The sequence below is a fragment of the Curtobacterium sp. MCSS17_007 genome (assembly GCF_003234175.2).
Lineage (GTDB): Bacteria > Actinomycetota > Actinomycetes > Actinomycetales > Microbacteriaceae > Curtobacterium.
Genome location: NZ_CP126257.1, coordinates 506,965 through 563,971, shown reverse-complemented (window position 1 = coordinate 563,971; position 57,007 = coordinate 506,965). Strand labels below are relative to the sequence as shown.

The 57,007-nt window shown below is 71.2% G+C and carries 51 protein-coding genes (2 of these 51 running past the window's edge); 27 read left to right on the top strand and 24 right to left on the bottom strand.

Features of this window, described 5'->3' with window-relative positions; translation table 11 throughout:
* The 7 genes from DEJ22_RS02715 to DEJ22_RS02685 all read left to right on the top strand — a co-directional run.
* On the top strand, positions 1-142 hold the 3' end of the coding sequence (locus tag DEJ22_RS02715) for a DUF4097 family beta strand repeat-containing protein (RefSeq protein ID WP_111226690.1). The gene continues 704 nt to the left of window position 1, outside the view; the window shows 142 of its 846 coding nt (coding positions 705-846); its start codon lies beyond the left edge, outside the window; the stop codon is at positions 140-142.
* Entirely contained in the window at positions 139-720 is a 582-nt protein-coding gene (locus DEJ22_RS02710) for a PadR family transcriptional regulator (protein WP_111226691.1), read from the top strand. The genes DEJ22_RS02715 and DEJ22_RS02710 overlap by 4 nt, the downstream gene beginning before the upstream one ends.
* Before the next feature lie 116 nt (positions 721-836).
* Complete coding sequence (locus DEJ22_RS02705; RefSeq protein WP_111226692.1) at positions 837-3,107, top strand: APC family permease; 2,271 nt, start codon at positions 837-839, stop codon at positions 3,105-3,107.
* Between the two features lie 13 nt (positions 3,108-3,120).
* Positions 3,121-3,876 (top strand): hypothetical protein, encoded by a 756-nt coding sequence (locus DEJ22_RS02700; RefSeq protein WP_146241714.1) that lies wholly within the window; start codon positions 3,121-3,123, stop codon positions 3,874-3,876.
* A gap of 71 nt (positions 3,877-3,947) precedes the next feature.
* Positions 3,948-4,214 carry a DUF3072 domain-containing protein gene (locus DEJ22_RS02695; RefSeq protein ID WP_111226694.1) on the top strand — a complete coding sequence of 89 codons (267 nt, stop codon included), beginning with the start codon at positions 3,948-3,950 and terminating at the stop codon, positions 4,212-4,214.
* A 115-nt stretch (positions 4,215-4,329) separates the two neighbouring features.
* Positions 4,330-4,770, top strand: coding sequence for a DoxX family protein (locus DEJ22_RS02690; protein ID WP_111226695.1), 441 nt, complete (start codon positions 4,330-4,332; stop codon positions 4,768-4,770).
* Positions 4,771-4,938: 168 nt separating this feature from the next.
* Entirely contained in the window at positions 4,939-5,160 is a 222-nt protein-coding gene (locus DEJ22_RS02685) for a DUF3073 domain-containing protein (protein ID WP_111226696.1), read from the top strand.
* A gap of 444 nt (positions 5,161-5,604) precedes the next feature.
* On the opposite strand, the gene purM is transcribed toward DEJ22_RS02685, so the two are convergent.
* Positions 5,605-6,705 carry a phosphoribosylformylglycinamidine cyclo-ligase gene (purM, locus tag DEJ22_RS02680; RefSeq protein WP_111226697.1) on the bottom strand — a complete coding sequence of 367 codons (1,101 nt, stop codon included), beginning with the start codon at positions 6,703-6,705 and terminating at the stop codon, positions 5,605-5,607.
* Between the two features lie 71 nt (positions 6,706-6,776).
* Between purM and purF the strand changes: the two genes are divergently transcribed.
* Positions 6,777-8,234: an amidophosphoribosyltransferase gene (purF, locus tag DEJ22_RS02675; RefSeq protein WP_111226698.1), complete on the top strand. Its 1,458-nt coding sequence runs from the start codon at positions 6,777-6,779 to the stop codon at positions 8,232-8,234.
* Positions 8,235-8,317: 83 nt separating this feature from the next.
* On the opposite strand, the gene DEJ22_RS02670 is transcribed toward purF, so the two are convergent.
* Positions 8,318-8,734: a hypothetical protein gene (locus DEJ22_RS02670; RefSeq protein ID WP_111226699.1), complete on the bottom strand. Its 417-nt coding sequence runs from the start codon at positions 8,732-8,734 to the stop codon at positions 8,318-8,320.
* 130 nt (positions 8,735-8,864) lie between these two features.
* Here DEJ22_RS02670 and DEJ22_RS02665 point away from each other — a divergent pair, with 130 nt between their 5' ends.
* Positions 8,865-11,528 carry a helix-turn-helix transcriptional regulator gene (locus DEJ22_RS02665; protein ID WP_111226700.1) on the top strand — a complete coding sequence of 888 codons (2,664 nt, stop codon included), beginning with the start codon at positions 8,865-8,867 and terminating at the stop codon, positions 11,526-11,528.
* A 351-nt stretch (positions 11,529-11,879) separates the two neighbouring features.
* Here the strand turns inward: DEJ22_RS02665 and DEJ22_RS02660 are convergent, their stop codons facing one another.
* Entirely contained in the window at positions 11,880-12,242 is a 363-nt protein-coding gene (locus DEJ22_RS02660) for a sterol carrier family protein (RefSeq protein WP_111226701.1), read from the bottom strand.
* Positions 12,243-12,299: 57 nt separating this feature from the next.
* On the opposite strand from DEJ22_RS02660, the gene purD reads away from it, so the two are divergent.
* Positions 12,300-13,568: a phosphoribosylamine--glycine ligase gene (gene purD, locus DEJ22_RS02655; protein WP_111226702.1), complete on the top strand. Its 1,269-nt coding sequence runs from the start codon at positions 12,300-12,302 to the stop codon at positions 13,566-13,568.
* Positions 13,565-14,434, top strand: coding sequence for a phosphoribosylaminoimidazolesuccinocarboxamide synthase (locus DEJ22_RS02650; RefSeq protein WP_111226703.1), 870 nt, complete (start codon positions 13,565-13,567; stop codon positions 14,432-14,434). Before purD ends, DEJ22_RS02650 begins: the two co-directional genes overlap by 4 nt.
* A gap of 94 nt (positions 14,435-14,528) precedes the next feature.
* On the opposite strand, the gene DEJ22_RS02645 is transcribed toward DEJ22_RS02650, so the two are convergent.
* Positions 14,529-15,725, bottom strand: a complete 1,197-nt coding sequence (locus tag DEJ22_RS02645; protein WP_146241715.1) for a SpoIIE family protein phosphatase — start codon at positions 15,723-15,725, stop codon at positions 14,529-14,531.
* 93 nt (positions 15,726-15,818) lie between these two features.
* On the opposite strand from DEJ22_RS02645, the gene DEJ22_RS02640 reads away from it, so the two are divergent.
* The gene (locus DEJ22_RS02640) at positions 15,819-16,139 is read left to right on the top strand and encodes a hypothetical protein (RefSeq protein ID WP_111226705.1); all 321 of its coding nucleotides are present in this window, start codon (positions 15,819-15,821) and stop codon (positions 16,137-16,139) included.
* Positions 16,140-16,215: 76 nt separating this feature from the next.
* Here DEJ22_RS02640 and DEJ22_RS02635 read toward each other — a convergent pair whose 3' ends face one another.
* Entirely contained in the window at positions 16,216-16,740 is a 525-nt protein-coding gene (locus DEJ22_RS02635; protein ID WP_111226706.1) for a hypothetical protein, read from the bottom strand.
* A gap of 110 nt (positions 16,741-16,850) precedes the next feature.
* On the opposite strand from DEJ22_RS02635, the gene DEJ22_RS02630 reads away from it, so the two are divergent.
* From DEJ22_RS02630 to DEJ22_RS02620, 3 genes are all read left to right on the top strand, one after another.
* A complete protein-coding gene (locus DEJ22_RS02630; protein ID WP_111226707.1) occupies positions 16,851-17,642 on the top strand; it encodes an SDR family oxidoreductase in 792 nt (263 codons plus the stop codon).
* A gap of 78 nt (positions 17,643-17,720) precedes the next feature.
* Positions 17,721-18,557, top strand: a complete 837-nt coding sequence (locus tag DEJ22_RS02625; RefSeq protein WP_111226944.1) for a VOC family protein — start codon at positions 17,721-17,723, stop codon at positions 18,555-18,557.
* A gap of 149 nt (positions 18,558-18,706) precedes the next feature.
* A complete protein-coding gene (locus tag DEJ22_RS02620; protein ID WP_111226708.1) occupies positions 18,707-19,273 on the top strand; it encodes a GNAT family N-acetyltransferase in 567 nt (188 codons plus the stop codon).
* Positions 19,274-19,342: 69 nt separating this feature from the next.
* Here the strand turns inward: DEJ22_RS02620 and DEJ22_RS02615 are convergent, their stop codons facing one another.
* Both DEJ22_RS02615 and DEJ22_RS02610 read right to left on the bottom strand, forming a co-directional pair.
* On the bottom strand, positions 19,343-20,869 hold the full coding sequence (locus tag DEJ22_RS02615) for a catalase (protein ID WP_111226709.1): 1,527 nt from the start codon (positions 20,867-20,869) through the stop codon (positions 19,343-19,345).
* A 117-nt stretch (positions 20,870-20,986) separates the two neighbouring features.
* On the bottom strand, positions 20,987-21,430 hold the full coding sequence (locus tag DEJ22_RS02610) for a Fur family transcriptional regulator (protein WP_111226710.1): 444 nt from the start codon (positions 21,428-21,430) through the stop codon (positions 20,987-20,989).
* A gap of 209 nt (positions 21,431-21,639) precedes the next feature.
* Here DEJ22_RS02610 and DEJ22_RS02605 point away from each other — a divergent pair, with 209 nt between their 5' ends.
* Positions 21,640-22,962, top strand: coding sequence for an acyltransferase family protein (locus DEJ22_RS02605; protein WP_111226711.1), 1,323 nt, complete (start codon positions 21,640-21,642; stop codon positions 22,960-22,962).
* A 65-nt stretch (positions 22,963-23,027) separates the two neighbouring features.
* Positions 23,028-23,957 (top strand): cytochrome c oxidase assembly protein, encoded by a 930-nt coding sequence (locus DEJ22_RS02600; RefSeq protein WP_258379585.1) that lies wholly within the window; start codon positions 23,028-23,030, stop codon positions 23,955-23,957.
* 52 nt (positions 23,958-24,009) lie between these two features.
* Here the strand turns inward: DEJ22_RS02600 and DEJ22_RS02595 are convergent, their stop codons facing one another.
* Together DEJ22_RS02595 and DEJ22_RS02590 are read right to left on the bottom strand one after the other, a co-directional pair.
* The gene (locus DEJ22_RS02595) at positions 24,010-25,557 is read right to left on the bottom strand and encodes a DHA2 family efflux MFS transporter permease subunit (RefSeq protein ID WP_111226713.1); all 1,548 of its coding nucleotides are present in this window, start codon (positions 25,555-25,557) and stop codon (positions 24,010-24,012) included.
* Positions 25,554-26,162: a PadR family transcriptional regulator gene (locus tag DEJ22_RS02590; RefSeq protein ID WP_111226714.1), complete on the bottom strand. Its 609-nt coding sequence runs from the start codon at positions 26,160-26,162 to the stop codon at positions 25,554-25,556. Before DEJ22_RS02590 ends, DEJ22_RS02595 begins: the two co-directional genes overlap by 4 nt.
* A 147-nt stretch (positions 26,163-26,309) precedes the next feature.
* On the opposite strand from DEJ22_RS02590, the gene purS reads away from it, so the two are divergent.
* Genes purS through DEJ22_RS02570 form a run of 4 tightly spaced genes read left to right on the top strand, consistent with a single transcriptional unit; the run spans position 26,310 to position 30,629 of the window.
* A complete protein-coding gene (gene purS / locus DEJ22_RS02585; RefSeq protein ID WP_111226715.1) occupies positions 26,310-26,561 on the top strand; it encodes a phosphoribosylformylglycinamidine synthase subunit PurS in 252 nt (83 codons plus the stop codon).
* A 5-nt stretch (positions 26,562-26,566) separates the two neighbouring features.
* Entirely contained in the window at positions 26,567-27,262 is a 696-nt protein-coding gene (purQ, locus tag DEJ22_RS02580; RefSeq protein WP_111226945.1) for a phosphoribosylformylglycinamidine synthase subunit PurQ, read from the top strand.
* Between the two features lie 17 nt (positions 27,263-27,279).
* Positions 27,280-29,682, top strand: a complete 2,403-nt coding sequence (gene purL / locus DEJ22_RS02575) for a phosphoribosylformylglycinamidine synthase subunit PurL (RefSeq protein ID WP_111226716.1) — start codon at positions 27,280-27,282, stop codon at positions 29,680-29,682.
* Positions 29,683-29,708: 26 nt separating this feature from the next.
* Positions 29,709-30,629 carry a 2-hydroxyacid dehydrogenase gene (locus tag DEJ22_RS02570; protein ID WP_111226717.1) on the top strand — a complete coding sequence of 307 codons (921 nt, stop codon included), beginning with the start codon at positions 29,709-29,711 and terminating at the stop codon, positions 30,627-30,629.
* A gap of 96 nt (positions 30,630-30,725) precedes the next feature.
* On the opposite strand, the gene DEJ22_RS02565 is transcribed toward DEJ22_RS02570, so the two are convergent.
* The 3 genes from DEJ22_RS02565 to DEJ22_RS02555 are packed head-to-tail and all read right to left on the bottom strand — an operon-like array spanning position 30,726 to position 32,604.
* Positions 30,726-31,166 carry a GNAT family N-acetyltransferase gene (locus DEJ22_RS02565; RefSeq protein WP_111226718.1) on the bottom strand — a complete coding sequence of 147 codons (441 nt, stop codon included), beginning with the start codon at positions 31,164-31,166 and terminating at the stop codon, positions 30,726-30,728.
* Entirely contained in the window at positions 31,163-32,272 is a 1,110-nt protein-coding gene (locus DEJ22_RS02560; RefSeq protein ID WP_181430723.1) for a lactonase family protein, read from the bottom strand. The genes DEJ22_RS02565 and DEJ22_RS02560 overlap by 4 nt, the downstream gene beginning before the upstream one ends.
* A gap of 8 nt (positions 32,273-32,280) precedes the next feature.
* A complete protein-coding gene (locus DEJ22_RS02555) occupies positions 32,281-32,604 on the bottom strand; it encodes a chorismate mutase (protein ID WP_111226720.1) in 324 nt (107 codons plus the stop codon).
* Positions 32,605-32,715: 111 nt separating this feature from the next.
* Between DEJ22_RS02555 and DEJ22_RS02550 the strand changes: the two genes are divergently transcribed.
* A complete protein-coding gene (locus DEJ22_RS02550) occupies positions 32,716-33,123 on the top strand; it encodes a DUF1304 domain-containing protein (protein ID WP_181429153.1) in 408 nt (135 codons plus the stop codon).
* 292 nt (positions 33,124-33,415) lie between these two features.
* Here the strand turns inward: DEJ22_RS02550 and DEJ22_RS02545 are convergent, their stop codons facing one another.
* Positions 33,416-34,432: an iron-siderophore ABC transporter substrate-binding protein gene (locus DEJ22_RS02545; RefSeq protein ID WP_258379587.1), complete on the bottom strand. Its 1,017-nt coding sequence runs from the start codon at positions 34,430-34,432 to the stop codon at positions 33,416-33,418.
* A gap of 58 nt (positions 34,433-34,490) precedes the next feature.
* Here DEJ22_RS02545 and DEJ22_RS02540 point away from each other — a divergent pair, with 58 nt between their 5' ends.
* Positions 34,491-35,357 carry a shikimate dehydrogenase family protein gene (locus tag DEJ22_RS02540; protein ID WP_111226722.1) on the top strand — a complete coding sequence of 289 codons (867 nt, stop codon included), beginning with the start codon at positions 34,491-34,493 and terminating at the stop codon, positions 35,355-35,357.
* Between the two features lie 49 nt (positions 35,358-35,406).
* On the opposite strand, the gene DEJ22_RS02535 is transcribed toward DEJ22_RS02540, so the two are convergent.
* From DEJ22_RS02535 to DEJ22_RS02510, 6 genes are all read right to left on the bottom strand, one after another.
* Complete coding sequence (locus DEJ22_RS02535; protein WP_111226723.1) at positions 35,407-35,790, bottom strand: YchJ family protein; 384 nt, start codon at positions 35,788-35,790, stop codon at positions 35,407-35,409.
* A 91-nt stretch (positions 35,791-35,881) separates the two neighbouring features.
* Entirely contained in the window at positions 35,882-36,256 is a 375-nt protein-coding gene (locus DEJ22_RS02530; protein ID WP_146241716.1) for a hypothetical protein, read from the bottom strand.
* 562 nt (positions 36,257-36,818) lie between these two features.
* Entirely contained in the window at positions 36,819-37,013 is a 195-nt protein-coding gene (locus tag DEJ22_RS02525; protein WP_111226725.1) for a hypothetical protein, read from the bottom strand.
* Between the two features lie 45 nt (positions 37,014-37,058).
* Complete coding sequence (locus DEJ22_RS02520; protein ID WP_111226726.1) at positions 37,059-37,430, bottom strand: hypothetical protein; 372 nt, start codon at positions 37,428-37,430, stop codon at positions 37,059-37,061.
* Between the two features lie 806 nt (positions 37,431-38,236).
* A complete protein-coding gene (locus tag DEJ22_RS02515; RefSeq protein ID WP_146241717.1) occupies positions 38,237-38,737 on the bottom strand; it encodes a hypothetical protein in 501 nt (166 codons plus the stop codon).
* The gene (locus DEJ22_RS02510) at positions 38,734-45,594 is read right to left on the bottom strand and encodes a PA14 domain-containing protein (RefSeq protein ID WP_146241718.1); all 6,861 of its coding nucleotides are present in this window, start codon (positions 45,592-45,594) and stop codon (positions 38,734-38,736) included. The genes DEJ22_RS02515 and DEJ22_RS02510 overlap by 4 nt, the downstream gene beginning before the upstream one ends.
* A gap of 319 nt (positions 45,595-45,913) precedes the next feature.
* Between DEJ22_RS02510 and DEJ22_RS02505 the strand changes: the two genes are divergently transcribed.
* Together DEJ22_RS02505 and DEJ22_RS02500 are read left to right on the top strand one after the other, a co-directional pair.
* Positions 45,914-46,582, top strand: coding sequence for a hypothetical protein (locus DEJ22_RS02505; protein WP_111226728.1), 669 nt, complete (start codon positions 45,914-45,916; stop codon positions 46,580-46,582).
* 48 nt (positions 46,583-46,630) lie between these two features.
* Positions 46,631-47,362, top strand: a complete 732-nt coding sequence (locus DEJ22_RS02500; RefSeq protein WP_111226729.1) for an SOS response-associated peptidase — start codon at positions 46,631-46,633, stop codon at positions 47,360-47,362.
* A 124-nt stretch (positions 47,363-47,486) separates the two neighbouring features.
* Here DEJ22_RS02500 and DEJ22_RS02495 read toward each other — a convergent pair whose 3' ends face one another.
* The 3 genes from DEJ22_RS02495 to DEJ22_RS02485 all read right to left on the bottom strand — a co-directional run bounded on the left by DEJ22_RS02495 (position 47,487) and on the right by DEJ22_RS02485 (position 54,044).
* Positions 47,487-53,030 (bottom strand): beta strand repeat-containing protein, encoded by a 5,544-nt coding sequence (locus DEJ22_RS02495; RefSeq protein WP_146241719.1) that lies wholly within the window; start codon positions 53,028-53,030, stop codon positions 47,487-47,489.
* 268 nt (positions 53,031-53,298) lie between these two features.
* The gene (locus tag DEJ22_RS02490) at positions 53,299-53,628 is read right to left on the bottom strand and encodes a hypothetical protein (protein ID WP_146241720.1); all 330 of its coding nucleotides are present in this window, start codon (positions 53,626-53,628) and stop codon (positions 53,299-53,301) included.
* 89 nt (positions 53,629-53,717) lie between these two features.
* Positions 53,718-54,044 (bottom strand): hypothetical protein, encoded by a 327-nt coding sequence (locus tag DEJ22_RS02485; RefSeq protein WP_111226732.1) that lies wholly within the window; start codon positions 54,042-54,044, stop codon positions 53,718-53,720.
* A 273-nt stretch (positions 54,045-54,317) separates the two neighbouring features.
* On the opposite strand from DEJ22_RS02485, the gene DEJ22_RS02480 reads away from it, so the two are divergent.
* Positions 54,318-55,193, top strand: coding sequence for a VanZ family protein (locus DEJ22_RS02480; protein ID WP_111226733.1), 876 nt, complete (start codon positions 54,318-54,320; stop codon positions 55,191-55,193).
* Between the two features lie 67 nt (positions 55,194-55,260).
* Positions 55,261-55,389: a hypothetical protein gene (locus DEJ22_RS02475; protein WP_258379588.1), complete on the top strand. Its 129-nt coding sequence runs from the start codon at positions 55,261-55,263 to the stop codon at positions 55,387-55,389.
* A 79-nt stretch (positions 55,390-55,468) separates the two neighbouring features.
* On the opposite strand, the gene DEJ22_RS02470 is transcribed toward DEJ22_RS02475, so the two are convergent.
* Positions 55,469-56,026 (bottom strand): sortase, encoded by a 558-nt coding sequence (locus DEJ22_RS02470; RefSeq protein WP_111226734.1) that lies wholly within the window; start codon positions 56,024-56,026, stop codon positions 55,469-55,471.
* A gap of 431 nt (positions 56,027-56,457) precedes the next feature.
* Positions 56,458-57,007 carry the 3' portion of a DUF4012 domain-containing protein gene (locus tag DEJ22_RS02465; protein WP_146241721.1) on the bottom strand. It continues 1,271 nt past the right edge of the window, so the window shows 550 of its 1,821 coding nt (coding positions 1,272-1,821); its start codon lies off the right edge, out of view; it ends in the stop codon at positions 56,458-56,460.

Here is a 57,007-nt window from a genome sequence, read left to right as displayed (position 1 = left end):
CGTGAAGCAGGGCGGCGACCTGTCCGGCCAGTGGCTCGACCTCAAGGTGAACTCGGTCTCCGGCGACATCGCGGTGCTGCACGCGTCGCCAGCCCCGGCCGCCCCGACGCCGGACGACGACGAGACGGTGGTGCCCGAATGAGCCCGGTGTTCGCGCACGGTCACCTGCGCCTGTCCCTGCTGTCCATGCTCGCCGACCGCCCCATGCACGGCTACGAGCTCATCCAGGCCCTCGGCGAGCGCTTCGGCGGCGCCTACGTGCCGAGCGCCGGCACGGTGTACCCGCGCCTGGCGAAGCTCGAGGCCGAGGGGCTCGTCACGAAGACCGCCGACGGCCGCAAGACCGTCTACGCCATCACCGACGCCGGTCGGGCCGAGCTCGCGGCGCGCGCCGACGAGCTGGCGGCCATCCAGTCCGGCGTCGCCGACACCGTGAAGTCCCTCGCCGACGGCGTCCGCGCCTCGGTGGGCGAGGCGATGCGCTCGCTCCGGGCGGACCTCGCGGCGAGCGCGCAGGCCCCGCGCGGCCAGACCGCGGACGAGCCGGTGGACGTCCCGACCGAGGGCGCCCGCGCCCTGCGCGAGGTCGAGATGGTCGTCGCGTCGTTCCGGCAGCAGCTCCGGGCGGACCTGCGTCGCCGCGCGACGCGCGGCACCCTCACCGACGAGACGGTGACCCGTCTGCGGGACGGCCTGGAGGCCCTGCGCCGCTCCGTCTGACGGGCTGCAGCGGACGGGTGGTGGCGATCCGTGCCTCCCGTCCGCCCCTCCCGCCGGACACGCGCGGACGCCTGTCCGTTCCCACAGTGTTGACTCGCGCGCGCAACTGAGTAGGTTTGCCGCTCGTGACGAACGAGATCCGGTCGCTCAAGGCGCGACTGATCGGGGATCCCCTGCCCTCGGAGAAGCTCGAGGGACAGCTCCTCCCGAAGCACCTGGCGCTGCCGATCTTCGCGAGCGACCCCCTGTCGAGCGTGGCGTACGCCCCGCAGGAGCTCCTCATGATCCTGCTGCTCGGCGGGATGGCGTTCCTGACCTTCGCACCCTGGGTGGCGGCGCTCGTCGTGCTGTTGCTCGTCGTGGTCGTCGCGTCCTACCGGCAGCTCATCAAGGCGTACCCGTCCGGCGGCGGCGACTACGAGGTCGCCCACCGGAACCTCGGTGAGAAGGCGGGTCTCGTCGTGGCGAGCGCCCTGCTCGTCGACTACGTCATGACCGTCGCCGTGTCGGTGGCCTCCGGCGTGGACAACATCATCTCGGCCCTGCCGGAGCTCGACCCGTTCCGCATCGAGATCGCGGTCGCGTTCGTCGTCCTGCTCGCGGGTGTGAACCTGCGCGGTGTGCGCGAGTCCAGCAAGGCCTTCGCGGTGCCGACCTACCTGTTCGTCGGGTCGGTGTTCGTGATGGTCGTCGTCGGCCTGGTCCGGGCCGCGGTCGGTGACGCCCCCGTGGCGGAGTCGGCGGCCTGGACGGTGCAGAACGTCGAGCACACGACGCAGGCCGCCTTCGTGCTGCTGCTCCTGCGCGCGTTCGCCTCGGGCTGCTCGGCACTCACCGGCGTCGAGGCCATCGCGAACGGTGTGCAGGCGTTCCGTCGCCCGAAGATCCGGAACGCGCAGACGACCCTCGTGTTCATGGGGGCGATCGCGATCGTCCTGTTCGTCGGGCTGATCTCCCTCGCGCTGATCGCGCGGGTGCACTACGCCGAGGACGCCTGCGACCTGCAGGGCTTCACCGCCTGCGCGACCACGCCGCAGCGCTCCCTCATCGCGCAAATCGCCGCCGCGACGTTCGGGAGCGGCAGCGTCCTGTTCTTCGTCGTGCAGGCGACGACCGCCGCGGTGCTCCTCCTGGCGGCGAACACGGCCTTCAACGGCTTCCCGCTGCTCGGTTCGATCCTGGCGCGGGACTCCTACGCACCCAAGGCGCTGTCCACCCGCGGCGACCGGCTCATCTACTCGAACGGCGTCATCGTCCTGGCGCTCGTCGCGGTCGCGCTGCTCGTGGTCTACCGGGCGAACGTCACGAGCCTCATCCAGCTCTACATCATCGGTGTCTTCGTGTCGTTCACGCTCGGCCAGACGGGCATGGTCCGGCACTGGCTGCGGCTGCTGCGGTCGGACCGCGACGGCACCGCCGACGAACCGGTCGACCGCGGTCAGGTGTGGCGCTCGCTGACGATCAACTCGATCGGTGCGACGTTCACCTTCGTCGTGCTCGTCATCGTCACCATCACGAAGTTCACGCACGGCGCCTGGCTCGTGTTCGTGATCATGCCGGTGCTGTTCGTCCTCATGCTCGGCGTGAACCGGTACTACCGCGACGTCTCGCACGAGATCGAGGCCGACGTCGAGACGGAGTTCGGCGCGACCGGCGACCACGCGATCGTCCTCGTGAACAAGTTGCAGAAACCCGTGCTCAAGGCCGTCGACTACGCCATCGCGGCGAAGCACGCCGGGCTCGAGGCGGTGCACGTCGCGATCGACGACGCCGAGGCCCGTCGGCTGCAGGAGCAGTGGGCCGAGCACGGGATCGAGGTCCCGCTCACCATCGTGCCGAGCCCCTACCGCGACATCTCGATGCCGCTCATCAAGTACATCAAGGCCCACCGGGCCGAGCACGGGTCCGAGGTCGTCACCGTCTACACCCCCGTCTTCGTCGTCGGGCACTGGTGGGAGACGTTCCTGCACAACCACCGCGGGCGCCGGATCCGCAAGAAGCTGCTCCTCGTGCACGGTGTGACCGTCGCGCTCGTGCCGTGGCTGCTCGACTCCTCGGAGCTCCTGTACGGCCGCCGGTCCCGCCCGCTGCCGGGTCAGGAACGCCGCGGCGAGCCGATCCGCCCCGCGCTCCGCCGGTCGCCGCAGGGCGTGTTCCACCACGACGCGCAGGAGGACCGCCTGCTCCGCTCGGACCAGCGGAACAGCCTGCGGCCGACGCTGCACGGCGTCGGGTCGTCGGACGGGCGGGACGGCGCCCGCGCGGGCCTCCCGCGCCGCGCGACCCGACCCGCCGGGCCCGCGGAGGGCGTGGACCAGACCCAGTGCACCGGCGAGATGCGCGTGCTCGTGCCCGCGCCTCCGAACCGTGACGGCGGCCGGTCGTAGCATCGGCGGCGACATGACGATCTCCGACCTGCGCACCTTCGCGACCTTCGACGGCCACGGCGGCAAGGTGTCGAAGCGCGTCGAGGTGCTCGACCACGAACCGCCGACCGCCGGCCCGTACGCCGGGCTGGTGGCGGTGCGGGGCGAGCACCCGCTCGGCGCCCTGGACGAACGCCCCGTCGACGACGGTGCCGACCTGGCCCGAGGGGTCCCGAGCATCGGCTGGGTCGACCCGGGGACGCTCCGCGACTGGTACCGCCCGGACCGTGTCGTCGTCTCGCGCCTCGAGGCCCGCCGCTCCGGACTCGAGCCCGGCCTGTACGCCGACTCCCGGGGTCGCGGTCGCGTCCGCATCGACGGACTGGAGGCCCTGCTCGCCCCCGACGGCCGGCCCGCCTTCCGCGCACTCGCCGGCCCTGCCGACGCCCCGGTGGTCGACGTCCCCCTGCCCACCGACCAGGCGGTGCGCCTGGTCGCGGTCCGCGCGGTGGAGGACGGGCTCGAGGTCGTGACCACGCCGGTGTCGCCGTTCCTCTCCCCCGGCCGCCACGCCGCGTACGACGCGGACGTCGTCGGACTCCCGCCGCTGCCGTCGACCGGCGACGTGGACGTCGAGGCCGCAGTGCTGCTCGACGGGGCCCTGCACGAGGTGGTCCGGATCGACGAGCGTGCCGCCACGATCTGGCTGCGCCGGGACGGTGCCGAGGTGCCGATCGCGACGAGCGGCGTCGGGCCGGACCTGGTGCGCTACACCGCGACCCCGGTCTGATCGACCGTCGCTCGCGGCGGGGGACGTCCTCGCTGCGTGTCGGGCACACGGCCGCGCGTACCTTCGGCGCCATGAGTGAAGCAGACCAGCAGACCCCCGACGCTTCCCACCAGGGCGAGACCCTCGGCGGCGAGCGTCCCGACCCCTCGACGACCGCCAGCAAGGACCCGGAGCAGTGGGTCACCGGTGACGAGCCGATGACCGGCCCGCAGCGCAGCTACCTCGACACCCTCGCTCGTGAGGCCGGCGAGGAGCTCCCCGCCGACCTCACCAAGGCCGAGGCGTCCGAGCACATCGACCGTCTGCAGCAGCAGACCGGACGCGGCGCCGACTCCTGAACCTGAACGCCGGTCCACCGTTCGGTGGACCGGCGTCTGGGGGACTCCTGACGAAGTCCGGCCAGTCCCCCGCACGACCCAGGTCGATGACGCGTCACCGGATACCGTCGGCGCCATGCGAACGACATCGACCTCCATCGGCCTGACCGCGCTCCGCATCGTCCTGGGCGTGGTGTTCATCGCCCACGGCGCCCAGAAGTTCACCCAGGGCATCTCCGGCGTCGCCCAGGGCTTCGCCGGCATGGGCGTCCCCCTCGCCGAGGTCGCGGCACCCGTCGTCGCCGGCCTCGAGCTCGTCGGGGGCGTCCTGCTCGTGCTCGGTGTCGCCACGCGGGTCGTCGGCCTGCTGCTCGCCGTCGACATGGTCGTCGCCGGACTGCTCGCACACGCCACCGCGGGCTTCTTCGCCCAGGACGGCGGTTTCGAGTACGTGCTCGTCCTCGCCGTCGCCTCGCTCGCGATCGCCCTCACCGGCCCCGGTCGGTTCTCGGTCGACGCCCTCGTGCTGCGGTCCTCGCGCCGGAAGCGCGGCGTCCCGGAGCCCCTCCCCGTCTGAGTCCTGGTCACCTCCGAGGCCGATCCCGGGGGACGCGCGTGGCCAGGTGCGGAACGGGGTACATGGTAGAGTGGTCGGCAGATTTCAAACCACGAACCGTTCGGTTCCCCGGGTGGCATCCACGCACCCGCCAGGACCGGACCAGAGCCGATCACGAGGGGGTCACGCATGGGGCGCGGCCGTCAGAAGGCAAAGCACACCAAGGTCGCCCGGGAGCTGAAGTACTTCAGCCCGGAGACGAACTACGGTGCGCTCGAACGCGAGCTCTCCGCCGGGCAGCACTCGGACGAAGACTCCTACGTCGACCGCTGGGCAGACCAGTACGGTGAAGAACCGGGCGACGACGAGGACGAGTTCGAGCCCCAGCAGGACCAGAACAAGTCCGCCTGACCCGAACCGTCGACGCCGCGCGCCCTCCGGGGTCGCGCGGCGTTCTCGTGTGTGCGGGCGCAGCGTCGGCGCGCGGGTGCCGGGGCCCGGCCGCCCGAGTCCTCATCGGGCGGGCCAGGTACGGCACGCTCGTCGACGCCCTGCGACGGAACGCACCCGCTCGGCGGACCTGAGCGGCACGTCGTGCCCGCTCGACGGGGGCCAAGCGACTCATCCGCCACGGGTCATCCGGCGCGCGTCGACCAGCTCGGGCCGCCTGCAGAGCCGCGCCGAGCCTCCCGAACGGGCCGGATGCGGCACGCTCGACGCCGCCCGGCGACCGAACGCACCCGCTCGGCGGACCTGAGCGGCATGTCGTGCCCGCCCGGCGCTTCCGCTCCGCAACAGCCCGGCACCGGTCCCGGCGCAGTGCGCGCGAGCTCGGTACCGGCGGCCCGGCGCGCCTCAGCCCGCGTAGGAACCGACGAGGCGGACCGCTCCGCCGTCGACACCCTTGGCGCCCTGTTCGAACCCGTTCAGGTCGCGCTCGGACGTCGACACCGTACCGACGGTCCACGCCGGCAGCCCCGCGGCCCGCAGGTCGTCGAGCACCGCGGACGCCGACGACGCCGCGACGACGGCGAACATCCCGATGCCCAGGTTCCAGGTGCCCTCGGTGTCCTCGATCGGCGTCCCCGCCATGTCCGCGAGCACCCGGAACACCGTCGAGGGCGTCCACGTGGAGCGGTCGACCTCGACCCAGGTGCCGACGGGCAGCACGCGCGCCAGGTTCGCGGCGATGCCCCCACCGGTGACGTGGGAGAGCGAGTGGACGGCGCCGGGCCGTGCCTCGAGCAGGTCGAGCAGCGGCGCAGTGTAGAGGCGGGTGGGCTCGAGCAGGGCCTCGCCCACCGAGACGCCCGTCCCGAACTCCGGCAGCTGGTCGGTGTAGCCGACGCCCTTGCCGGACAGGATGTGCCGGACGAGCGAGTACCCGTTCGAGTGCAGCCCGGACGACTCGATCGCCACGACGACGTCGCCGTCCTCGACGAGGTGCGCGCCGAGCTGGCGGTCGGCCTCGACCACGCCGGTCGCGGCACCCGCCACGTCGTAGTCGTCCGGACCGAGCAGCCCGGGGTGCTCCGCGGTCTCGCCGCCGACGAGCGCGGTGCCCGTCGCCGAGCAGCCGCGGGCGATGCCGGCGACGATGTCGGCGATCCGGTTCGGCACGACGCGGCCGCAGGCGATGTAGTCCGTCATGAAGAGCGGCTTCGCGCCCACCACGACGATGTCGTCGACGACCATGCCGACCAGGTCCTGCCCGATCGTGTCGTGCTTGTCGATCGCCTGCGCGATGGCGACCTTCGTGCCGACGCCGTCGGTCGAGGTCGCGAGCAGCGGGCGGTCGTAGTCCTTCAGGAACGAGACGTCGTACAGCCCCGCGAACCCGCCGACGCCACCGAGCACCGATGGGTTGTGGGTCGCCGAGACTGCGGACTTCATGAGCTCGACGGCCAGGTCACCGGCGGCGGTGTCGACGCCGGCGGCAGCGTACGGGTTCGGCATGCGTAGTCCTCCGCGGGGCATGGCAGACTTGTTCGGTACCACCCGATCCTACGGTCTGGAGCACACCGCGAATGTGCGGCATCGTCGGCCTCGTTGCGCAGGGGCCCGTCAACCAATCCATCTACGACGCCCTGCTGCTCCTGCAGCACCGGGGCCAGGACTCGACGGGCATCGCCACGGTCGAAGGTCGCGTCCACCACATGCACAAGACGCGTGGACACGTGCGGGAGGCCTTCCGCACCCGTGACATGCGTGCCCTGCTCGGCACGATGGGCCTCGGACACGTCCGGTACGCCACGAAGGGCGCCGCGAGCAACGAGGAAGAGGCCCAGCCCTTCTACGTGAACGCCCCCTACGGCATCGTGCTCGTCCACAACGGCAACCTCACGAACACTCGCGAGCTCACCCGCGAGCTGTTCGACATCGACCGCCGCCACCTCAACACGACGAGCGACACCGAGCTCCTGGTGAACGTCCTGGCGCACGAGCTCCAGGGCCAGGTCCGCGGCAGCGAGCTCGACGCCGGTCAGGTGTTCGACGCCGTCGAGCGCGTGCACGAACGCGTCGAGGGCTCGTACGCCACGATCGCGACGATCGCGGGCCACGGCCTGCTGGCGTTCCGCGACCCGTACGGCATCCGCCCGCTCATCCTCGGCCACAAGTTCGACGAGGCCGGGCAGCCCGAGTGGGTCGTCGCGAGCGAGTCGCTCGTGCTCGAGTCCGGCGGGTACGAGATCGTCCGCGACATCGCTCCGGGCGAGGCCGTCTTCATCGAGATGAACGGTCAGATGCACGCCCGGCAGTGCGCGAAGGACCCGCGCCTGGTGCCGTGCTCGTTCGAGTACGTCTACCTCGCGCGTCCCGACTCCGTGATGAACGGCATCTCGGTGTACGACGCCCGCCTCCGGCTCGGCAACCGCCTGGCCGACACGATCGCGCAGTACGCCCCGACCGGCGACATCGACGTGGTCATGCCGATCCCGGACTCCAGCCGCCCGGCCGCCATGCAGGTCGCGCAGAAGCTCGGCATCGACTACCGCGAGGGCTTCTTCAAGAACCGCTACGTCGGCCGCACCTTCATCATGCCGGGGCAGGCCGAGCGCAAGCGTTCGGTCCGCCAGAAGCTCAACGCGATGTCGTCCGAGTTCAAGGGCAAGAACATCCTGATCGTCGACGACTCGATCGTCCGCGGCACCACGAGCCGCGAGATCGTCGAGATGGCGCGGGCCGCCGGTGCGAACGAGGTGACCTTCACGAGCGCCGCTCCCCCGGTGCGCTACCCGCACGTGTACGGCATCAACATGCCGACGCGCGCGGAGCTCATCGCGCACGACCGGAAGATCCCGGAGATCAACCGTGTGCTCGGGAGCGACCACCTCATCTACCAAGAGGTGGCGGACATGCGCGACGCGATCATCGAGGGCTCGGACGTCACCGAACTCGAGATGAGCTGCTTCACCGGTGAGTACGTCACCGGCACGGTCAGCCCCGAGTACCTGTCGTGGGTGGAGGCGAACCAGCTCAGCTGAGCCGCGTCGCCACGGCGACCGCGCGACGGACGGGAGGCCCGGTACCAGCTGGTACCGGGCCTCCCGTCCGTCGCGTGGAGCGGCTACTGCCGCTGGTCGCCGTGGTCCTCGACCTCGCCGTCGACCGTCTCCTCCGCCGGCTCGACCTCGACGCGCTCCGCCGTCAGGCTGGCGGCGCGGCGCGCGAGGACACGGTCGAGCACGACCGCGGCGATCGCGCCGACGAGCGCACCGAGCGTGACGCCCCAGAGCGAGAAGTAGCCGACGAGCGTGCCGAAGCTGGCGTCCTGCTGGTCACCGCGATCGATGTCCATGGTGGCCGTCACGACGACGAGGGTCGCGAGGAAGCCGAGCACCGCACCACCGACGATGAACACGCCGAACTTCGGCGCGCGTCGGATGGTGACCTCGTCCGGCGAGCTGACGGCGCTCGGTGCCGGTGTCGCTGCCGACGGCACGGGCGCTGCCGGGCGGTCTTCGGGTCGGTCGGTGTCGCTCACCCCTCCATTGTCCCCCACTGTGGGACGTGCTCCGGCCTGTTGCTGGACACGTGGTCCGGGGCAAGATGTCCCTACCGGTCGGTATCCACGGGACGCATCGCGTCGGACGCCGACCACCCGGTCGAGGACGATGTCCGAGCCCGGGCACCGGATCGCCCGGTACGGGGAGCAGGCGGACGACCACGAGCGGGAGGTGACGGGGGTGCACGAACAGTCCATCCGCGGCCGTCGTCGACCCCGCACGCCCGCCCGTGTGCCGTGGCCGATCGTCCAGCGCCGCGAGGAGGACCGCGCCGTCTCCGTCGTCGCCGAGCACCGCTGGAGCGTCGCCATCGTCGGCGCGCCGGGGCTCGGCAAGACCTCGACCGCCGCCCGGGTCGCCGACCGCGTCGCCCGCCGTGACGCGAGCGGTCGCACCGTCGTCGTGCCGATCACGGCCGTCGCGGCCGGCCGGTCGATGCCCTTCGGCGCCGTGGCCGACCGCTTCGGCGAGCTGCCGTCCGCCCTCGCCGACCTGGTGGACGACGCGTCGGCCGCCCAGCGTCTGCGCGAGACCGACGACCTGCGCGACCGCGACGTCGTCCTGCGTGTCGACGACGCCGACCACCTCGACGCGATCTCCGCGCGGTACGTCGCGTGGCTCGTGCGCGACCAGGGTGCGCGGCTCGTGCTGACCTGCCGCGACTTCACGGCGCTGTCCGACCCGCTGCGTGCGCTGTGGCAGGACGACCTGCTCGAACGCATCGACCTCGCACCGCTCGACGTCCACGAGACCGGCGAGGTCGTCGCGCAGGCGCTCGGCGCGCAGCTCGAGACCGCATCGACCGAGCGGGTGCACCGGGCGACGGCGGGCAACCCGCTGTACCTGCGCGAGGTGGTGCGCGCCGCACTGACGTCGGGCGCGCTCGAGCAGACCGCGTCCGGTTGGTACTGGCGCGGGCGCATCACCGCGTCGAACAGCCTGGCGGACATGTACCGCACCGAGCTCGGCTCGCTGCCCGAGGACCTGCGCGACGTGGTCGACATCGTCGCGCTCGCGCACCCGATCCCCCTCACCCGCCTGCTCGGCATGGTCTCGGGCGGTGACGTCGACCGGGTGGTGGCGCTCGGCCTGGTCGCGATCGACTCCGACGAGGACGGCACGGCCGTCGTCCGACCGTCGCACCCGCTCGTGGGCGAGGTCGTCCGCGGGTTGGTGCCGGTCGCGCGCCGGACGGCCCTGTTCGCGCGGGCGAACGCCTTCCGCGCGGCCCGCCCCGAGAACGCACCGCCCGCGGCACGGCTCCGCGCCGCGCTCTGGTCGCTCGAGTGCGGCGTGCTGCCCCCGGTCGCCCAGCTGCTCGACGCCACCGAGGTCGCCGTCCGGCTGCAGGAGCACGAGAGCGCGATCGCGTTGGCGTCCGCCGCGCTCCGGACCACGTTGACCGCGACCGAGCAGGTGACGGCACACTGCCTCCGGTCGATCGCCCACTCGTACAGCACGGGGCGCGAGGCCGGCCGCGTCGACGCCGAGGCCGCCTGGGCGATCGCTCGCGGGCGCGCCGACGAGGTGGACGACACGGTGATCGTCGAGGCCTGCGAGACCCTGGCGAACATCCGGCAGTTCCACGACGACGACGTCGACGCCGCGGTGGCGCTGTCCGAGGCGGCGATGCCGCTGGTGGGCGCCGAGACCGTGGAGCACGTCCGCCTGCTCCGCCTGGCGCACCTGGGATGGGGCGGTCGCTTCGAGGAGGTCCGCGCCGAGGTCGAGCGCTCCCGGATCCTGCAGCAACCGACCGTCCCGGTGTCGTTCCTCTGCGTCGCGCCGTGCGTGACCATGGCGCTCGCGACCTCCGGCCGGCTCGAGGAGGCCGCCGCCTTCGCGCGCCGTGCGATCGCGACGGCCGTCGAGCACGTCGAGGCCGCACCGTGGAGCGTCGGCGAGAACGTCTCCGTCCTGCACCAGGTGCAGGTGTGGCGGGGGGACATGGCCGACCTGGTGACCGAGATCCCGGTCCGGCGCGCCAGTCCGTTCCTGAAGTACGACTTCACCCTCGAGCTCATCGGCGTCGGCAACCTGGCGATCGGGCAGCGGCGGTGGGACGACGCGATCGCCGCGTTCTCGGCGGCCTGCGAACGCTACGACGTGGCCGACCACGGCGGGTTCGCCGCGTACCCGTGGGCGCGACTCGCGTTGGCGCACGCCTACGCGGGCAACGTGGACCGTGCCACCGAGGCCCTGGAGCGCGCGCGGACCACCCCGGGGCGTGCGATGCGGATCACGGGCGAGCAGATCGCGGTGTCGATCGCGTGGACGGAGTCCGTGCTCGGCAACCCGGCCGGACTGCGGCACGCGGACGAGATCATCGAGCGCTCGACCGCCAGCGGCGCCTGGCTCCCCGTCCTGTACGCGCAGACGCTGCACTACACGAACGACATGGTCAGCGGACGCGACACGACGGCGTCGCTCGCGCGGATGCGGGAGGCGGCCGCGCGGGTCGACGGCCCGCTGGCGCACGCGATCGTGGAGTACGCCGACGCCGTGCGCTCCGGCGACCACTCGCGGATCGTCGCGGCCCAGGGGGTCCTCGCGTCGCACGGCATGGCGGTCTCCGCCGGCAGGGTGCGCCCACCGCTGACCCGACGCGAGTACGAGGTCGCCGAGCTCGCCGCGCAGGGCCTCAGCAACCGTCGCATCGCCGAGACGCTGAGCCTGAGCGTCCGGACGATCGATGCGCACATGTCGCGGGTGTTCTCGAAGTGGGACGTGCACGCCCGGTCCGAGCTGGCGGAGCTGCTCGGACCGCGCTGAGCGCCTCCGTACACCCGCTGGAACTGACATCCGATCAACAAAGGTCCCCGATGGGACCGCGATCGTTGCGGTTTGCAGCACGACTCGCCGCAGCGGTTGACAGGGCATGCCGTATGTCGCGTACCTTTGACCCTGTCGCCGGGTTCGGACCCGTTCGGGTCGGGTCCGAATCCCGGCGACTTCCACGGTACGCAAGCGGTTGCGGCGGACACATCGGTAGGACCTACCTAAGTCTGTGAGCCCGGTTGCACGACCAGCCTCGGGCGGCGTCGAACGAGCGGTCCACCCGTGTCACGCCCGCGGCCCACGAGCCTCGTCACGCCAGCGGCCCGCGACCGCTCGATGCTCGGGTCAGACCGCGGTGCGGACCGGCAGGAACCCCGTCAGGTCCGCGCGGGAGCCGGACGCGCTCACACGCGCCTGGGCGACCGCATCGTCCCACCGCAGCTCGCCCGTGGCCAGCGCCAGCCACGTCGTCGCGTCCGTCTCGACGACGTTCGGTGGCGTGCCGCGGGTGTGCCGCGGACCCGGCACGGCCTGCACGGCCGCGAACGGTGGCACCCGGACCTCGACGCTGTTGCCCGGGACGTCGTCGGCCAGCCGCTGCAGGGTCCACCGCACCGCCGTCGCCAGGACCGGCCGGGCGGTCTCCCCCCGCTGCACCGCGGCGAGCGCGGCACGGCCGTCGGCGTCCTCGATCCTCTTCGGGGGCATGTCCCCAGGCTAACCGCCGCATCGCGGACGGCGTGTCGCGGTCGGTAGGGTGATCGGGTGCGAATCCTCGTCCTCGGTTCCGGTGCCCGCGAGCACGCGATCATCACGGCCCTCCTGGCGGAAGGGGCCGGCCACGTCATCACGGCAGCGCCCGGCAACGCCGGCATCGCGGCCGACGTCGAGACGGTGTCGCTCGACCCGACCAACGGGGACCTCGTCGCCGAGTACGCGATCGAGAACGGCGTCGAGCTCGTCGTCGTCGGGCCCGAGGCCCCGCTGATCGCCGGCGTCGCGGACCCGCTGCGCACCCGCGGGATCCCGGTGTTCGGGCCGAGCAGGGCCGCGGCGCAGCTCGAGGGGTCGAAGGCCTTCGCGAAGCGCATCATGTCCGAGGCCGCCGTGCCCACGGGTCGGCCGGTGTACGCCGGCACCGTGGACGAAGCGGTCGCCGCGATCGACGAGCTCGGCGCGCCGTACGTCGTCAAGGCGGACGGGCTCGCCGCGGGCAAGGGCGTCCTGGTGACCGAGGACCGCCAGGCCGCGATCGACCACGCGACCTACTGGCTGCAGCACGGGCACGTCGTGGTCGAGGAGTTCCTCGACGGCGAAGAGGTCTCGCTGTTCTTCCTCAGCGACGGACACGACGTCCGCCCGCTGAGCCCCGCGCAGGACTACAAGCGCCTCGGGGACGGCGACACCGGTCCGAACACGGGCGGCATGGGCGCGTACTCGCCGCTGCCCTGGCTCGCCGACCGCTGGGAGTCGGAGCAGGCCTTCGTCGCCGAGGTGACGGACCTCGTCGCGCTGCCCACCGTCCGTCGGCTCGAGCACGAGGGCGCGCCCTTCATCGGGCTCCTGTACTGCGGCCTCATCGTCACCGAGCAGGGTGTCCGCGTCATCGAGTTCAACGCCCGTTTCGGCGACCCGGAGACCCAGGTGGTCCTCCCCCGCCTGACCACCCCGCTCAGCGCGCTCATGACCGCCGCCGCGACGGGTCGGCTCGCCGGCGCACCGCAGCCCGAGTTCAGCGCGGACGTCGCCGTCACCGTCGTCCTCGCGAGCGAGGGCTACCCGGAGAACCCGCAGACCGGCCGTGCCGTCTCCGGCGTCGACGCCGCGAACGCGCGCCCGGGCGTCTCCGTCGCCCACGCCGCCACCGCCGTCCTCGACGGTGACCTCGTCGCGACGGGCGGGCGCGTGCTCAGCGTCGTCGCGACCGGATCCGACTTCACCGAGGCCCGCGACCGCGCGTACGCCGGACTCGGCGACATCGCGCTCGAGGGTGCGCAGTACCGGACCGACATCGCCGCGAAGGTCGCCCGGTGACCGCCGCCCCCGCGCTGCCCGGCTGGCGCCACGTCTCCTCCGGCAAGGTCCGCGAGCTCTACGTGCCCGAGGGCACCGCCGACGTCGCGAGCGCCACCGAGCTGCTGCTCGTCGCGTCCGACCGGGTGAGCGCCTACGACTTCGCGCTCGAACCCCCGATCCCCGGCAAGGGCGAGCTGCTCACGCGACTGTCCCGCTTCTGGTTCGACCGGATCGCGGACGTCCCGAACCACCTGGTGGCCGCTGACGCCGGCAGCACCCCCGTCCCTGCCGAGGTCGCGAGCCGGTCGATGCACGTGCTGCCGCTCGACATGTTCCCGGTCGAGTGCGTCGTGCGCGGGTACCTCGTCGGCAGCGGGTGGGCCGAGTACCGGGAGTCGGGCACCGTCTGCGGCGTCGAGCTCCCCGCCGGCCTGTCCGAGGGCGACCGTCTGCCCGAGCCGATCTACACCCCCGCGTACAAGGCACCGCAGGGCGAGCACGACGAGAACATCTCGTTCGAGCGGACCGTCGAGCTCGTCGGCCGCGAGGACGCCGGAGCCCTCCGCGACCTGTCGCTGCACGTCTACGCCGAGGCCGCCGCGATCGCCCTGGAGCACGACGTGGTGATCGCCGACACGAAGTTCGAGTTCGGCCGCGACGCCGAGGGCACGATCCGGATCGCGGACGAGGTCCTGACGAGCGACTCGAGCCGCTACTGGGACGCCCGTTCCGGCAACCGCACCGACTCGTTCGACAAGCAGATCGTGCGGGACTGGCTCAGCGCGAACTGGGACCGCCAGGGCACCCCGCCGGTGCTGCCGCAGGAGATCGTCGACCGGACCGCCGCACGCTACCGGGAGCTCATCGAGCGTCTCGGCGCCTGAGCACCGCGACACGCCCGCGTGTCGGTCGGGAGGCGCGTGGCGACACCGCCACGCGCCTCCCGTCCGTCAGCCCGTCGCGTCCGGCAGCTGGGCATCAGTCCCGCGCGAGCACGACGACCGTCAGGTCGTCCCCCGGGTCGTGCTCGAGCGCCCGCGCCCGCACGCGCGCCAGGAACGCGTCGATGTCCGGCTCCTGCCGCCAGAGCGCGCCGAGCCGCGACAGCGAGGTCAGGGTCGAGTCCCACAGCTCGAGCGCCCCGTCGCTCACGAGCACGAGCACGTCGCCGCGCTCCAACACGAGCGAGCCGGACGAGCGGTCGAACCCGGTGGGGTGGAGGCCGATCGGCAGGTCGCTCGAGAGCAGCGTCCGCTCGGCGCCGTCCGCGCGCATCTGCAGCACGAGTCCGTGTCCGGCGTCCACGAAGTCGAGCTGTCCGGTGGCCGGGTCGAGCCGACCGTGGAACATCGTCGCGAAGGACTCGGCCCGACCGAGGTCCGGCGCGACCTGCTCGTCGAGCGCGGCCACCACGCGTTCCGGGTCCTCGTCGGGTCGGGCGAGCACGGCCCCGCGGATCGTGGCGGCGAGCAGGCCCGCGGACATGCCCTTGCCCATCACGTCGGCGACCGTCAGGTGCAGGGCGTCGCCCGCGAGGTGCCACTCGTGCATGTCGCCGGAGACGACGCCGTGCGGGACCGACATGCCGCCGATCCGGTAGCCGGGGACGGAGACCGGCAGGGGCTGCAGGCCGGCGAGCACGCCGCGCAGGCGGTCCTCGTCGGCACCCGCGGCGAGCTCCCGCTCGGCCCAGACACCGAGCTCCTCGAGCAGCGCCAGGTCGTCGGGCTCGAGCGTGCGCGGCTGCGGGTCGACCAGGCAGAGCGTGCCGACCTTCACGTGGTCGTCACCGACGCGCAGCGGGACCCCGGCGTAGAAGCGGACGTTCGGGTCCTCGACCACCATCGGCATGTCGCTGTACCGCTCGTCGGCGCGGGCGTCCGGGACGACGACCGGCCCGAGCTGGTCGAGCGTCCGACCGCAGAAGGTGTCCTGCAGCGGGATCGTCGGGCCGAAGACGGCGTCGCTCTGCTGCGACTTGATCGTCAGGACCTCCGTCCCGGCCAGGTTGAGGAAGGACCCGGAGACGCCGAAGGCCTCGCGGGCGATCCGGGTGATGCGCTCGAAGCGCTCCTCGGGCCCGCCGTCGACGACGTCGAGGGCGGCGACGAGCGCGGCTCGTCTGACGGCTTCGGGCGATGATCCGGCGGAGGTTGGTGAGGTCCCCAGGTGCATGCCGTCCACGGTACTGGCCCCTGCTGGAACTGCCCGTCCCCAGAACGGTGGGTTCCGGACCGGTCCGCTGGACGCGGCGCGTACCCTGGACCGGTGATCCGTCGTGCAGCGTCCGTCCTCGCCGTCGGTGCCGTCGCGGCACTCCTGCTGACGGGCTGCGGTGCGCACGACTCGACCGGCCAGGTGTCGGTGACGGTGTCGTCGAACGCCGCGGACCGCCCCTACGAGGTGAAGGTCTTCGCGTCGACCGGCAAGCTCTCCGAGCACCAGCGGGTGTTCCCCGGCGGCACCGTGGACTTCGCGGGGGTGCCGTTCGGCGACGTCACGGTGCGCGCCGGTGACCTCTGCCCCGTCCGGACGACGGTCACGGACGACCACGTGACCGCGGTCACCCTGTCGACGACCGGCTGCTGACGCGGCACCCCGACCACGGCATCGGCGCAAGCGTCAGCGGTAGCGCCAGCGTCAGGGTCAGCGCCCGCGCCCGCGCTCAGTGCGTCAGCAGGACCTTCACCAGACCGATCGCGAACGCCACGGCGGCGAGCACGACGCCGCCCCAGAGACCCAGGAACGACGGCCGACGGCCGCTGAACCGCTGCAGGAACACCCCGACCATGCCGATCCGGACGACGAGGATGAGGATCGCCGCGGTCTGCGCCCACTGCGCCGGCAGCCACCCCGCCCAGGCGACCGCGTAGAGCACCGCGGGGATGAGCCCCGACGTCGCGATCGGGTTGGCGTCACGCAGGATCGCGCCGATGGTCTCGCGGTGCTCGGCGTCGTCACCGGTGTCGCCGATGGTGTGCGCGACGAGGTGCGACAGCACGTGCGCCAGGTACGTCAGCACCGCCGTCGCGAGGACCGTGAGCACCGCTGCGCCGTGCTCGATCTGCTCCGGCCCCACCGCGATCGCGACGGCGAGCACGGTGATGTTGCCGTAGATGTACGACGACATGCGGTCCCGCAGGCGGTCGACCGGGAACGTCGAGAGGTCGGGTCGTCGGGAGGGCGGCATGCTCCCATCCTGGCCCCGCACCGCCGTGCCCCGCCGACCGGGCGCCGGGTGTGGTGCCATCCTGGTCGGGGCGGCGCACGGACGCGTCGTCCGGACGGGAGGCACGACCCATGACCCACAGTTCCCGCACCACCCGACCGCTCGCCCTGGTGACCGGCGTCGGTCGCCGCGCCGGGATCGGTGCCGCGATCGCCTCGCGGCTCGCCGCCGACGGCTGGGACCTCGCGATCTCGTGGTGGGGACCGTACGACGACCGCGTGCACGGGGCCGCCGACCCCGACGGGGTGGACGCGGTGGTCGCCGAGGCCGAGCGTGCGGGGGCACGGGTGACGCGCCTCCCGGTCGACCTGGCCGACCCGGAGCAGGCGGCCGCGCTCGTGGGCCGCGCCGAGACCGAGGCGGGCGCGCCCGTGACCGCCGTCGTGATGTCGCACTGCGAGTCGGTGGACTCGGACTTCGCATCCACCACCGTCGAGTCGTTCGACCGACACCTGGCGGTGAACGTGCGCGCACCGTTCCTGATCGTGCAGGCGTACGCGCGACGGCTGCGCGAGGGTGCGCCCGCTCCCGAGGACCGCCGCCGCGTCGTCGCGCTGACGAGCGACCACGTCGGCTTCAACCTGCCGTACGGCACGAGCAAGGGTGCTCTCGACCGGCTGGTCGTCGGGGCGGCCATCGAGCTCGGCGACGTCCGCGTGAGCGCGAACCTGGTGAACCCGGGCCCGAACGACACCGGGTGGATGACCGACGAGATCCGCGAGGCCGCGGTCGCCCAGACCCCGCTCGGACGCCCGTCGATGCCGACCGACACGGCGGCGCTCGTCGGGTTCCTGCTCGGTCCCGACGGCGGGTGGGTGAACGGTCAGCTGCTGAAGACGGACGGCGGGTTCAGCGCCAGGTGACGTTTGGTTGACGCGTCAACCAAATGCGCGCAGACTGGGGTCGTGCACACACAGGACCTGCTCGCAGCCGACACCGGGATGGGCGCCGTGACGCTCCGGGTCGCCGACCTCGACACGATGGTCGCGTACTACCGCGACGGCGTCGGTCTGGCGGTCCTGACGAACGACGGCGGCACCGCGGTGCTCGGCCGCGGGACGACGCCGATCGTGGTCCTCGAGCACGCCCCCGCGATGCGGCACGCCGCCCCGCACGAGGCCGGGCTCTTCCACACCGCGATCCTGTTCGACACGCAGGCCGACCTCGCGGCGGCGCTGTACTCCGTCGCGACGAAGTACCCGCGGACCTTCACGGGCAGCGCGGACCACCTGGTGAGCAACGCGTTCTACTTCCAGGACCCGGAGGGCAACGGCGTCGAGCTGTACTGGGACCGCGACCGCACCGAGTGGTCGTGGACGCACGGCATGGTCGACATGGCGACCATCTACGTCGACCCGAACGCCTTCGTGCAGGAGCACCTGACCCAGGACGCCGTGAACGCCGCAGCCGCACGGCCGGGCCGCGTCGGGCACGTGCACCTGTCCGTCGGCGACGTCGCCACCGCGAAGGCGTTCTACGTCGATCGGCTCGGCTTCGCGACGACCGCGGCGATGGGCGACCAGGCACTGTTCGTCAGCGCGGGTGGGTACCACCACCACATGGCGATGAACACGTGGAACTCGCGCGGGGCCGGGCGGCGGCAGCAGGCGCTCGGCCTGGGGCTCGTGCGGATCGAGGTGCCGGGCGCGGACGACCTCGGCGCGCTCGTGTCCCGCATGCACGACACCGGGGTGCAGACCGCGGACGACGGCCGCACGGTGGCGTTCGAGGACCCGTGGGCGAACCGCATCGAGGTCACGGCGCCCGGACGCGGCTGAGCGCGGGCGTGCGTTTTCGTTCCGTGCGCGGGCTCGCTCCCGCGTCTGGTCCGCCGAAGCGACAGTGTGCGGCCAACCGTTCGCGGTGATCTGTCGCTTTTGCAAGAGCAACCTCCGCCCGCGCAGGGCGCACCCGGCAGGATGGACGCGTGAGCGAAGACATCCGGTGGGAGGTGGTCGAGGAGAGCGCACTGACGCTCCCCGACCACGAGGCGATCGCAGCGATGCTCGGGCAGGCGTTCCCGACCTGGTCGCACTGGTACGTGGGCGGCCGCGACTACGCCGGCATGCAGCCCGAGCGCCGGGTGATCGGCTGGAGCGCCGACGGCACGGTGCTGGCACACGTCGGCATCCGGCGCATGTTCATCACCGTGGGCGGCGAGGACGTCTTGGTCGGCGACACCGGTGTCGTCGCCGTGTCGCCGACGCTGCAGGGCACCGGGGTCGGCCGCGAGCTCCTCGTCCGCACCCGCGCTGTCCTCGAGGGGCTCCGCGTGCCGTACGGCTTCCTCGGCGCCGGCGAGGACCGCATCCCCTTCTACGCGCACATGGGCTGGCACGAGATCGACGGCGCCGTCGGCACGTTCTCGGCGTTCACGGCCGACGGGGTCGGGGTGAACGAGACCGAGCAGGGCGGGTGGATGGTCCTGCCGGTCGAGGCGCAGCTGGAGGACTGGCCGAAGGGCGAGATCATGCTGAACGGCCAGCAGGTCTGATCCACCACGACGACGGACGGGAGGCCCGGTACCAGCTGGTACCGGGCCTCCCGTCCGTCGTGTGGCTGACTACGCCTCGACCGCGACCTTCTCCGGGTCCTCGTTCGAACCCGGCGCGGTCGGCACGACCGCGGCGCGCACACGCGCACCCAGGTCGGCGTCGACGTTCGTCCAGTAGGCGAACACGCGCTCGCGCAGGTCGTCGCGCGTCACCTTCGAGACGTGCCCGGCGATGTTGCCCACCAGGCGCTCACGGGCGGCGTCGTCGAGCACCTCGCGGACGAGCGTGCCGGCCTGGCCGAAGTCGTCGTCCTCCGGGTGGAGCGTCGCGGCGGACCGCTGCAGCGCACCGTCGGACTCCCAGCCCGGCACGTCGTCCGTGGCGGCCGGGTCGGCGTGCGCGCCGCCCTGGGTGTTCGGCGCGTACACCGGCACCTCGGCCTTCTGGAAGTCGAAGCGCATGGCGCCGTCCTTCGAGTACGAGTGGACCTCGTTCTTCGGGGCGTTCACGGGCAGCTGCGCGTGGTTCGTGCCGACGCGGTAGCGCTGGGCGTCCGCGTAGCTGAAGATGCGCGCGAGGAGCATCTTGTCGGGGCTCGCCGCGATGCCGGGCACGAAGTTCGACGGCGCGAACGCGGCCTGCTCGATCTGCGCGAAGTAGTTCTCCGGGTTGCGGTTGAGCTCCATCGTGCCGACCTCGATGAGCGGGTAGTCGGCGTGCGGCCACACCTTCGTGAGGTCGAACGGGTTGAAGCGGTAGCTCTCGGCGTCCGCGTACGGCATGACCTGCACCTTGAGGACCCACTTCGGGAAGTCACGGCGCTCGATGGCCTCGTAGAGGTCGCGGATGTGGAAGTCGGCGTCCTCACCGGCGATGCGGTCGGCGTCCTCCTGCGTCAGGGTCTTGTGGCCCTGCTGCGTCTCGAAGTGGTACTTCACCCAGAAGCGCTCACCCTCGGCGTTGATCCACTGGTAGGTGTGCGAGCTGAAGCCGTCCATGTGGCGCCAGCTCGACGGGAGGCCCCGGTCGCCCATGAGCCAGGTCACCTGATGCGCCGACTCCGGGGAGAGGGTCCAGAAGTCCCACTGCATGTCGTGGTTGCGCAGGTGCGAACCCGGCAGGCGCTTCTGCGAGCGGATGAAGTCCGGGAACTTGATGCCGTCACGGATGAAGAAGACGGGGGTGTTGTTGCCGACGAGGTCGTAGTTGCCCTCTTCGGTGTAGAACTTCAGCGCGAACCCGCGGGGGTCGCGCCAGGTGTCCGGGGAGCCCTGCTCGCCGGCGACGCTCGAGAAGCGGGCGAGCATCTCGGTGGTCTTGCCCGGCTGCAGGAACGCGGCGCGGGTGTACTGCGACACGTCGTGGGTGACGGTGAAGGTACCGAACGCACCGCCGCCCTTGGCGTGGACGACGCGCTCCGGGACGCGCTCACGGTTGAACTGGGCGAGCTTCTCGACCAGGTAGTGGTCGTGAAGGGCGAGGGGGCCGTCCGCACCGACACCCATCGAGTGCTGGTCGCTCGATACGGGGGCGCCGGAGTTGGTCGTGGTGGTGGGGGTACCGGCGGGGCCGGTGGGCGTGTTCTGGTCGGACACGGTTCCTCCTCAGGTGGAACGGTTGGTTCGGTCAGGGGTGCTCGGGTTGCTCGTGGGGCGCACCGCGTCCACGGTGGTGCGCTGTGTCGCCGGGTCCGTCGGGTCGGCCCGGACAGGTCAGGCGGTGACCGCCTCGGCGTCGTCGCGCTCCGCCGCGGCGCAGGACTCGCAGATCCCCCAGTAGGTCACCTCCGCGGTCGTCACGGCGAAGCCGTGCGTCTCCGACGGGGTGAGGCAGGGCGCGTGACCGACGGCGCAGTCGACGTCCTCGATCGCGCTGCACATGGTGCAGACGATGTGGTGGTGGTTGTCCCCGGTTCGCCGCTCGTACCGCGCCGGGCTGCCGGCGGGCTCGATGCGACGGACGAGTCCGGCGCCGGTCAGGGCGTTGAGGACGCCGTACACGGCCTGGTGGCTCGTGGTCGGCAGCTCGGCCGAGACCGCGGTGAGGATGTCGTCCGCGGTCGCGTGCGGCATCGCCCCCGAGGCACGCAGGACCGCGAGCCGGGGTGCCGTCACCCGCAGGCCGGAGGCCCGGAGCAGGTCCGCGTCGACGTCCATCGGTCCCTTTCTCTTGCATCGGTCAAGACAAGCTCCACCGTACACGGTCCGCGGCGTTCGACCCAGGCGGTCCCGGGCTGCGCGTGTCGTCGGTGCGCTGCCTTCCGCGCGAGCGTCGCATTCCCCTGGTGGCATACGACGTGTCACGATCCGGTCGCGATCGGCTGGGACGCCCCTGTGACCGGCCGGTCCGGCGCTAGCGTCACCACATGTCCACGAAGCAGGGGCCTTCGTCGCGGATCGACTCCGTGCCGGTCGACAGCGCTCAGGACGTCCGGGGGATCATCGCGCAGCGGGACCTGGTCGTCGACCTCATCCGGACGGCGTGCGTCGTCCTCGTCGTCGTCGTGCACGTCACGATGGTCGGCGTCGCGGTGTCGCCCGATGGCATCGCCGTCACGAGCCCGTTGCAGGAGGCGTCCTGGTACGTCCCCGCGACGTGGGCGGGACAGGTCATGCCACTGTTCTTCGCCGTCGGCGGCTTCGCGAGCGCGGTCGGGTGGCGCAGCACGATCGCTCGGGGCGGGGGCGTGCGCGACTTCGTGGCGAAACGGCTCGTGCGGCTCTTCCGCCCGGCGGTCCCACTGTTCGCCGTGCTCGCGGTCGGTCTGGGGATCGCGTCCGCTCTCGGTACCCCGGCAGACCTGCTCGGCGAGGTCGCCTTCGGCATCGGCTCGCCGCTCTGGTTCCTCGCCGCATACGGCATCACGCAGTGCTGCGTGCCGGTGATGGCCAGGCTGCACGCGCGGGCCCCGTGGCGGACGCTCGGCGTCCTGCTGCTCCTCGCGGTGGCGGTCGACGCCCTGCGGTTCGCCACCGGCGCCGCCGAGGTCGGGCTCCTCAACCTCGGGCCGGTCTGGCTGTTCGCGCAGCAGCTCGGGTTCCTCTGGGCCGACGGGTGGTTCGCCCGGCGATCGAGGGTGCTGCTGGCGGCGGTCGCGCTCGCGGGCTTTGCACTCCTCGTGCCCCTGACGTCCGTCGGGCTCTGGGCACCGGACATGCTGCAGGACCTCAACCCGCCGATGCTCCCGCTGGCGGTGCTCGCCGTCTCGCAGGTCTGCCTGGTGCAGCTCGTGCACCGCCCCCTCACCCGGCTCGTGCGGACCCGTGCGGCGCAGGCCACGGTGTTCGTGCTCGGGCGCGACGGCATGGCGATCTACCTCTGGCACCTGCCCCTGTACATCGCGCTCAACGGCGTCGCACTCCTGCTCGCTGTGCCGTTCCCCGCCCCGGGGTCGGGCACGTGGTGGGCGACGCGGCCGGTCGCCCTCGTCCTCGTGCTGGCCGCGGCGATCGGCGTGGCACGGGCCCTGCGCCGGTGGGACCGCCCGCTCCCCCGGGTCGAGCCGGGCACCGACCGCCCGGGGTGGGCGGTCGTCGCGGTCGCGGTGCTCTGCACGGTGGGACCGGCGTTCGTCGTCATGCAGTGGCACCTGTCGTTCCCGGTCGCGGTCCTCGGCGCGGTCGCCGTGCCGGTCGGGGTGTGGCTGCTCGGGCGGACGCGGCCGCTGCCGCTGCCGCGGCGGGTCTGAACCGATCCTCACCGGTTCTGCTGCGCCGTCGGGCTCCGCCCCGGTGCACCCGGCGGAGGATGACGGTGCCCGCTCCGTCGCGGTCGGGCACCGACCCGCCCGTCACCAGGAGGCACCCCACGCCCGGACCCGCCGAGTTCTGGAGCACCTGGCACGCCGACCCGCTCGCCGCCGTGCTGATCGTCGTCGCGACGACCGCGTACGGCTGGTGGCTCGTCGGAGCCCGGCGTCGGGGCGCACACTGGTCGGCCTGGCGCACGCTGTCGTTCGTGGTCGCGCTCGTGCTCTTCGCCGTGCTGCAGTTCGGCATCGTCGGGCAGGACGACCAGGAGCTGCGCTGGGCGTTCACGCTCCGGCTCGCGCTGCTGTTCTTCGCGGTGCCGACCTTCGCTGCCCTGGCCGCCCCGGTGTCGCTGCTCCGGCTCGGGGGCCCGAGTGGGTGGTCGGCCGCAACCGACCGGGTGCTCGGGTCACGTCCGGTCCGGGTGCTCGGCAACGCGATCGTCGCCCCCGTCGTCGGCCTGGTCCTGTTCGCGGCGCTGCTCACCCCGCTGTCCGCGACCGTCCGCGGGTCGGGGCTCGGAGCGGCCGCCGTCACCGTGATGGTGCCCGCGCTCGGGTTCACCCTGCTCGCGCCCCTGTCGGAGCCCGGCGTGCTGCGGAGTTCGACGTTCGTGACGGTCGAGTTCCTGCTCGCGTTCGTGGAGCTGCTGCTCGACGCGGTGCCCGGCATCGTGCTGCGGGTGTCGGACCACGTGCTCGACGGATCGCTCGTGCACGCCGTGGGGCAGCTGTGGTTCCCGTCCCCGCTGCGCGACCAGCACCTGGCGGGTGACCTGCTGTGGTTCATCGCCGAGGTCGCCGACGTCCCGGTGCTCGTGATGCTCTTCGTGCGGTGGCAGCGGACCGATCGTCGCGAGGCCCGTTCCGTCGACGCCCTGTCCGACGAGGAGATGGCCGAGCTGACCCGGGCGCACCTGCAGCGGCGGGGGTGAACGGGCGCACGGCGCGGCAGGGACGGTGTCGCCGCCCCTGCCGCGCAGGGCGTCAGCGCGCGGCAGCCTCGGGCTCCGCAGCGCCCGGCTGCGTCTCGACCGCACCGGTCTGCTTCCACGCCGTCGTCTGCTTCGGCTTCGCCAGGAACAGCGCCGCGACGATGGCCGCGACGAGCACGACGGCGGGGAGCACGAGCGACTGCCCCATCGCGGTGGCGAACGGCTGCTGCAGGAACTCGGGCAGCGCCCCGACCTGCTGCTCAGCGCCACCCGACCCCGTGCCGGCGCCCGACGGGAAGTTCGCCGTGATGCGCGCCTCGATCAGCGCGGCGATGCCGGCGGACCCGAGCACGGCGCCGATCTGGCGCGTGGTGTTGTAGACGCCCGACCCGGCACCGGCGAGGGCCGGCGGCAGGTTGCGCGTGGCCGAGACCGAGAGCGGTCCCCACATGCAGGCGTTCGCGAGGCCCAGGAGCGCACTCGGCAGCAGCGTCCAGCCCCAGCCGGCACCCGACGAGAGCAGGGCGCCGAACCAGAAGAGCCCGCCGGAGAAGCACGCGAGGCCGAACGAGCCGACCCACCGGGGGTTCCACTTGTTGAGGTTCTTGCCGACGAGCGGCGCGAGCGCGGCGGACAGGACGGCCTGCGGGACGAGCAGCAGGGCGGCCTGGGTCGGCGAGAAGCGCAGGACGTCCTGCGCCCAGAGCATGATCGGCAGCGCGAACGACGAGATCGCGACGCCGACGGCCGTGATCGCGATGTTGGCGAGGGTGAAGTTGCGGTCCTTGAAGAGGCCCAGCGGCAGCAGCGGCTCGCCCTTCTGCACGCCCTGCCACACCACGAAGGCGGCGAGGACGACGATGCCGGTGATGATCAGCGACCAGACCGAGATCGGCCCCGTGATGGTGCCCCAGTCGTAGGTCTCGCCCTCCTGGATGCCGAAGACGAGCAGGAACATGCCGATCGCGCTCAGCACGATGCCCAGGGTGTCGAAGCGGTGCCCGTGCCGCTCGAAGCGGGGGACGAAGCGCTGCGCGAGCACGAACGCGACGATGCCGACGGGCACGTTGACGAAGAAGATCCACTCCCAGCCGAAGCCGTCGACGAGCAGACCGCCGACGATCGGACCGACGAGCGAGGCGACACCGGCGACGGCACCCCAGAGGCCCATCGCCGCACCGCGGTTCTGCGGCGGGAAGATGCGGGTGATGACGGCCATGGTCTGCGGGGTCATCATCGCGGCCCCGAGGCCCTGCACGACGCGGGCCACGATGAGCATCTCGATGGACCCGGCCAGCCCGCACCACAGGCTGGCGAGCGTGAAGACCACGAGCCCCGTCTGGTAGAGCACCTTCGGGCCGAACCGGTCGCCCAGGCGTCCGGTGATGAGCAGCGGCACCGCGTAGGCGAGCAGGTACGCGCTCGTCACCCAGATGACGGCGTTGATGTCGGCGTCGAGCGCCTGTGCGATGGTCGGGGTCGCGACGGAGACGATCGTCGAGTCGACCAGGATCATGAAGAAGCCGACGACGAGGGCCCAGAGGGCCGGCCACGGCTTCTTGCCGTGCTCCAGGTCTGCGCTGGTGGGTGCGGGGGTCATCGAGTGTGTTCCTTGTCCTCGTGGGAGCTGGTGTCGGGGACGGCCGGGCCGTCCCAGGGGACGTCGCCGCTCGCGATGCGGTCAGCGGTCGCGGTGAGCCAGTCGATCTGCGCCGTGAGCATGCCGCGCACGTACGACACGTCGAGCCAGTAGCGCTCGGCGAGCCGCTTGGCCTGGAGGCCCGTGGCGGCTTCGTCGTACCCGGCGCGTTCGGCACGGAGCGCGTCGGCGCGGGCGCGCAACGCGGTCACCGCCTCGGTCGCGGTCAGGTTGTCGACGTGGGACAGCGCGAGCTGGAACTCCGGGTACTCGTCGGCGGGCTCGGCGATCATGCGCCGCAGCCCGGCCTCGAGCTCGGCGCGGCCGTGGTCGGTGATGGCGTACGTGGTGCGCTCGGGCCGGTTGCCCTCGCGCGCGGTGCCGAGGGCCTCGGCGAACCCGAGGTCCACGAGCCGTCCGATCTGGTGGTACAGCGTGCCGGGCCGGACCTTGACGTTCTGGTCCTCGCGGCGCTGGAGCATCGTCTGGAACATCTCGTAGGGGTGCATCGGTGCCTCGGCGAGCAGGCCGAGCGCGGCGAACGCGAGGGGCGTGAGCGACGCCATCCGTGCCTCCTGTCCGGTGTTCGCAAGCGACTATTCGACTTGGAATATACGCCTTCGAGGAGATCTCCACAACGGTCCCGGCGCGGCGCGGCGGGACCGTAGACTGGTGCGGTCCCACCCAACCCACCCAAGCGCTGGAGTGAACACGTGCCAACCATCGTCGTCGAGGTCATGCCCAAGGCAGAGATCCTCGATCCCCAGGGCAAGGCGGTGGGCAACGCGCTCGCCCGTCTCGGCAAGGCCGACCTGACCGCCGTCCGCATCGGCAAGCGCTTCGAGATCGCCGTCGACGGCCCCGTCGACGACGCGAAGCTGGCCGAGGTCCGCGAGATCGCGGCGGACGTCTTCTCCAACGCCGTGATCGAGGACGTCGTCTCCGTCACCGTGCAGGACGCGTGACGCCGATGCGCATCGGCGTCATCACGTTCCCGGGCTCGCTCGACGACCGCGACGCCCAGCGCGCGGTCCGCCTGGCCGGTGCCGACCCCGTCGCGCTCTGGCACGGCGACCACGACCTGCAGGGCGTCGACGCGATCGTGCTCCCCGGCGGGTTCTCGTACGGCGACTACCTGCGCGCCGGTGCGATCGCGGCGAAGGCCCCGATCATGGCCGAGGTCATCGACGCCGCCGGCAAGGGCATGCCCGTGCTCGGCATCTGCAACGGCTTCCAGATGCTGGCCGAGGCCCGCCTGGTCCCCGGTGCGCACACCCGCAACGCCCACCAGCAGTTCATCCGGCGTGACCAGAAGCTCCGCGTCGAGAACGCCGGCACCGCATGGACGTCCGGGTTCGCGGACCAGCAGGAGATCACCATCCCGCTGAAGAACGCGGACGGCCGCTTCGTCGCCGACGCCGACGAGATCAAGCGCATCGAGGACAACGGCCAGGTCGTGTTCCGCTACGTCGGCGTGAACCCGAACGGGTCGATCGACGACATCGCGGGCGTCTCGAACGAGCGCGGCAACGTCGTCGGACTCATGCCGCACCCCGAGCACGCGACGGAGCCCGGGTTCGGCCCGGACACCCCCGCGGCCATGGCCTCCGGTACGGACGGCCTCACCTTCTTCACCTCCGTGATCGAGTCGACGCTCGTCAAGTGACGACGGACACGACTCCAGTGACAGGGAACGACAACACCGTGACGACCCACGTTCGCCCGAAGCCCGACACCGTCCAGGACGCCGCCGCCACCCCCGACAAGGAGCAGCCGTACGAGGCGCTCGGGCTCAAGGCCGACGAGTACGCGAAGATCCGCGAGATCCTCGGTCGCCGCCCCACCTCGGGCGAGCTCGCCATGTACTCGGTGATGTGGTCCGAGCACTGCTCGTACAAGTCGAGCAAGAACTACCTGCGGCAGTTCGGCGGGAAGGTCACGCCGGAGATGACGAAGAACCTCATGGTCGGCATGGGCGAGAACGCCGGTGTCGTCGACGTGGGCAACGGGTGGGCAGTGACCTTCAAGGTCGAGTCCCACAACCACCCGTCGTACGTCGAGCCGTACCAGGGCGCCGCGACCGGTGTCGGCGGCATCGTCCGCGACATCATCTCGATGGGCGCCCGGCCGGTTGCCGTGATGGACCAGCTCCGCTTCGGCGCGATCGACCACGAGGACACGCAGCGCGTCGTGCACGGCGTCGTCGGCGGCATCTCGTTCTACGGCAACTGCCTCGGCCTGCCGAACATCGGTGGCGAGACCTACTTCGACCCGGTGTACCAGGGCAACCCGCTGGTCAACGCCCTCGCGGTCGGCGTCCTGCGGCACGAGGACCTGCACCTGGCCAACGCCTCCGGCGCGGGCAACAAGGTCGTGCTCTTCGGTGCGCGCACCGGTGGCGACGGCATCGGCGGCGCGTCGATCCTGGCGTCCGACACCTTCACCGAGGGCGGCCCGACGAAGCGCCCGGCCGTCCAGGTCGGCGACCCCTTCGCGGAGAAGGTCCTCATCGAGTGCTGCCTCGAGCTGTTCCAGAAGGAGCTCGTCGAGGGCATCCAGGACCTCGGTGCCGCGGGTATCTCGTGCGCGACGAGCGAGCTCGCGTCGAACGGCGACGGCGGCATGCACATCTCGCTCGACGACGTCCTGCTGCGCGACCCCACGCTCACGGCAGAGGAGATCCTCATGTCGGAGAGCCAGGAGCGCATGATGGCGGTCGTCCGGCCCGAGAAGCTCGACGAGTTCCTCGCGGTCGTCGGCAAGTGGGAGGTCGAGACCAGCGTCCTGGGCGAGGTCACCGGCACCGGCCGTCTCGTCATCGACTGGCAGGGCCAGGAGATCGTGAACGTCGACCCCCGCACGGTCGCCGTCGACGGCCCCGTGTACGACCGTCCGGTCGCGTACCCGACGTGGATCGACGCGCTGCAGGCGGACACGGCGGCCTCGCTCGACCGTCCGTCGGACGGGCCGGCGCTCAAGGCGCAGTTCCTGCAGCTGCTCGGCTCGCCGAACCTGGCGTCGAAGAACTGGGTCACGAACCAGTACGACACCTACGTGCTCGGCAACACCGCGCTCTCCTTCCCCGACGACGGCGGCATGATCCGCGTCGACGAGGAGACCGGGCTCGGCGTCACCGTCGCGACCGACGCCAACGGCCGCTACTGCCAGCTCGACCCGAAGCAGGGCGCTCGCCTGGCGCTGGCCGAGGCGTACCGGAACGTCGCCGTCACCGGTGCCGTCCCCGCCGCCGTCACCGACTGCCTGAACTTCGGCTCGCCGGAGAACCCCGAGGTCATGTGGCAGTTCTCCGAGGCCGTCGAGGGCCTGGCGGACGGCTGCATGGAGCTCGGCATCCCGGTCACGGGCGGCAACGTGTCGTTCTACAACCAGACCGGCACCACCCCGATCCACCCGACCCCCGTCGTCGGCGTGCTCGGCATCATCGACGACGTCGCCCTGCGCGTGCCCTCGGGCTGGCAGGACGACGGACACAACGTGTACCTGCTCGGCACGACGAGCCTCGAGCTCGACGGCTCGGCCTGGGCCGGCACGGTGCACGGGCACCTCGGCGGCCGTCCGCCGGCGGTCGACCTCGACCGTGAGAAGGCGCTGGCGGACCTGCTGCACGCGGCCTCGGGCGAACAGCTGCTCACGAGCGCACACGACCTGGCGGACGGCGGCCTCGGCCAGTCGCTGGCCGAGTCGGTGCTGCGCTTCGGGATCGGTGCCCGCGTGGTCCTCGACGAGCTCGAGGAGCGCGACGGCGTCGACACGGCGACCGCGCTGTTCTCCGAGTCGACGGGCCGTGTGATCGTGACCGTCCGACGCGAGGACGACGTGCGCTTCCAGGGCCTGTGCGACGGTCGGGGCTTCCCGGTGCTGCGCATCGGCGTGACGGACGCCTCGTCCGGCTCGCTCGAGGTGCAGGGCGCGTTCGAGGCGACGATCGACGAGCTGCGCGGCACGCACGCCGCGACGCTCCCGGCGCGCTTCGGCGACGTCATCGTCGAGGACGTCACCGAGGGCTACGTCGGGCGCGGGCCGCTCGACGACCACGGCTCGTTCTCGCCGCGCACCGACAGCTGACCGAGCACCCGGACAGGACCGACCGCATGCCGATCGTCACCCTGCCCTTCGTCGAGCTCGTCGACCGCTTCGGCCCCGTGCCGGACGGCGTCGAACTCGACGTGTGGGACGTCGAGGGGCCGTACGCCCGTCCGGACGACGTGGCGATCACGCTGCTGCCGTTCTACTTCGCCGGACGGCACCGCTGGCAGTACGTGCACGACCTGCCGAACCTGCAGCTCCTGCAGCTGCCGAGCGCCGGGTACGAGCACGCCCTGCCGCACGTCCCCGGGCACGCGCACGTGGCGAACGGCCGCGGGATCCACGACGACGAGACCGCCGAGCTCGCGGTCGGACTGGCGCTGACCTCGCTCCGCGAGATCGCCGTGTTCCAGGCCGACCGCGCCGCCGGGGTGTGGGACGCCCGCGAGACCCGGTCCCTCGCCGACCGACGCGTGACGGTGGTCGGCTACGGGGCGATCGGCTCCGCCATCGCGGCGCGGTTCGAGGCGATGCGGTGCGACGTCACCGTCGTGGCCCGCACCGCGCGTGAGCAGGACGGCCGCAGCGTGCACGCGTTCGGGGAGCTCCCGGAGCTCGCGGCCCGCACCGACGTGCTCGTGCTCATCACCCCGCTCACCGACGAGACCGAGCGGCTCGTCGACGCCGACCTGCTCGCCGCGCTGCCCGACGGCGCCCTCGTGGTGAACGTCGCGCGCGGCAGGGTCGTCGACACCGATGCGCTGGTCGCCGAACTGCAGCGCGGTCGGCTGTCGGCGGCGCTCGACGTGACCGATCCGGAACCGCTCCCGTCGGGGCACCCGCTCTGGACCACACCGAACACGGTGCTCACGCCGCACGTCGGCGGGAACACCGACCTCAGCGTGCCGCGGACCCTCGACCTCGTGCGCCGGCAGGTGGCCGCCCTGGCAGCGGGCCGCCCGTTCGAGAACATCGTCGACGCCTGACGCGACCCGTGCGCGCCTGACCCGACCGGCGCCCGCCTGACCCGACCCGCGCGCGCCGACCCGCGCCGCCCCGAGCACGGACGGTGTGCGAGAACGTCAGCCGTCGATCGGCAGCGCCATCCCGAGGCTCGGTGCGACGTCCTCGAACCCGAGCGACCGGTAGAGCCGCTGCCCGGGCGGGTCACCGACGAGCGTGATGTACGCCCCCTGCGGTGCACGAGCCCGGATGTCCGCCACGAGCCACTCGACGACCACACGGCCGAGCCCACGTCGCTGGTGCGCCGGGTCGGTGGCGATGTCCGCGATGTGGAAGTACCACCCGCCGTCGCCGATCGTCCGGCCCATCGCAGCGGGGACCCCATCGGCGTCGACCACGTGGACCGCGGACCAGCTGCCCGCGATCGCCCCGGCTCCCTGCGCCTCGTTCTTCGGTGACAGACCGGAGTCGCGCCGCAGCCGCAGGTAGTCCTCGAGCGGCGGCGGCCCGACCACCAGGCGGTACCCGTCGGCGAGCGCCCCCGGAGACCCGGCTGTCACGACCGGAGCGTGGTCGGCACGGGAACGATGCAGGCGGGGGTCCCGACGGCGATCTGCGCGACGGCCGCTCCGGGCACCCCGTCGGCGCCGATCGGCAGCACCGCGATCGCGTCCGACATCTGGTTCGCCACGAGCAGGTACCCGGGCACCTGTGCGAAGTGCCGCGGCCAGACGCCACCGCACGACGCCGAGCCGGCGACCGTGAGGCCGTCGTCCGCGGTGTCGAGCACCACGACCAGGTCGCGACCGCGGACGGCGACGACGACCCTGCCGGCCGCGTCGATCTCGACGTGGCTGAGGAGCGACTCCCCCACCGGCCCGTCGAAGGCCGCTGCCGAGGCGACCGGGCGGAGCGTGCCGCTGTCGTCGCGTCTCAGGCGGTGGATGCGTCCGTCGAGCTCGCCGGCCACCACGAGGTCGGCGTCCGGGCCGTCGCCGAGCCACACCATGTGACGCGGACCGACGCCCGGGGCGAGGTGGTGCACCCGGACGAGCTCGATCGACGGTGTGCCGGTCACACGGAACTCGTGCAGGGCGTCGCCGCCGAGGTCGGCGACGAGGACGGTGCCGTCCGGCGTCCCGATCGACTGGTGGGCGTGGGGGCCCTCCTGTCGGGCCTCCACCGGCCCCTCGACGTCGGGCAGCACGCCGGTGACGACCGCGGTGTCGGGGACCACGATGCGGTCCCCGCTGCCGTGGGCACCCACGACACCGTCGCTCGCGGTCATCGACGCTGCGTGTGACTCGGCGGCCTCGAGGGACACCGCGGTGACGGTGCCGGAGACGTAGTTCGTGACGACCAGGGCGCCGGACGGGTCGATCCGGACGTGGCACGGTGCGTCACCGCCGGCGTCGGCGTCCCAGAGGTGTTCGAGGGCGCCACCCGCGTACCGGAAGGCCGAGACGCTGCCGTCCGCGACCTCGGACACGGCGTAGACGCGGTCACCGGAGAGCGCGAGGAACGAAGGATCGTCCATCACGGCAGCAGTGTGGGCGGTGGTCCCGTGCACCACGGAGATGCCCGTCGCCGTACCGCCGCCGGTCGCGGTGTACGACCCGACGAGCAGGTGCAGGTCTGCGAGGTCGGCCGGGAGACCCTGCGCCACGGCCCCGCTCACCGCTCGCCGCCGGCGATGCGCTCGTGGTGGTGGATGACCTCGGCGACGATGAAGTTCAGGAACTTCTCCGCGAAGGCCGGGTCGAGGTGTGACTCGGCGGCGAGCTGCCGGAGGCGCGCCACCTGCACCTGCTCACGTCCAGGGTCGGCCGCGGGCATGCCCGCCTCGGCCTTGAGGTACCCGACCCGCTGGGTGTACTTGAAGCGCTCGGCGAGCATGTGGATCACGGCGGCGTCGATGTTGTCGATGCTCTGCCGGATGCTCGCGAGCTCGGCGACCGCAGCGTCGGCGTGGACGGGTGTGGACTCGTCGGCACTCATGCGGCGAGCCTACCGGCGGCCCTCCCGCGTGGGGAGTCGATGACGGCGGTGCGGCGGCACCGTTCCTGTGCGGGACCTGAGCACTGCTTCGGTGCTGCGAGAATGGAGGTCATGTCTGTCCTGCTCGTGATCTCGGGCGTCTGCGCGGTCCTCGCGGGCCTCGTGCACGTGTACATCTTCTTCCTCGAGTCCGTCGCATGGACGAGTCCGCGCGTGCGCCGTGTCTTCGGCATCGCCTCGGAGTCGGAGGCGCAGGCCACCCGCTCCCTCGCCTTCAACCAGGGCTTCTACAACCTGTTCCTCGCGATCGGCGCGATCCTCGGCGTCGTCCTCGTGCTCGCGGGCAACGGCGCGACCGGCTGGACCCTCGTCGTGTTCTCGACCGCGAGCATGCTCGGCGCCGCCGTCGTCCTCGCCGGCACCGGCCGCCGGTACCTCAACTCCGCGTTCGTGCAGGGCTCGCTCCCCCTCATCGCGCTGCTGTTCGCCTTCATCGGCTCCACCTTCACCGCCGCGTAGACCCGCCGCCAGGTCCGGACGCGCGGCGTTCGAGCCCATCACGTGGGCAATGGGAGGGCGATCTGCGCATGGGAAGCAGGAACACCCTGCCTCCAATGCGCGGAACAGCCTCCTACGAGCGCAACCGCCTCCGATGCGCGGAACGGCACCAGACGGCGGACGGGAGGCGCGGTGCCAGCCCGCACCGCGCCTCCCGTCCGACGGCCGGTCACCGCACCCACGCGCGCAACGGGAGACGCCGGGTCGCGACTCGCGACCCGGTGTCTCCCGGTACTCCCCCTGTGGCTGTCGGTCAGCCGACCTTCTTCGCGAACTCGTCCGGCAGCCGGTCGAGCGCCCACTCGATCGCGGCGGTCGTGCCGAGCGAGAACGCGTTCGACACGTCAGCGTCGTCGACGACGATCGAGTGCCCGGCCTGCACCGACGGCACCTTCTGGAACAGCGGGTCGGACTCGGCCTTCGACGCGTCGACGTAGATCGGCAGGACGACCGTCAGGTCGGCGTCGAGCAGGTCGAGGTTCTCCTGGGACAGGCTGACCGAGAAGGCGTCGCCGGCCTGCTGGTCGACGGCCTTCGGGATGGTGAAGCCGAGCTGCTGCATGAACGTCGAACGGCTGTCCTTCGAGGCGTAGGCCCCGAAGCCGTCCGCCGTGTACGAACCGACGACGGCGGTCTTGCCGTCGAACTCCGGGTGCGCCTTCCGCGCCGCGGCGTACGCGTCGTCGAGGTCGGTCAGGAGCTTCTTGCCCTCGGACTCCTTGCCGAGCGCACGCGACACCAGGTCGACCTGCTGCTCGGTGGTGGTGAGGTAGTTCTCGCCGCCCTTCGGGATCGCCACGGTCGGCGCGATGGCGGAGAGCTTGGCGTAGCGGTCCTTGTCGCCCGAGCTCTTCGTGTCGAGGATCAGGTCCGGCTTGAGCTTGAGGATCTGCTCGTAGCTGGGCTCGAGCGTCTGGATGATCGTCGGCTTCTTCGTGTACGCGTCCTTGAGCCAGGGCCCGACACCGTCGCCACCGAAGGCGAGCCAGTCGCTCGCGCCGACGGGCTGCACGCCGAGCTCGAGCGCGGTCTCCGCGTCGCCCCAGCCGAGGGCGACGACGCGCTTCGGCTGCGAGGGGATCTCGGTCGTGCCGAGCGCGGTCTGGATCGAGACGGGGAACGCGCCGCCCGAGCCCGAGGCGTCGTCGGAGGCGGCGGGCGACGAGGAGCCGGAGGTGCACCCGGCGAGGACGAGGGACGCGGCGACGACGGCACCGGCGGCCGCGAGCACGCGGCGGACGCGGCGCGCTGAGGGGGAGGTTCGGATCACACAGGTAAGGCTACCCTAAGCACCCCTGTCGAGGACGCCGAGCGGCTAGGCTCCGGACGTGGAGTTCACCGACCCCGACCGGACCCGGCTGGCCGTGCTGGGCTCCCCCATCGCGCACTCGCTCTCCCCCACGCTGCACTCGGCGGCCTACGGCGTGCTCGGGCTGCCGTTCACGTACGGGAGGCACGAGGTCGCCTCCGGTGGGCTCGATGCGTTCGTCGCGGGGCTCGGTCCCGACTGGCGCGGGCTCAGCCTGACCATGCCGCTCAAGCGGGACGTGCTGCCGATGCTCGACCGCACGACCCCGCTCGTCGACGAGCTCGGGGTGGCGAACACCGTCGCGTTCCGGCAGGAGGGTGACCGGGTCGTCCTGGCCGGCGCGAACACCGACGTCGAGGGCATCGTCCGTCCGGTCAAGGCGCTCGGGCACCTGCCGGGCGAGGCCACCATCGTGGGTGGTGGGGCCACCGCGGCGAGTGCCCTCGCGGCAGCGGTGCGGCTCGGGGCCGTCGACGTGCGGCTGTTCCTCCGCGACACCGCGAAGGCCGGGCCGCTCGTGGAGCTGGCCGTGCGCCTCGGGGTGACGCTCGAGGTACTGCCGATCGACTCGCTGCCCGGCACGACGCACGGGTTCCTCGTGTCGACCCTGCCCGGCGGTGCTGCGGACTCGCTCGAGCTCCGGCCGTCGGGGTCGGACGCGGTGCTGTTCGACGTGGCCTACGAGCCGTGGCCGACCGCGGCTGCGGGACGCTGGGCGGCTGCCGGGGGTCGGGTGCTCAACGGGCTCGACATGCTGGCCGAGCAGGCGATCGGGCAGATCCGGTTCTTCGTGAGCGGCGACGAGACCGAGCTGCTGCCGGACGAGGCCGAGGTGCGGCGGGCGATGCGGCTCGCGGTCGGACTGCCGGCGACCATCACCGCCTGACGTCGGTCGATGGGCGGCGGCGACCACGCCGTCGACGGTGAACCAGCGGTCAGGCGATCACGCCGTCGAGGTAGAACCAGCGCCCCTGCTCGCGGACGAACCCGCTGGTCTCCTCGAGCGTCCCGCGGTCGTCGTCGGTGCGCCACCACGCACGGAAGGTGACCTGCCCGGCGGAGTCGAACGGGCCTCCCGACCGGGTCGACACGATGTCCAGCCGCGTCCAACGCTGCGCCGGGTCGAGCGTCAGCTCGTCCGGACGAGTGCGCGGATGCCAGGTGAGCAGCAGGTACTCCGGCAGCCCCAGTGCGAACGCGGTGAACCGGGAGCGCATCAGCCGCTCGGCGGTCGGGGCCGCGGCGCCCGCGTGCAGGGGCCCACAGCACTCGCCGTAGGGGTTGCCGCTCAGGCAGGGGCAGCGCTGTTCGTCGTCCACCCGGGCACGGTAGCAGCGTCGGACCGCGCGGCCAGGACGCGAGGTCGGGCCTCCACGGGGCTCGTCGAGTCAGGACGTCGACACTCCCGTCTCAGTGGCGACATCGTTTGCCCGGCGGGCTCCCGTGCTCGCCGGACAGCAGCGTGATCTCGGGCTGCGCCGCGAGCACCGCGTCCTGGATCCGCCGCGCCACCTTCCGCGAGCAGATCGTCTCGGGGTACTCCCGCTCCCCGTCGCCGATCGTCAGGACGAGCATCCGGCAGTACCGGTACAACGGGTCGAGCGGACTCTGTGACCCACGGTTGAGGCTGCCGCTGTACCCGTCGATCTCCAGGCACCGGACCCGCTCGAGTCGGATCCGCTTGTTCCACCACCACGAGCGGATCCAGATCTCCTCCGGTCCGACGAACACACCCATCGTCGAAGCACGGACGAGCATCAGGACGAACGGCGAGGCGAAAGCCACCTGCTCCCAGTGCAGACCGAATCCGGCGATGCTCGCAGCGATACCCGGCGCGAAGACCACAGCCAGCGAGACCGCTACCCACGCTGGCCCGCTGCGGGAACCATGTACCCGGGTGAGCCGCATCCGACTCACCACGTCCGATCCCCTGTTGCGATGCGACGCAGTCCCGCACCAGCGCAACGGCGTCGTCCTGGCCGCATCTGTTCCGGACCGGGATCCGCCCCGACGTTCAGGAAGTTCTGCGTGTGCCAGTTCCGTCCGCCAACAGCGCGAAGGCGCGAACCGGCCAAGCGCTCAGCCATACCAGGGCAGGTTCAGCCGGGCCGACCCCAGGCCAACCCAGAACAGGACAGCCCTGATCATCTCGACGACCAGCACCAGCAGCGGTGGGCCAGTCGGCAGCTACTTGGATACGAGGCGATTTCCATCACGGTCTGCGCGACCTGCGGAACCAGGAACCGCGCTTCTTCCAGCCACGACCCAGCCTTGAACTCACGACTCCAGAACGCGCTGATGAGAAGAGACACGAGCCCCGTAGCAGGACCGTGGACCCGGATCCCCCTCAGCACGGCGAGTTCCCCTCCGGTGCCAGACCCTCGGCAGCCGACGGGCAGAGCTTCTCGACGTACTCGTACCCGGTCGTCACCTTGAAGAGCCCGCCGCTCTTGATCACCGGGACCACGAGCGTCGCATCCGGCAGCGCGAACTCGAGCGCTGCGACGCGGTTGCCCCCGTACCGGATGGAAGTGGCACGCATGGCTGCTCCTCCTGACGCCACTGCGGCGACAGGGACAGGCTTCAATCACTTCTTCCACAGACTCACGCTGCCGGGTTCGAAGACGAACGTCGCCGTGTACGAGCGCTGCAACTCGTCTTCAAGCCGCAGTCCTCGCCTTGCCGCGGGCGTCACGATGACGTTGACCAGGGTGGCCCGGGGGTGAGCGCCCCGCAGGCGAGCTTCACGTCGGCGGCGGGGGATGGTGGTCAAAAGACCGAAGACCACCAGCACAAGCGGCGCTCCGAGCGCAATCGAGAGATCGATCACCGCATCGCTCGAGCCGCTGGCGAGGTCTGCGAGCGAACCGGAGGCGAAAACCGTGAAACCGAACGGGAAAGCAAGGAGTCCCGCGCCGTACGGCGCCAGCGTGCCTGGGCGACGCTTGTCGTCGCTCATTCCATCACTCCTCGCTGAATCCGTCACGAATCTGGCTCTTCCCGTACGCATGGCGAGCGCCTCTTCGATGCCTCGTACCAGAACTTAGGATGAACAGCTTCTCTTGAGAAACTACTTCTTGCGTCTCACTGCATCGCCGCTCGCGAATCGAAGCGCGCGCTCGGTTCCTGGACCTCCTTCCGCCACAGCCGCCGCCTCGCCCAAATTCTCCTGGGCCGATCTCAACCAGGTTTCCCTCTGAATTGAAGTAGCCAACTGCCGGCAGCAAAAAGAATAGAGAACTTGATCGCGCGACGTGGGGCAGGCGCGCCCGAGGAGCCGGATGCTGATCAATCTCAGGACCTGGAATCACCATCCAAGTCGGGAGAAAAGAAAACGGTCGCGGTCCACGAGTCGTCGTCGAGCACGCTGTCCCGCCCGATGGTCACACCGAGAATTTCCTCGGATGTGATCTCACGAGCTTCAATCCGATCGGCTACGCGGCGAAGCAGGGCCGGCAAGCCCTCATGCTTCCGAGACTCAGGATTTGCCAGACTGAAGTAGTACCCCGGCCACCGATCATTCAACTTCACGACTTGTCATATCCCTTCATCAGTCACCAACGAAGTTCGATTGCATCAGCGGGCGGAGCGAGATCCGAAGAGTCATGAACACTTCTCATTGTTTGCTGGCTCCCCTGTCGTTACGACCACCGCGAGAACTGACAGCGCACACTGCCGGCACTGTCTGAAGCTGTCAGTGATTCAGTTTCTTGTGAAGGCACAGGGCCATCCCGATGCCTCACGCCCGACCCCCGATGGAATACATCAAGTTCGCTTGCGGCGTCGGTTCCGCCGGTACTTGAACGCCGTTCCGAAGAACCAGAGAGCAACGGCAGAGCCAGGTAGCAGGAGAATTTCCGAGCTCATCCCGCCACGACTCGAGTAATTATCCCAGTCAAGCCCGAGTAGAAATTGCCCCGTAAGGCCCACGCTGAAGATTGCGACTGCAGGAAGGGCACACGCCAGGCTGGCACGCCAGACTCCGCGGTCCTTGTCCTCTTCTTCCGAGATCAAGTGGAAGTAAAGCCCTACACCGGCGGCGGCGAGAGACAACCAGAACCAAGAAGCGCCACTGAACCGCCAGCCATCGTGACGACCCCAGGCCTGAACCTGCGCCAGGAACGATTCCCACAAGACCTCAGATTGCTCCAGACCCGCCCGTCCCGGGGTTGCGGGGAGCGGAAATCCGATCAATCCAAGCGTGATCGAGGCAGCCGCCGGGACTCCGAGGACCCATCGCAAGACAGTCCGCATGCCGATGCTCATGCCCACCTATTGTAGCGGCGCCTGTAATGGCTGGGCGAGTACCTCTTTGGCTGCTGCACCTTACTCCATCCATACGAAAATGCGCTACTGGCCGCCCAATCTACAGCTCCGCGCGCCCTCTTGACCCAACGGCGGCCGTGCGTCGTTCTGGCGAAGCTCCGGATGACACGACCAGACGTAGCGAAGCGGATGCCGCGTCCCGCGGCCTTGCCGATCGCACCACCCCCGAGCATGCCGACGGCTGAAGCGGCTGCTTCCCCGTAATACTTGCGTCCGCGGGCGAGGTAAGAGGCTGTCTGCAGCGCACTACAGCCGATGCCGATCCATCCAGGAACGTAACCACATGCATTCACGATGGCGCTCGCGTACTTGTTTCGCGTGAACCAACCAAGCCCCTTCTTGAACTGGCTCCAGGCAGATTCGCCCGTCAAATCGAGATCGTTGATGGGGTCGTTGACGTAGGCGTAGGCGTTGTCGGTGCCGCCTTCGACGGGGTCGACCTGCAGGAACCGTCCGAGCGCTGCGACGTACTGCCGGGCACCCATCTCGATGGTGGCGATCGAGCCGAGGTGTTCGCCGAGCTTCTGGTGCTGCCCCAGCCACCCGTAGTCGGCATTGCCCTGCTGCGTGTCCGGGCCGGCCTGGTTTGCCGTCGCCGTACCGAACAGCCCCGTGGTCTGGTCCATGACCTGCCCGAACGGGTCGTACACCGGCAGGACCTGGGACGCGAGCTGTCCCGCGGCGTCGGTCGTCGCGATGATGTCGCCGTGAATGTTCGGGTACGACCACACCGCGCCCGTCCCGCGCAGCTCAGCGGTCACCCCGCCCGGCAGTGGCAGATCCCACTCGGTGAGCTTGCTTGCCCCGTCGTAGACGAAGTCCGGAGTGTCACCGTCACCGGTGAACCCGTACCGGGTCACCGTCTTCGTCCCGTCCGGGGTCTGCTCGGTGCGCTGCACGATCCGGTTCGACGCGTCCCGCACGTACGACACCTTCGACCCGTCCGTCAGCGTCGTCTGCACGTGCCGGTCCTGCCCGTCGTACACGAGGGTCTCATCGGCCAGCTTCGTCGTGTTCCCGTGGGCGTCGTAGACCAGCTGCGTGCCGGTCAGGGACTGGTTCACCGGCGTTGCGCCGGCAGCTGGGTTCGTCACCGTCGTCCCGATCAGCCGGTCCGCAGCGTCGTAGCAGGACGCGACCTGCGTCGCCGACCCGACCGGGTTCCCAGAAGCATCCATGAGCTGGTCCGACGAAGAGGTCCGATTGCCGTTCTTCCCCGCCGCAGCGATCGCACCCGACTGGGTGCAGCTGCTGGTGCCGAACCCGTACGTCAACTGGTGCCGCGGGATCGACGCAGCCACGAGCCTCCCGGCTGTGTCGTAGGAGTACGTCGACGTGTTCGAGGTCGCCCCGAGCGCGGTGGTGTCCTTGAGGACGTCACCGGACTGGGACCGGACCACCTGGTCCGTGACCTGCGGCTGGTTGTTCGGGAACGACCACGTCAACCCGGTCAACGCACCGGCACCGTCCTTGGTCACCGTCACCGAGGTACCGTTGCCGGCGTTGCCGTCTCCGGACGGGTACGCCACCGACGTGATCTCGCCCTGCTGGTAGGTGGGTACCGCGACGACCTTGCCGTCGGCGGTGGACTGCGTCACCTTCGAGTCGATGTCGTACGACTGACCTGTCGTGTGCTGCACACCATCCGCCGACACCGCCAGCGTCGAGGTGACCCGGCCCGCCTGGTCGTAGGACGTCGTCGTCGTGGTCCCCCACACGTCGACGTACTTCGTGATCTGACCGAGCAGGTTCGAAACGGTCGTGATCTTGGAGCCGTTCGGCGAGCCGGTCACGCTGTCGTCGGACACCACGGTGGTCAGACCGTCGGCCGAGAACGTGGTCGTCGCGGTGGAGCCGGGCTGCCCGTTGAACGCAGAGGTCGTGCTCTTCACCGCTCGCCCGCGGGCGTCGTAGAAGGTGCAGGACCAGTCGTCGTCACCGGACTGCTTGGTACCGGCGGTGCGACCCCAGATGTCGTAGAGGTACGACGTCGTGACCGCGTTACCGGTCGCGGGCGTCGCGCCCGTCGTCGACCTCAGCTGCCCGTACTGCGGTGTCAACACGTCCACGCCACAGATCTGCCCGTCGGTGGTGCCGTAGGCGGACTTGATCGTGTCCGCGTCCGCGAAGTACGAGTTCGTCGACGCGGCAGCCGCCTGCGCCGGCAGGGTGCGGGTGAGCTGGCGGAGGTAGCCAGTGTTCTGGGCTTCGTAGGTCGCGGTCTCCTTCAGGTTGAGCCCGTTCGGGTCGACACTGGTCGCCGTCGGCAGACCGAGCCAGGCCTTGTCGAACACCGTCCGGGTCGTCGAGGAGCTGATCTGCGAGGCCGAGATCCCGGCGACACCGGTCGGCGCCTGGTCGTCCGTCGTCGACGTGGTCGCGAGACCGTAGTCCGGCGACAGCACTGCGCCGGGGACGATCGCGGTCGCACCGTCGGCGATCTTCCACTCGAGCGCCAGCGCCGCGTCCACGGTGACCTCGCGGTACTGCAGGCGGACCTTCACCGACTGCCCCCGCGAGAGGGTGACCTTCTGGTTCGCGGCGGTCTCGGTGGTGGAGTGCGGACCCCAGTCATCGATCAGGGGGACGTCGTCGACCCAGAGCTGGGCGCCGTCGTCGGACTTGGTCAGGAACGTGTAGTCCGCCTTCGCCGGGTACGCGCTGGTGTTCGGGATCGTGATCAGACCGGTGAGGCGCACGGAGAAGTTGTCCGTCGTGAACCCGGCGCCGGCGGCTGCCGGGCTGCCCTTGGCCCACGTCTGGTTGATCGAGCCGTCGCTGTTGCCGACGCCGATGCCGTAGGACTTCGGCGCCCCTGCGAGACGGTCGTTGTCGTACCAGGTCGCGTTCAGGCCGCGCAGGGGGTTGCCGTCGGCATCCTGGTCGTACGCGGTGCTGGTGTGCGCGGTCGTCGGCCGGCAGGCGTCGGTGGGCTGCTGGTCGTCCGGGAAGCACGACGCCGGCGCGGGGCCGTAGCTGTCGGTCGGGCGGTCCTGCTGGTTGTAGATCGTGGTCGTCTTCCGGCCCTGCGGGTCGGTGGAGGAGATCACCTTGTCCGGCTCGACCCACTTCTGTGACGCCGTCAGTCCGGACGGACTGACGGTGGTCAGCTGACGCCACGCGGCGTCGTAGGTGACGGTCGTCGCATGGGTCCCGCTGGGCAGGCCGAGCGCGGGCACGTCGACGAAGGTCGTCCCGGTTCCGTACGTGTAGGTCTTCGCCGGTCGGGAGGCGCTGGTCACCCCGTCCGGGGCGGGCAACGTCACGGACGCGGCACGCTGCGCCGGTGCACCCTTCCGCACTTCGTCGGCCGGCGTGGCCGCGTAGGCGATGGTCGTCGCGGTGTTCGCGTCGACGGCACGGCTGCTGTCGGCAGCCAACCAGTCGTTGGCCGCCGAGTTGCGCAGGAGGGTGAGCTTGCCGGCGTCGTAGCCGAAGTCGGTCTGCTCGTTGCCCGGGTCGAGGATCCGGGAGAGGTTACCGTTGGCGTCGTAGAACAGCTGGGTGGTGTCCTGCTTCCCGGCGACGTGGTCGGGGTAGACGATGCGGCAGAGCATGTTCGCGGGCACCGGACCGAACCCCGCGGGGACGGGGCACGCCAGTCCGCCGGAGTCCGTGTCGGCGGCGCTCAGTCCGACGTCGGTGGCCTTGTCACCGGCGTAGGCGAAGCGGATCTGACGACCGTAGGAGCCGTCGTTCTTCTTCGACAGCGGGTCCGTGAGCCGGTCGATCATCCCGGTGCCGCCACGGTAGGTCGAGAACGGCGTTGCACGCTTGATCGCGTCCCCGGCGCTGGTGACCGTGGCGACACGGCCTGCGGCGTTGAACACGGTGACGGTGCCGTCGTCGTCGGTGAACGTGACCTGCCCGGACTGGTCGAGCGCGACCTGGCCGTACTCCCCGGCCGGCGGCTTGTACCCGGTCGCCGAGCCCGAACCGCCGGTCCGGGTGTAGGTGTGCGCCGTTCCGGTCGTGTCGGTCAGCACCACCGTGTTGTCGGCGACGCGGACGCTCGCCCAGTCACCGGCGTCGCCCTCGAGCGCCGTCGACGACGACCAGCCCGCCGGCAGCGACTCGACCTGACGGGAGAACCAGTCGGACGGCACCGGCTTCTTCTGATTGTCCGCACCGGTGTACGACAGCGCGATGCTCGCCCCGCCGGTGTGGTCGAAGTACTCGAGCTGGAACGGGACCGCCGTCGTGCCGAGAGTGATCGCGGAAGCCGTGTCCTCCGCGTTCGAGACGGACCACTTGTCGAGGATCTTCGTGTTGTTGACCCAGAGGCGGGCGCCGTCGTCGTGCGCGACGGAGAACGTGAGCTTGCCGGCGTCCTTGGATGGGACGGTCATGTACCCGGTCCACCGGACCAGGAAGTCGTCCTTCGGGACGGACGGGGCTGGGGAGCCCTGCCCCCAGTTGAACGTCGGGGACGGGTCGGTCCGCACCAGAACGGGCGACTTGCCCGTGAACGAGTAGTCCGGTGCCGCGCCGGACGCGGGGGTGTCGTCGAAGTACGACCCGGTCAGCCCGCCGAACGAGGCCTGCTGCGAGTTGTAGCTGAACGCCATGCCCATCGCACCGCCGAGGGTCGACACCGTCGGGGACGAGAACCGCATGCCGACGTTGCCGTTGGCGAGGTTCACCGTCACGGGACCCGCGGTGTCCGTCGGGGCGGGGCCTGCCTCGCCGATGCGCTGGTTCACGGTGAAGCTGCTCACCCAGTTCACCGGCGGTTTGTCGTAGGTGTCGTCCGTGCGGACGGTCCACGAGTACGCGCCACCGTCGTGCAGGCTGTTCGCCGGGACCTGCCAGCTGATCGGCTGACCGGCCGTCGGGGTGAACCACCCGGAGGACACCACGGTCCCCGAGCTCGCATCCGACCCCGTGGCGACCGTGAAGTTCACCTTCAACGGATCTCCGTCGGCGTCCGAGATCGCCGGGACCGTGAGCTGGGGTGTGAGGGTCGTCGAGACGGCGTCGTCGGTCGGCGAGGATCCAGCCTGGCTGGACACCGCAGCGTTGTTCGTGGTGAAGGAGAACACCGACGATTCCGACTTCGTGGACGTGCCGTGCACGCCGTTGTAGCCGTCGCGGATGAAGCCCTTCCAGTAGTACTTCGTCCCGGGCTTCAACGTCCCCCACGGAACCTGGACGGTCTGCCCACCCCAGCCCGAGTCCCACACCGTGCCGACGTCGGGGTTGCTGTTGGTGCTGACGTGGTACGCGTAGTCGAGACCAGTGCCTTCGGGGTCGGTCCCCGAGATCGCGAGCTTCGGGGCGAGCGGCCCGCGGGCACCGTTGGCAGGGGACGGCGACACCGCCCCGCCTGCTTTGGGGAAGTCCTTGTACGACACGATCAGTGCCGCATCGACGGTCTTGTACGTGTACAGGCCCGGGGTCTCCTGACCTCGGAGCATGAAGTACACGCCCTTGGTCTGCGAGCGGACCCACGAGGCGATCGAGTCCGCGACCCCGCTGTCGCCTGCAGAACCGGCGTCGCTGATCGGCCAGACGCTCATCTGCTGCCCGACACCGCCGTAGCCGAAGCTCGTCGCCTGGCTGACCGAGCCCGCGTACGACGTCGTCGTCCCGGCGTCGTGCAGGTAGCCGTCGACGCGCGCGTCGATCACCTGCTTGCCGAAGACCTGCTCGTAGTTGAAGTGCGCGACGGTTCGCCAGTACTTGTCCCCGCCGTCACGGGCGTTCCCGATCCGGATGACACCGTCGGTGATCGACGCGCCGTCGGACTTGTACGCGTGCTGGTCGTTCGACCACGACACCGCCGACGTCGGGTCCACGTGCACCGGGTACTCCCGCGCGGGATCGCTCAGCCAGGCCCGGTCGGGCGACATCGTGATCGTCCACCCGTCACCGTCGGCCGCGAGCTCGGTGTGCACGGCCGTCTGCGCGGGCTCCTGCACACCCTTGATACCGGAGGAGTCCCACATCTGCGGCTGCGGGACGGCGAACTCGACCTTGCCGGTCTCCGATCGGAACACGATCGCTCCGTCGTCTTCACTCGTCGCCGCGAGCCCCTTGCCGCGGACGTGCCACGTCCACGAGTCCCGCGCCTTCGTCGGCAGCTTCGCCAGGACGAGCTCCTCCTTCACGGTCCCGTTCGTCACCGTGTAGTGCAGGTCCGTGTCCGGGAACACGTCACGGTAGGTGACCTCGTCCCCGGCGCCACCCTTGTTCGTGTGCGACAGCGGGCTGTCGGCCGCGCCGTCGAGGGAGTACGCGAGCGTGTACCCGTCGTGGCGCATCGTCAGCACGTCCGTGCCCGACGCGTCGTCCGCGAACACCGGGTCCAACGGGTGGTCGTCGACCACGCCGGTCCCGGCCGAGGTCACGTCGACGTCGGTGTTCACCGGGACCCACTTGCCCTGGTCGTCCTTGATGTTCTGCGGCACCTGCGAGATGACCGCGGTCTTCGAACCGTCGGTGTTCTCGTAGGTGTCCTTGAACGTCGACCGTCCGACGAGCTTCGACGTGTCCGGGTCGAACGGCGACTCCGGCGACTCGGGCTGGATGTCCTCGTCCCGCAGTGCCGCGGTGCGGTCCTCAGTGGCGAGCTTCGGCGCCTGCTCGAACGAGATCGCCGGGGCGTCCGTCGTCCCATCCGGGACGGTCGGAGTGGCAGCCGGCACCGCGTCCGACACCACCGCCGGGAGCGAGGTCACCGGACGGTCCTCGACCTCCGCGGCCTGCGCCGGCACGACCACCAGCAACTCCGCCACCAGCGCCACCGACGTGATGATCCCTGCGAGCACACCGGCTCGTGACGTACGCCCCGACATGGGACTCCCCTACTGCTTCCACGGGATGAGCCCGGACGCGCTTCGCTCTCCCTGGAGAGCACGAAGACTGAATGTAGGGTCAGGCACGTCCAGCTGATCCATCGATTCTGCCCCCCGTTCGGGGCCGCCGGGACCCGGGGGTACATGTCCGACCCGCCGCGCCATGTGGACAAGAGGGGCAGACCGGGGCCGTACCGTGCTGGAACCTTTTTCGGGGTACAGCATCAGACTGAGACTGCTTTCAGGTGAGGTACACAGCGGCCAGCGCACCCCGGGCCACGCTAACCCGCCCGGCAGCATCGCCGGGTAGAAGGAACACGTGTACCGGCTCGGATGGCAGGTGTTGCGCGGGAGCCTCTGGGAGGTCGTCGACAGCAAGCGTGTGCGCCGTGCCCTCTGGATCGCCGCCGGGATCGCCGCGATCGCACTCGTGTTGTTCGTCGCGACGGATCTCGCCCACGGGTGGGCCGGACCCGGCGTCCTCCGATCGATCGCCGCGATCACCTTCGCCACGCTCGGTGTCCTCGCGATCGCGTACTCGTGCTTCCCGACCGCTCGCGATCCGAGGTCCGGACAAGGCATCGACGGCAAGCAGGTCCGACCCGACGCGACGATGTCCGTGCGGTGGTCGGTGCAGCCCTACCTCGAGCGGCGCGCACGGCCGATCGCATCCGAGGACCGCGACGACGTCCTGAACGACGTACCGCTGCTGCAGCGTGGCCTGGTGCGACGACTCTCTCGCCTCGGACCGCTCTTCGTGGGAACGGCCTGCGGCGGGTTCGCGGTGCTCGTCTCCGGCCAGGTCGAGGTCTTCGTCGTCCTCTGGCCCTTCGTGTACCTCCTCATGCTCCCGGAGATGGTGCTGCGCCTGGGCTACGCCGAGCGTGCGCGCCTCGCGGCACTCGAGACGGAGCCACCGACGCTGAAGCACCGTCCGCTCTGGCGTCGGCACCCGCACGGGTCGAAGGTCCGCCTGCCCGACGAGTGACCGCCCCGACCTCGCACCACTGTCGGCAGCGCCGGGCACACTGGGCGCATGTGTGGAAGGTTCGTCGTCTCCGACACCACGGCCGGTCTGCTGCCCGAGCTCGTGGGTGAGCTCGCCGCGCGCACCGAGCACGTCGACCAGGAGACGGGCGAGGTGCACGCCGGCCTCACCCCGAGCTGGAACGTCGCGCCGACCGACGCCGTGTACGCCGTCCGGCAGCGGCACGGGCAGCGCGAGCTCCCCCAGATCAGCTGGGGCTTCGTCCCGAGCTGGGCGAAGGACTTCCGGAAGCAGCAACCGAAGCCGATCAACGCCCGCATCGAGACGGTCGCGACGAGCGGCATGTTCAAGCGGGCGTTCGCGACGAACCGCTGCATCGTGCCCGCCCTCGGCTACTACGAGTGGGTCGTCCGCGAGGACGGCAAGGAACCCCACTTCGTCCACGAACCCGGTGGCGCGCTGGCCATGGCGGGCATCGTGAGCGCCTGGCCGGACCCGACGAAGCCCGAGGACGACCCGGAGAAGTGGCGGCTGTCGCTCGCGATCATCACCCGCGACGCGCACGTCGCCCCCGGCGAGGTCCACGACCGGATGCCCGCGTTCCTCACCCCGGACGGGTACGGCGACTGGCTCGACGGGGACCTCGGTTCCGACGACCTGCTCGCGCTGCTCGACCACGAGTCGCTCGCGGTCGCAGCCGGGCTCGAGCAGTACGAGGTCTCCCGCGCGGTGAACAGCGTGCGCAACGACGGCCCGCAGCTCATCGAACGGGTGGCCTGAGCCACACGGTCGCCGCGACCCGACCACGGGTCGCGAGCACGGACGACGGACGGGAGGCCCGGATCACGTGCGCCTGTCGGCTGACGTGGTCCGGGCCTCCCGTCCGCTTCGTGGGGTACTGCGATCAGGACCCGCTGCGGCGGCGCACTCCCGTCTCGCCCGCGCCGTCTCCGCGGCGGCGGATCGCCAGGAACGCCCCGGCGAGGACCATCGCAACGGCGGCCAGGCCGAGTCCGACCAGTCCGGTCGTACCGGTGAAGGCGAGCTTCGCGATGTGCGTCGCTGCTGCGATCCCGGTCGGGTAGTACACCTCCATCGTCGCCCGGACGAGCTGCTCCGCACTGTCCTCGACGGTGTAGTCGATCGAGGTGCGGGCGGCCCAGCCGTGCTCGGGCGTGAACACGACCTGTCCGCGCTCGACCTGCCAGGTCCCCATGCCGTCGACGACCACGCGGTCGGTCGGTGCGCCGGTGGCGGGGTCGACCAGGTGCAGCGTGGCGGGCACGAAGTGCGCGCCGCCGCTGGCGTGGTCGTTGTCGGTCGGCCGGATGGTGACCGCCTGGTCCACGGCCCCGGTCACCGAGTCGTCCGTGGCGCTGGCCGCTGCGACGACCGTCATGACGGCGGTGGCCGTCGCCCGCTGACCGGATGCGTCGGTCACCGTGTAGGTGAACCGGTCGGTGCCGGTGAAGCCCTCCGCCGCCTCGTACAGGTACGAGCCGTCGCGCTGCACCGAGACGGTGCCGTGCGCGGGCTTCCGGGCGAGGGCCGCGGTCAGGCCGGTGCCCTGGTCGTTGCGGAGCAGGCCGTGCCGGGCGTCGCGGGCGACCGGGGTGCCCGCGACGGTCCGCGCGCTGTCGTCGACGGCGTCGATCCCGACGGTGATCCAGACGGTGGCGTCCGCTGCCTGGCCCTCGGCGTCGTGGTCGCGGTACGTGACCGTGTCCACACCCGAGAAGCCCTCGTCCGGCGTGTAGACGAAGGTCCCCGCGCCGGCGATCCGGACCGTGCCGTGCCGGGCCGTCCCCGCGGACACGACCCGCAGGGCCGAGCCGTGGTCGTTGCCGAGCACACCCGGGTCGACCGCCGTCACCGGGGTGCCGGCGGTGGTGCGGATGCTGTCGTCGGTCGCCACCGGGGTGACGGTGATCGTCACGAGGCCGGTCGAGGTCGAGCCCTCCGCGTCCACCGCGGTGTACGTGAAGGTGTCGGTGCCCGAGAAGCCCTCCGCCGGCGTGTACACGTACGAGCCGTCCTCGCGGAGCTCGACGGTGCCGTGCTCCGGCTGCCGGTCGATCTTCGCCCAGAGGCCCGCGCCGGAGTCGTCGCTCAGGACGCCCGTGGCGGCGGGCACCCGCAGCGTCTCGTTCGTGGTGGTGGTGCCGTGGTCGGCCGTCGCGACGTTGCCGACCAGCACCGTGACCGTGGCGGTCGCGGTCTGCCCGGTGGCGTCGGTCACCGTGTAGGTGAAGGTGTCCGTGCCGGACCACCCTGCGGTCGGCGTGTACAGGAGGGAGCCGTCGGCCGCGGTGGTCACCGCGCCGTGGCGCGGGGCGGTGTGGCCCGTGACCGTCAGCCCGGTGCCGTGGTCGTTCCCGGTGAGCACGGTCCCGCCGAGCGCGAGTGCGGTGCCGGACGGGGTCTGCAGCACGTCGTCGGTCGCGGTGGGTGCGACGGTGACGCGCACGGTCGCGGTCGCGGTCGACCCGGCGCCGTCGGTCACCGTGTAGGTGACGGCGTCGGTGCCCGAGAAGCCGTCGGCGGGCGTGTAGGTCACACCGGTGGCACGGGCGCCCGGGCCGTCGGCGTCTGCCGTGTCGGAGATCCGGACGGTGCCGTTCGCGGCAGCGCCGACCCCGGTCACCCGGAGCGCGGTGCCCTTGTCGTTCGCGGTCACGGCGACGTCGACCGGGGTCCCCGTCGTGGTGGTCGCGGTGTCGTCGACGGCCTTCGGCGCGACGGTGATCGTCACGGTGCCGGTCGTGGTGTTCCCGGAGCCGTCGGTGATCGTCACGTCGAAGCCGTCCCGGCCGGAGTACCCGGCGTCGGGCGTGTACGTGTACGAGCCGTCCCCGCCGACCACGACCGTGCCGTGGCCGGGCGTGGTGTTGTCGGTGACGGTCAGGTCGGTGCCGGTCGCGTCCTCGAGCACGCCCTCGTCGGCGGGCACCACGAGGGTGCCGTCGGCGGTGGCGTCCGCGTCGGTCGCGACGACCACGGGCGTGATCGTCACGGTGACGGTGCCGGTGGCCCGGTTGCCGTTCGCGCCGGCGACCTCGTACGTGAAGGTCGCCGTGCCCGAGGTGCCCGGCGCCGGGGTGTAGGTGATCGTGCCGTCGGCGTTCAGGACGACGGTGCCGGCGCTGGACTGTCCGACCGCGGTCACGGTCAGGCCGCTGCCGTGGTCGTTGCCGGTCAGCTCACCCGAGGTGACGGTGACGGAACCGTTCGCCGTCGTGCGGATGCGGTCGTCCTCGGTGCGGGGCGTGACGGTGATCGTCACCAGGCCCGTGGTCGTGGCGCCCGACGAGTCCGTCGCCGTGTAGGTGAAGCGGTCCGAGCCGGACCAGTCGGCGGTCGGCGTGTACGTGTACGAGCCGTCGGCGGCGAGGTCGACCGTGCCGTGCAGCGGCTGCTCGTCGATCGTCGCGGTCAGTCCGGTGCCCTGGTCGTTCGCCAGCACGCCCTTCGCCGCACCGACGGTCAGCGTGGTGGACGCCGGGACGGTCGCGGTGTCCGCGGTCGCCTGCGGTCCGACCACGACGACGACCCAGGTGGAGTCGGCGCCGCCCGAGGTGTCACGGACGTCGTACCAGAACGACCCGGTGCCCGAGAAGCCGTCGGCCGGGGTGAAGACGGCGTTGCCGTCCGCGTCGAGCGCGACCGTGCCGTTCGAGGCGGTGCGCACCCCGGTGACGGTGAGCCCGGTGCCGGAGTCGTTGCTCGTCATGGCCGTCGCCGCGACGGTGACCGGGGTGCCGGCCGTCGTCGAGGTGGTGTCCGGACGGGCGGTCGGCGCGACCGCGACCGCGACGGTCGCGGGCTGCGACGTCCGGCCGGAGCCGTCGGTCACCGTGTACGAGAAGGTGTCGGTGCCGGACCAGTCGCGGGCCGGCGTGTACTCCACGGCGCCGTCGTCGTCCACGACCGCGGTGCCGTGGGCCGGAGCCGTGGCGACCTTCGGCGTGAGGTCGGTGCCGGTGTCGTTCCCCACCACGTCGATCGTGACGGGCTCGTTCGCGGTGGTCGCCGCGCGGTCGTCGGCCGCGACGGGCACGACCACCAGCGTGACGGTGCCGCTGACGACCGTGCCTGCGCTGTCGGTTGCCCGGTACGTGACGGTGTCGGTTCCGGAGAACCCGGTCGCGGGCACGTACGTGTAGGTGCCGTCTGCGTGCAGCGTGAGCGAACCGTGGGCCGGCTGCGTGTTCGAGCGGATCGTCAGGTCGGTGCCGCGGTCGTTGCCGAGGACGCCGTCCGCGCGGGTCGTCGCCGTGGCGGTGCCACCCGCGGGCAGGGTGATCGTGTCGTCGGTTGCAGCCGGGCGCACGAGCACGGACACCGTGACGGTGTCGGTCTTCCCGTTGCCGTCGGTGACCGTGTAGTCGAAGGAGTCCTCGCCCGACCAGCCGTCAGCGGGCGTGTAGGTGTACGAGCCGTCCTTCCCGACACTGACCGTGCCGTGCGCGGGCTGGGTCGAGCCGGTGACGGTCAGGTCGGTCCCCTGGTCGTTGCCGAGCAGGCCCGGTGCCGCGCCCGTCGTCGGGCCGCCGGCGGTGACGGTGATGCTGTCGGCACGGGCCGCGGGCAGGACGGTCACGGTGACGGTCGCCGTCGTGGTGGTGCCGTTGCCGTCCGTCGCGGTGTAGGTGGAGGAGTCGGTCCCGGAGAAGCCCTGGGCCGGGGTGTAGCGGTACGAGCCGTCCTTCCCGAGCACGAGCGTGCCGTGCGCCGGGTCGGTGTGGCCGGTGATGGTCAGGTCGCTGCCGCTGTCGTTGGCCAGGAGGCCCGTGGCCGCGTCCGCCGTCGCGGTCCCGCCGGCCCGCACCGAGAACGCGTCGTCGGCGCCGGTCGGCGAGACGGTCACCGTGACGGTGCTCGTCGAGGTCCGACCGGACCCGTCGGCGGCGGTGTACGTGAACTGGTCCGTGCCGGAGAAGCCCTTCGTCGGCGTGTAGGTGAATCCTCCGTCGGCGGACGAGGTCACGGTGCCGTGTCCCGGGGCGCTGGCGGACTGCACGGTCAGGCCGGTGCCGGAGTCGTTGCCGAGCACTCCGGTGGCGGGGACGACCAGCTGCGTGCCGACCGGCGTGCGGTACGAGTCCGGCCTCGTCGTGATGTGCGCGAGCTTGAGCGTGTTCGTGAACGTGACGACGACGTCGGTGCCGTCGGCGGTCGTCGCCTGCGGGAAGCGGAACGATGCGGTGCCGCCGGTGCCGCTGGCGACCGTGCGCTTCGTCGACAGGTCGACGGCCTGCCACGTCGTGTCGTAGTTCGTCGGGTCGGTGGTGCCGGCGGGCTGCTGCGTGACCGTGTAGTCCTTGTCCGGCGTCGTCAGGAGCGCGCCGGCGGTCTTCGGCTGCACACCGGTGGCGGTGCCGGTGGTCGTGCCGGAAGCGCCGGGCGTCGTGGCCTTGATGCCGTCGCCGGCGATGGCGAGGGTGAACTGGTCGGTGTCCTTCCACCGGTCGTCGACGGAGGCCTGACCGGTCAGCGTGTCCGCGTAGTTGCAGGTCGCGAGGTCGGTGGCGCCGAAGTTGCCCGAGACGGCGAAGCGGCGGATCTCGGCGCCGGAGGTCGGGTCGAGCTGGTAGACGGTCGTCGTGCTGGTGTTGTTGCTGCTCGCCGTCGACGAGACGTAGAGGTACCCGTCGGACGAGAACGCGATGCCGGGGCTGTTCGTGCCGCTCGGCAGCTCACCGATCTCGGTTGTGCTGAGGTTGCGGCCGCCCGCGGGCATCGGCGTGGTCGGCAGCTCGGTGGTGTCGACGCGGTACACCTTGTGCGCGGCGACGACGAACATGAGGCCGCGCGAGCTGAAGGCGAAGTCACCGTTGACGCTCGAGCCACCGGCCGAGTTCGTGGTCGTCATGCCGGTCAGGGTGCCGACCTGGCCGAGGGTCTTGCCCGCCGCCGGGTCGTAGGCCCAGATCTTGGTGGCGTCACCGTAGTAGTAGACGCCGGTGACCGGGTTGACCGCGCCGCGGATCACCGAGTGGACGCCGTCGGTGGGGATGGTGGCGAGCACCTGTCCGGTCTTCGGGTCGTACTGCTTGATCGTCGCGCTGCCGCCGTTCGACGCGGCGAACATCGAGACGCCCTCGCGCGAGATGCCCAGGCCGTTGTTGCCCTCGGCGCCCAGGTCGGTGACCGGCACGTTCTGGCCGGCGGTCGAGCCCTGCGTGATGTCGACGGCGACGACCTTGCCCGCGGCGTTGACGGCGTAGAGCGTGTTCTGGTCGCAGACCAGGCGCCCGTTGCTCAGCGCGGTGACGGCCGCGGCCGGCTCGGCGGCGACGACCGCGGTTGTCGCGGAGACACCGGCGCCGACGAGCAGCGCCGTGCCGAGCATGGCGACGAGGCGCCGGCCGGGCCGGCGGGCGGACAGGGGAGGACGACCTGCAGGGTCGTCACCGGGCACACGGGTGCCCTGGTGCACAGGCAGCATGAGTCACTTTCGGGTCGAGACGATGCTGACGCCGAGCTGTCGTGACGGTCCGTGCAGAAGGACGGTCGCTGGCGTCGATCTGATCCTGGCAGGAACCTGAGTGCGCCGGGGTTCACCGGGGGTCCCCAGTAGGGGGGACCTCCTCGTTCTGGGGGTACAGCGACCCGCGCTCGGCGGGCACGGGCACCGGGACGACGAACGGGAGGCCCGGATCACGTCCGCCGTGTGGCGGAGGTGATCCGGGCCTCCCGTCAGGATGGTCCCGGTGTCAGTCGAGCGTGCGGCGCACGTCCGGCAGCAGGTCGTGCAGGCGCTCGGCGAGGCGGTCCTGCGCCTCGTGCAGCGAACGGAAGTCGCCGGCGTACTGACCGAACGTGTCGGACACGAAGAAGTGTGCGCCCTGCTGGTCGATCACACCGCCGTAGTAGCCGCCGTAGTTCGCGGCCCAGAGCCCCGTGTCGGCCTCCGACCAGACGACGTGCGCCCGGGCCGGTGCGTCGGGGGACACGACGCCGGCAGCGATGCCGGTGATGACCTCGATGGTCGCCGTGTCCACGGTCACCTCGGCCGGGTGGCTGCTGGTGACGCTGGTGCTCATGGTCGTGCTCCTCGTGCTGCTTCGGTACTGGACGGTGCTGGTGGGGCTGGTCGTGCTGGCCGCGAGCGGCTCGGGATGGTCGTCGGGCACTACGCGACCGGGCGGATGACGGACGGCAGCATCACGTGGAGCTGGTCCGCGAGCTTGGCCTGGGCCTCCTCGAGCGTGGCGAAGTCGCCGACGACGAGACCGAAGGTGTCCGAGGCCACGTAGCGGCCGTCGCGCTTGTCGACGCTGCCGCCGAAGTAGCCGCCGTAGTTGGCGACCCACTCGCCGTCGTCCTCCTGCGTCCAGGTGGTCTTGGCGCGGGCGGCGCGGCCCGAGTGCTCAGCCTCGGCCTCGAGGATCGCGATGACGTCGACCGTGTCGGTGTCGAGGGTGACCTCGCGGGTGTCGGTGGTGACCGTGGTGCTCATGTCGCTCTCCTTCGCGATCCGGGGTACATCGTGCGTTGGGACAACCGTACGAGAACGTCCCCCGGAACCGCCAGCGATGCCCGCCCATTCACGGTTTCCGTGCATCCCAATCGGGGTACAGCCCCGGATTTCCGGGCGTGGGGGACACAACAACGGGGTACATCACCCCGATCGGGGTACTCGTTTCGTGGATGAACTGCCTGCCGGTCGGATCGCGCGGCCGTCGGGCCGCCGCCGTCGACCGGGAGGCGCGGCACAGTACGGTCGGTTCCCGTGACCGCTGCGCGCCGGACGACCCTCGTGCGGATCGTGCTGTGCGTGGCCGTCGTGCTCGGGGTCGCCCTCCTGCTCGTGCCCGGCGCCTCGCAGACACTGCGGACGGTCGCCGCCGGGGTGGCCGGCGCGCTGCGCGCGCTCGGCCACGGCACGCTCGCCGTGGACGAGCGGTTCGCGCTGGCGATGGCGGTGTCCGCGGTGACCGCCCCGCTGCCGCTGCTGCTGGCGGGGGCGAGCCGCGCCTCCAGGCCGGACCGGGTGCTGCGACGCGCTGTCGTGAGCGGCGTGGTCGTCCTGGTGTTCGCCGCCCTCGCGGCGGCGCACGCCGATGCACGGGTCGACCGCTTCCGGTCCGTCCTCGTCGCCGGGCTCGTCGGCGTCGCGATCGGCGCCCTCGTCGACGCGGCCGTGCACGCCCGCGAGCGGGCGGCACACGCCTCGGTGCGCAGCAAGCGCGTCGCGTGGACAATCGCGGCCTGCTACGGCGTCGTGGTGGTCCTCGTGGCCACCGCGGGGTCTCCCGTCGACGGCGGCATCCGGCCGTGGCTCACGCGGGCCATCGCGGCCGGTCACCGACTCGGGGCACCGACGTGGCTCGGGTACGACGCGGTCGAGTTCACGGCGAACGTGGTGTTCTTCACGCCGTTCGGGTTCCTGGCCGTGCTGCTCCTGGGCGCACGGCGCTGGTGGGTCGGGATGCTCGGTGGCTTCGTCGTCAGCGTGTGCATCGAGACGGTGCAGGCACTGTTCCTGCCGGCGCGGTTCGCGTCGGTCGACGACGTGCTCGCGAACACGTCCGGTGCAGTGCTCGGCGTGCTGGTGGGCATCGTGGTGCTCGGTCGGGTGCGGGCGAGTGCGGCTGACGGACAGTGAGCCGGTCCCACGTGAAGATCTGCAGACGTTCATGCCGTTCCGCCGGAACGGGACCTACGGTCAGCACATGGACCCGAACCCGGATCGGAAGCAACCCCGCCCCTACCGACCACCGTCGATGTTCCCCTGGTGGCTGTGGATCGTCGCGCCCGTCGCGGTGGTCGCCGTCGTCGCGATCGCGCTGATCGTCACCTGACCCGTACCGCTTCCCCGCTCACGACGCGACGAGGCCCCCGGCACCGAAGTGCCGGGGGCCTCGTTCAGTCGAGCTGAGCTCAGGCGGCGTCGTGCTGACGACGGACCGACTTGCGGACGACCAGGAGGCCACCACCGAGGACGATGGCGCCGCCGGCAGCCCAAAGGCCGAGCGTCGAGATGGTGCCACCCGTGAAGGCGAGCTGACCGGGGGTGCCGGAGTTGCCGGTCGAGCCGACGGTGCCCGCCGTGTCAGCCGGGGCGATGGTGAAGTTGGCGAAGCCGGTGACACCCGAGGTCGCACCGGTCGCGGTCAGGTTGTAGGTACCCGAGCCACCGGCCGGGAACGTGACGCGCACGCTCAGCGAGCCGTCGGCGTTCGCGGTGTAGTCCTTCGAGACGGTCGTGGTCGGCAGGGCGCCGAGCGTGACCGCACCGGCACCGGTGACCTGGACGCGGACGGCCTCGCCGTTCTGGAAGGCACCCGGCGTGAAGGCCACGACAGCGGTGCCACCGGCGACGTAGTTGCCCGAGACCGAGACGTCAGAGTCCGGCGTGTAACCGGCAGCGTTGGCTGCGGTCGGGACGGCGACGAAAGCTGCGCCCGCGAGCAGGGCAGCGGCGATGAGCTTCTTCATAGAAGTGTTTCCCCTAGTGATCTGATCCGTCAGACCCTGACACCCAGAGCCCGTACACCGCTCGCAAGGCGCGTGCTGCACACAGTTGCGATGGCGAAGTTCCCTCAATCTAGCGGGAATCCCCAGGTTGTTGCCACCAGATCCGAAAGTTTCGATAGATGTAACGCAACGAGGACAGCGCTCGGGGCATCGCATTGCATCTGTGAACGCACGGCAGCGCTCCCCGCACCGCGCGCTATTCCCTGGTCAGGGGCACATTCCTGCTCACTTGAGGCGCACCTCTGCGCCGCTGTGCGTGCAGTGTGCAGCGATTCGGGGGCACTCAGGAGCGCCACGTGACCCCCGATCTGGGGACGCGGGGAAGTGCGTCTCTCGGAGCAACACGCTGGACGATCGCGAGGTCGCGATGGTCACAGGTCTATGGTTCGCGCTCAGCCTGCGGGGGTCGGGTTCGCGCAGTCGAACCGCAGTGGCAGGGCCTTCGTCTGCTCGACCCCCGGGGTCGAAATGGCATCGGTACTCGCCTTGGCGTACTTCGCCTCGCCCAGCCAGGCGACGCGGAAGGTCACGCTCTCCCCCGGAGCCAGGAGCGTCTGCAGCTGCGCGACCGGGTGGCCGTCGTCGGTCAGTGTCTGGACGCCCACCCCCTGACCGTCCTTCGACGCGCCGAGGAAGACCGCGTCCGTCGGCGCGTACACCGCGATGAGCGTCTTGATCTTGCCCGGCTCCGTGCCGAACGCGCCTCCGCCGGTGACGTACTCGGGCAGGCTCGTCGCGGCGTCCGCCGGCGCGGTGTTCGTGATCGTCACCTCGACGGCCGAGGTTGGGCGGCCGTCCTTCCGGCACACGGAGGACCCGACCGAGACCGTCTTCTCGAGGTAGTAGTCCATCTTCGAACCGGTGCCGTCGTTCAGGTAGACGCCGAACTGGCGGGTGTCCGGCGACACGGTCGGTAGCTCGCCGGCGAGCGCGGTGCCCGCG

Excerpts from the sequence above, each read along its gene's own strand:
- DEJ22_RS02710 (WP_111226691.1), top strand. The coding sequence starts at position 139 with ATGAGCCCGGTGTTCGCGCACGGTCACCTGCGCCTGTCCCTGCTGTCC.
- DEJ22_RS02700 (WP_146241714.1), top strand. The coding sequence starts at position 3,121 with ATGACGATCTCCGACCTGCGCACCTTCGCGACCTTCGACGGCCACGGC.
- DEJ22_RS02695 (WP_111226694.1), top strand. The coding sequence starts at position 3,948 with ATGAGTGAAGCAGACCAGCAGACCCCCGACGCTTCCCACCAGGGCGAG.
- DEJ22_RS02690 (WP_111226695.1), top strand. The coding sequence starts at position 4,330 with ATGCGAACGACATCGACCTCCATCGGCCTGACCGCGCTCCGCATCGTC.
- DEJ22_RS02685 (WP_111226696.1), top strand. The coding sequence starts at position 4,939 with ATGGGGCGCGGCCGTCAGAAGGCAAAGCACACCAAGGTCGCCCGGGAG.
- purM (WP_111226697.1), bottom strand. The coding sequence starts at position 6,705 with ATGCCGAACCCGTACGCTGCCGCCGGCGTCGACACCGCCGCCGGTGAC.
- purF (WP_111226698.1), top strand. The coding sequence starts at position 6,777 with ATGTGCGGCATCGTCGGCCTCGTTGCGCAGGGGCCCGTCAACCAATCC.
- DEJ22_RS02665 (WP_111226700.1), top strand. The coding sequence starts at position 8,865 with ATGTCCGAGCCCGGGCACCGGATCGCCCGGTACGGGGAGCAGGCGGAC.
- DEJ22_RS02660 (WP_111226701.1), bottom strand. The coding sequence starts at position 12,242 with ATGCCCCCGAAGAGGATCGAGGACGCCGACGGCCGTGCCGCGCTCGCC.
- DEJ22_RS02645 (WP_146241715.1), bottom strand. The coding sequence starts at position 15,725 with ATGCACCTGGGGACCTCACCAACCTCCGCCGGATCATCGCCCGAAGCC.
- DEJ22_RS02635 (WP_111226706.1), bottom strand. The coding sequence starts at position 16,740 with ATGCCGCCCTCCCGACGACCCGACCTCTCGACGTTCCCGGTCGACCGC.
- DEJ22_RS02630 (WP_111226707.1), top strand. The coding sequence starts at position 16,851 with ATGACCCACAGTTCCCGCACCACCCGACCGCTCGCCCTGGTGACCGGC.
- DEJ22_RS02625 (WP_111226944.1), top strand. The coding sequence starts at position 17,721 with ATGGGCGCCGTGACGCTCCGGGTCGCCGACCTCGACACGATGGTCGCG.
- DEJ22_RS02610 (WP_111226710.1), bottom strand. The coding sequence starts at position 21,430 with ATGGACGTCGACGCGGACCTGCTCCGGGCCTCCGGCCTGCGGGTGACG.
- DEJ22_RS02605 (WP_111226711.1), top strand. The coding sequence starts at position 21,640 with ATGTCCACGAAGCAGGGGCCTTCGTCGCGGATCGACTCCGTGCCGGTC.
- DEJ22_RS02595 (WP_111226713.1), bottom strand. The coding sequence starts at position 25,557 with ATGACCCCCGCACCCACCAGCGCAGACCTGGAGCACGGCAAGAAGCCG.
- DEJ22_RS02590 (WP_111226714.1), bottom strand. The coding sequence starts at position 26,162 with ATGGCGTCGCTCACGCCCCTCGCGTTCGCCGCGCTCGGCCTGCTCGCC.
- purQ (WP_111226945.1), top strand. The coding sequence starts at position 26,567 with ATGCGCATCGGCGTCATCACGTTCCCGGGCTCGCTCGACGACCGCGAC.
- DEJ22_RS02570 (WP_111226717.1), top strand. The coding sequence starts at position 29,709 with ATGCCGATCGTCACCCTGCCCTTCGTCGAGCTCGTCGACCGCTTCGGC.
- DEJ22_RS02555 (WP_111226720.1), bottom strand. The coding sequence starts at position 32,604 with ATGAGTGCCGACGAGTCCACACCCGTCCACGCCGACGCTGCGGTCGCC.
- DEJ22_RS02550 (WP_181429153.1), top strand. The coding sequence starts at position 32,716 with ATGTCTGTCCTGCTCGTGATCTCGGGCGTCTGCGCGGTCCTCGCGGGC.
- DEJ22_RS02525 (WP_111226725.1), bottom strand. The coding sequence starts at position 37,013 with ATGCGTGCCACTTCCATCCGGTACGGGGGCAACCGCGTCGCAGCGCTC.
- DEJ22_RS02520 (WP_111226726.1), bottom strand. The coding sequence starts at position 37,430 with ATGAGCGACGACAAGCGTCGCCCAGGCACGCTGGCGCCGTACGGCGCG.
- DEJ22_RS02515 (WP_146241717.1), bottom strand. The coding sequence starts at position 38,737 with ATGAGCATCGGCATGCGGACTGTCTTGCGATGGGTCCTCGGAGTCCCG.
- DEJ22_RS02510 (WP_146241718.1), bottom strand. The coding sequence starts at position 45,594 with ATGTCGGGGCGTACGTCACGAGCCGGTGTGCTCGCAGGGATCATCACG.
- DEJ22_RS02500 (WP_111226729.1), top strand. The coding sequence starts at position 46,631 with ATGTGTGGAAGGTTCGTCGTCTCCGACACCACGGCCGGTCTGCTGCCC.
- DEJ22_RS02495 (WP_146241719.1), bottom strand. The coding sequence starts at position 53,030 with ATGCTGCCTGTGCACCAGGGCACCCGTGTGCCCGGTGACGACCCTGCA.
- DEJ22_RS02490 (WP_146241720.1), bottom strand. The coding sequence starts at position 53,628 with ATGAGCACCAGCGTCACCAGCAGCCACCCGGCCGAGGTGACCGTGGAC.
- DEJ22_RS02485 (WP_111226732.1), bottom strand. The coding sequence starts at position 54,044 with ATGAGCACCACGGTCACCACCGACACCCGCGAGGTCACCCTCGACACC.
- DEJ22_RS02475 (WP_258379588.1), top strand. The coding sequence starts at position 55,261 with ATGGACCCGAACCCGGATCGGAAGCAACCCCGCCCCTACCGACCACCG.
- DEJ22_RS02470 (WP_111226734.1), bottom strand. The coding sequence starts at position 56,026 with ATGAAGAAGCTCATCGCCGCTGCCCTGCTCGCGGGCGCAGCTTTCGTC.